Raw genomic sequence first — 57,542 nt, forward strand, 5'->3', positions numbered from 1 at the left:
GCAGGGAGCGCCTGCTGGGCCGCGCCCGCTCGTTCTCGACCTGGCTCAGGAAGGGCACCGAGAGACCGCTGCGCTCGGCCACCACGGCGAGGGTGAGCTCCAGCTGCCGGCGGCGGCGCCGCACGGCCGAGCCCACCCGGAGGGTTTCCTTCTGCTCGTCCATCGCCTCGGCTCCCTTCTGCGCGTCGGTCCACTCTCAACCCTGTGGGGTTTTCTGCACCCTACGCATGTTCGCCAAACGGTTCTGCCCCGTTGCGAGGACCGCCACCTACAGCTTGTGCCAGTAGACGAGCTGCCCCGCCTCGCCCGCGGCCGCTCCCTGCGCCGGTATGAACAGGCTGACCAGCAACGCGGGCCTGCCCCGCGGGTCGGTGACGAGGGTCGCCGAGGGGTTGGCGAAGGCTCGGCTTCCGCCGTGCGTGGAGATGGCGAGCCGGTCGGCCCGGCCGCTCACGGGGTCGTAGGCGTAGGTCCGCCAGCTCCCGAAGTCGCCCCGCCGCCGCTGTCCCTCCACGAGGAGCATCCGCTGCCCGGCGAGTTCGACCGGTGTCCGGTCCCCGAGGTTTCCGCCGTTGCCCCAGTTCTGCAGGGCGCGGTCGAGCCGCCGGTCCGGCGTCGCGTGCCAGTCGCGGAACCCGGTGAGGGTGGCGCGCAGCTGGCGGTCGGTGTCGCAGTCGGCGCGGTAGTGCCCGGTCAGCTCGATGGTGTTCCCGCGTGCTTCGGTGATGCTGGGCGTGCCCTCGGCGCACCGCGAGAGGGTGCGCGGCGCGTCGAAGGAGCGTGACGCGCGCCCGTCGAGCAGCGCGGTCCGGTCGGCGTAGGCACGCACGGCGATGTGGTTCTTCGGGTCCTTCTCGTACGCGAGGACGTACCCGCCGCGCCCGTCGTCGGCGAGCGACGCCTGGTGGGTGCCGGGCCCGAAGTCGTGGCGGCGGTGCCAGTGCCGCAGATCGGTGGAGGTGGCGACGGCCGCGTGGAAGCGGCCGTCGTTCAGAAGCGTGTGGTAGACGGCCAGATAGCCGCCGTCGGGGCCTTGCGCGATCTGCGCGGCGTCCATGGTGCGGCCGGTGTGGTCCCGGGTGTCGTAGCGGTGGCCGTCGGCGGCGGTGACGTCCTCGGCGAGCGCGGCGAGGCGGGCGGTGCCCACGGAGGCGGGGCCGGAACGCGCGCCGGCCAGGTGCGCCAGAAGCAGGCAGGCGGCGAGGGCCAGAGCCACGGCGAGGCAGAGGACGGTGCGGGACACACGGACATGCACGGAGGACACAGGGGGCACGGAGGGCACGGAGGGGCACTTACGTTCGAGCAGCGGGGAGGCTGCCCAGCCTAGGGAGCGGGGGCGGCCCCTGGAACGCCCCGGAGGGTGGCCTTGCCCACAGCGCGGGCGCCGGGCACGCGGTCGGCCACACCTGCTCGACGTGGCCGACCCGCGCACCTACCAGGCACGGGTCACCTGACCCGCACGTAATAGGCCTTCGCCTTCTTGCGGCACTGCGCGCGCTCCGCCTTGGTCTTGTGCGGCTGGGCGGCGCACTGCCGGTTCATGTCGAAGAGGAACGCCTTGTCCACGCGCCGCTCGTGCGTCGAGCCCGCGAACGCCTTCTTGCCGATCAACTGCTTGTAGTTCCGGTACCCGAAGTCGTGCCGCGCGCAGGAGAGGCGGAAGTCGAAGCCGCCCGGCTTGTCGGCGAGGCGCGTGCAGAAGTCCGTGTCCCACCGGAAGTTCCAGCGGTCGGCCCCCTGCTCGGCGAGCTTGCGCGTCGTGCGCCAGTCCGTGACGCTCCCCTCCGAGGAGCGGGTCAGCTCGTACAGCCGCCGTAGCTTGCTCGGGCCCCCGGCCGCGCTGGAGCCGGCCGCCGCCGACTGCGTGCCGGCGGCTGTGGACGCCGACGCTCCCGGACCGGGTTCGGGCGTGGCCGTCGCCACGCCCGAACCCGCCACCAGGGCTCCCGCCGCAGCCAGTGACGCGACGGTGATCCTCGTGATGACCATGCTGTTGTCCCCCGTTCATAGGTCCTGCTCAGCCAGGGCAGGAGCGTATGAATCCCGGGGAACAATTTCATAGTGAATCTTTGTGCACTGCCCTTTGGTGCAAGGAACCCTCAGTGCGGGAAATCCTGGTCCGGGCACAGCAGGCCGTGGTGGACGATGGCGAGCACGACGGCGTCCAGACGGCTCCTGAGGCCCAGCTTCTCGACGATGCGCGCGACATGAGCCTTCACCGTGCGCTCCGCTATCCCCAGCTGCCGGGCAAGGACGGGATTGGGCAGCCCGGCCCCCAGGAGCAGCAGCACCTCCCGCTCCCGGACCGTCAGATCACTGACGTGCGGCGGCTCGACGGCCGAGTGGAGCGCGGAGCGGCACGGACAGTGGGGCTCCGTCGCCTCGAAGGACTCCGGCGTCTTCAGCGATTCGCTCCACAGGTGGTCCTGCTCCGTGTTCTGAATCGTCACTGCGATGGTCACCTTCCCCGTTCCCCGTTGTAATCACTCTCAACAGCGACTCTAGGGCAAGGAGTTCGCATTAGTGAGTCAGTTACGTCATGTCTCATGTGGTCCGTCGCGTGCGGCATCATGACGGCGTGACCAACGACCTCGCGCGCCGTCTCGTACCCGACGAACTCTGGGAACTCACAGCCCCGTTACTGCCGCCTTTCGCCCCACGCACCCAGGGCGGCGGCACCGCCCCGCGCGACGAACGCGCCGTGTTCACGTCGGTGGTGTACGTACTGACGAGCGGCTGCCCCTGGCGGTCGACACCCTCGGCGTTCGGCGTCCCGCCCGCGACAGCGCACCGCCGGTTCACCGCATGGACCGAAGCTGACCTGTGGCGACGCCTGCGTGCCGCCGCGAGCGGGACCGATGTCGAACCGACCTGGGTGGCGATCGTCGCCGAGGCCGCGGTGCGGCGGTCCGGGATGACCACATGAGACATCGGCTCGGCGGACATCCGTTACATGATCAGGACCCGCTTCCGCCTGCCGGAACAGACCTACTTGAGGTGGGTCTGAGGTTGCCGTACGACCGCCGGACCACACCTCCCGGGAAATGGCCACCAAGGATGTGAAATCGTGCCATCCCACCCAAAGTGCTGACTTTGCTATTACGCCTTCCGCATTGCGAAAGCGACTCACAGAAATCTTCGCTGCTTCCCTTTTAGGCAATGCCCTTTCGGTCAATACCGAGAGCCGTTGGCACGTAATACCTTGTGGCCGGTCATTCAGATCCCGTCCGAGAGGAGATCGCCGAATGCGCAGGAACCATGGCCGGATGACGGCCGTCGCAGCGCTTTCCACCGTGGCCGTGCTCGCCGGCGGTGTCGCCCAGGCTCAGACCGCGCCGGGCCCGGCCACGAAGACCACGGCCGCCACGAAGGCCCCCACGGCGACCGCCAAGGCCAAGAAGTGCAAGGTCGCCAGGAAGCTGTACCACCCGGCGAGGACCACGGTCGTGGTCGGCAACGTCGAGGTGCACTGCTCGAAGGCGTCCAAGGTCCGCAAGGTCAACAACGTGGTGACGCTGTACCGCAACGGCCGCCAGGTCGACAAGGTCAGCCTCCCCGGCCCCAAGGGCAAGCGCTACGCCTACGCCCAGACGTCGGCAGAGATGTCGGGCACCCGCTGCCAGACCTGGAAGCTCAAGGTCTGGACGGTCGCCTTCAACAGCCAGGGCAACGCCGTGTACGAGTTCGCGAAGACCTCCAAGGCGAAGAAGATCTGTCCGCGCTGACCCTGCGTCCACCACCAGGTCAGCCGCATCACGGGGAAGGAAACATGCTCACTCACCAGCACCGCGTACGCCTCGGCGTGTGCGCGGCGGTCGTGGCCGGAGCGGCGCTCATGCCGCTGGCCGGCAGCAGCGCGTCCGCACAGGAGGACACCAAGCCGGCCGCCACCAAGGCCGCCGCCCAGGGGTTCCACTCCAAGAAGGGCCTCAAGAGCTGCTCGAAGCGCGGGGAGACGGTCTTCGTCTCCATCAAGGCGGCCCTCAAGTACCGCTTCACGTGGAAGAGCCCGGGCGGCAAGCTGCACTCCCAGCAGTACTGGAACGCGAGCGACGGCACCATCGGCATCCGCAAGATGCCGACCTGGCGCAAGGACGTCTACTGGAAGGTCACCGCGCTGCCGGGCAAGGACACGAAGACGCTGGTGAAGGTGTACGCGTACTGCAGCAAGACGGGACTGTGATCCGGACATGAAGAAGCAGCTCACCACGGTCGTGCTCGCCGCCTGCGCGGCCGCCGCCCTGCTCCCCGGCTCGGCCGCCCACGCCACCGAGTCCGAGAGCGGCACCAAGCGCTGCGGCAAGGGCCAGCAGGTCATCATCTCGTCCTTCGCCGGCGGCCGCGTGATCCACAAGTTCAAGACCCCGGGCAGCGGTCACCACGTCTACACCCACGACTTCGGCAACACCCAGGGCTACCTGTTCGCGGTCCGCTACACGCCGACCGGCAAGCGCGCGGTCACGTACAAGATCACCGCGAAGGACGTACCCGGCAAGGTCAAGGACGCCTTCGTCCAGAAGAAGAACCTTCTGTGCAAGAAGTTCTGACGTAGCGCCGGGGGTCCCAAGGGCGCCCGGACACGACGGAGCCCCGCCACCGATGCACTCGGTGGCGGGGCTCCATGCGTAACGCCGAGCCGCTACTTCACGGGGGCCATCTCGTCGACGATGCCCGGGTGGTCCTCCACCCAGTTCTGCACGCCGTCCTCCTCATTGCCCCGGCCGGCCTTCTGGACGGCCTGCTCGAGACTCATCAGCTCGTCGGGGCTCATGTGCCAGTTCTTCAGCCAGCCGTTGAGCTCCGAGAACTTCTTCGGGAAGCTCTTGTTGGCGAGCGTCTTGATCTGGTTGTTGGCACCCCACGTCTTCTTGGGGTCCTTCAGCCGCGTGAGGTCGTACTTGTTGTACGCCCAGTGCGGCGACCAGAGCACGACCGCGACCGGCTCCTTCTTCGCGTACGCGCGCTCCAGCTCGGCGAGCATCGAGCTCGTGCCCGCGCTGGTCAGCTCGAAGCCGTCCAGACCGTAGGCCGGCATGACCTTGTCCTTGAGACGCGTCATCTGGCCGGTGCCCGGCTCGATGCCGACGATCCTGCCCTTGAACTTGTCCTTGTTCTTGCGCAGGTCGTCCATGGTCTTGACGCCCTTGACGTAGGACGGGACCGCGACTTCGAGCGTCGTCTTGTCGTACCACGCCCCGACGTCGACGAGATCCTTCTTGTACTTCTCCCAGTACTGCTTCTGCGCGACCGGCAGCCAGCCGTCGAGTTCGAAGTCGACCTGCCCGGTGGACAGACCCGTGAACAGCGGGCCGACATCGAGCTTGGTGGTCCTCGGCTTGTAGCCGCGCTTCTCCAGGATGTTCTTCCACAGGTACGTGGCGGCGATGCCCTCGTCCCACGCCGGGTAGCCGATGTTCGGCGCGGCGCCGGCCTGCTTGCCCTTCTCGTACGAGTTCTTGGCGACCGGGGCCATCTTGTCGACGATGCCCGGGTTCTTCTTCATCCAGTTCTTGACGCCCTGGTCCTGCTTGCCCTTGCCGGCGTCCTGGATGGCGCCCTCAAGGGAGGTGAGCTGCGCCTCGCTGAGCTTGAAGTCCTTCAGCCACTGCGCGACCTGCGGCTCCTTCTCGGCGAAGCCCTTGCGGCCCAGGGTGTGGATGCCGTCGCCCGAACCGAAGGCGCCCTTGGGGTCCTTCAGCTTGGTCAGCTCGTACTTGTCGTACGCCCAGTGCGGCGACCAGAGAGTGACCGCGATGGGCTCCTTCTTCTTGTACGCACGGTCCAGCTGGGCCAGCATCGCCGAGGTGTTGGACTTGACCAGCTCGTACTTGCCCTTGAGGCCGTACTCGTTCTGGACCTTGTCCTCGTACAGCTTCGTCTCGCCCGCGCCGGGCTCGATGCCGTAGATCTTGCCCTTGAACTGGCTGCTCTTGCCCTTGAGGTCGTCGAGGGTCTTGACGCCCTTGACGTACTTGGGCACCGCGATCTCCAGCGAGGTCGGCTTGTACCAACTGCCGTAGTCCTCGAGCTGGTTCTTGTACTTGCTCCAGTACGGGGCGTGCGTGGCCGGCAGCCAGGAGTTGGTCTGCACGTCGACGCTGCCCTGCGCCTGGCCGTTGTAGAGCGCGCCCACCTCGAGCGACTGCACCTCGGGCTTGAAGCCGCGCTGCTCGAGGACGTTCTTCCACAGGTACGTGGAGGCGGTTCCCTCGGGCCAGTCGATGTAGCCCATCTTGACCGTGCGGCCCTGACCGACGTTCTCGGAGACCTTGGCACCCTCGTCGTCGCCGCCCCAGACGTTCAGGCCGCCGGCGACGAGCGCCAGGACCAGAACACCGACCATGGCGACCGGCGTGGCCGGCTTCCACTGCATGATCTTCAGGCCGCCGAGCGCGGAGTTGGCCTTGGCCAGGGCACGCCGGCCGAGCGGCGAGACACGCTGGTTGAGGGCACCGGTCATACGGTCCAGGTACATCGCGAGGATGACCACCGCGATGCCGCCCTCGAAGCCGAGCGCGACGTCGACCGAGCTGATGCCGTCGTACACGGTGGAGCCGAGGCCGCCACCGCCGACCATGCCGGCGACGACGACCATCGAGAGAGCGAGCATGATCGCCTGGTTGACGCCCGCCATGATCGTGGGCAGCGCCAGCGGAAGCTGGACGCGCCACAGGGTGTTGCGCGGATGCGTGCCGAACGCCTCGGCGGCCTCGATCAGTTCCTCGTCGACCTGCCGGATGCCGAGCTCGGCGAGGCGGACGGCGGGCGGCATCGCGAACACGATGGTCGCGACCATGCCGGGTACCGGACCGACACCGAAGAAGAAGATGCCCGGGATCAGATAGACCATGGCGGGCATGGTCTGCATGAAGTCGAGCACCGGACGTATCGCGCCGCTGACGGTGCGGTTCTTGGCGGCCCAGATGCCGATCGGCAGCGCGAACACAAAGATGATCACGCAGGAGACGAGCACGAGGGACAGCGTGTTCATCGCCGGTTCCCACTGCTCGATCGAGTCGATCAGCGCGAATCCCGCGAAGGTCGCCACCGCGGCGACGAACCCGCGCAGCCAGAAGGCGAGCACGGCGAAGATGCCGATGAGGATCAGCGGTTCGGGCGAGGTGAGCACCGCGTTGACGGCGTCGTAGGCGTTTCCGACGACCAGCTTGATGAACTCGAAGAGCCACTCGCAGTTGTCGCGCAGCCAGTCGACGCCGGAGGCGACCCAGTCGCCGATATGGATCCTAGGCACTGGCGATCACCTTGCTCACGGGGCCCTCGCCCTTGTCCTCGGTCACCGGGGACGCGGACACCGCGTCCTGCGGCGTGTCATCGCTCTCCCGCACCGCGGGCATCGGCTCGCCGAGCACCGCGAGCAGCCGTGCCCGCGGCACGACGCCGATGAGCGCGCCCTCGTCGTCGGTCACGGCGACGGCCGCGCCGCTGGTGGAGCACGGCGTGAACAGCTCGATGATCGGGGTGTCCGCCTTGACCGTGGCGGGGGCCGCGGACAGCACGTCCTGTGCGGTCGTCAGCTCCTTGCCCTCGGGCGTCTTCGTGCCGAAGACGGTCTCGGGCTCGGCCATGATCGCGCCCGCCGTGAGGACACGGGAGCGGTCGACGTCCTGCGTGAACGCGGCGACGTAGTCGTTGGCCGGGGTGACGAGGATGTCCTCGGCGTTGCCGATCTGGACGATCTCGCCGTCGCGCATGACGGCGATCTGGTCGCCCAGACGCATGGCCTCATTCAGGTCGTGGGTGATGAAGACGATGGTCTTCTTCAGCCGCTTCTGCAGCTCCAGGAGCTGGTCCTGCATGTCGCGGCGGATCAGGGGGTCGAGCGCGCTGAACGACTCGTCCATGAGGAGCAGGTCGGCATCGGTCGCCAGGGCGCGGGCCAGGCCCACGCGCTGCTGCATACCGCCGGAGAGCTCGTCGGGCCAGGACTTCTCCCAGCCCTTGAGGCCCGCGAGTTCGAGCGCCACCGTGGCGCGCTCCTCGCGCTCGGCGCGCGGCACGCCCTGCACCTCGAGGCCGTAACCGGCGTTCTCCAGAACGCTGCGGTGCGGGAAGAGCGCGAAGTGCTGGAAGACCATGCTGATCTTCTTGGAGCGCACCTCGCGCAGCTCACGGGCGCTCAGACCGGTCAGATCCTGACCGTCGAAGAGCACCTGTCCGGCCGTCGGCTCCGACAGACCGTTGAGCATGCGCAGCAACGTGGACTTGCCGGATCCGGAGAGACCCATGACGACGAAGATCTGGCCCGGCTCGACCGTGAAGGAGGCGTCGATCACCGCGGCAGTGGTGCCTTCGGCGCGCAGCTCCTCTCGGTCGGTTCCGTGGCGGAGTTTCTCCACCGCGTCAGCGGGTCGTCTGCCGAATACCTTGTACAGGTGTTCGGCTTGCAGCCTGGACACATACACCTCTCGGGTTGAAACAAGACGGCCCGCCTCCCCCGCCGGCGGGCCGTGGAGCGACGCGGGTTCTGCCCGCTTACTTGCCCGGTGAAATAGTTGAAATCTCGACCGGAGGCGCTCCGGCTCGGCGCCTGCCCCGACTTACACAGAACAAACGCAAGAGTGTTCCAGTTCACATTCCATTCACTTCTGTCGGCTGGAATGCGCTGTCAGATCGCGGTGTCAGTGCCGTGCGGCATGATGCGAAGGTGACTCAGCGAACGCGACGGCTCATGCTGCTCGACACGGCGTCCCTGTACTACCGGGCCTACTTCGGGGTCCCCGATTCCGTCAAGGCCCCGGACGGCACACCGGTGAACGCGGTGCGCGGCCTGCTCGACTTCATCGCCCGGCTCGTCCAGGACCATCGCCCCGACGACCTGGTCGCCTGCATGGACGCGGACTGGCGCCCGCACTGGCGGGTCGAGCTGATCCCTTCGTACAAGGCGCATCGCGTCGCCGAGGAGATCGAGCAGGGCCCGGACGCCGAGGAGACCCCGGACACGCTCGCGCCGCAGGTCCCGATCATCGAGGACGTCCTCGACGCACTCGGCATCGCCCGCGTGGGCGTGCCGTCGTACGAGGCGGACGACGTGATCGGTACGTACGCCGGCCGCGCCGCGGGGCCGGTGGACATCGTCACCGGCGACCGCGACCTCTATCAGCTGGTGGACGACGAGCGGGGCGTCCGCGTCCTCTACCCCCTCAAGGGCGTCGGCTCCCTCCAGATCACCGACGAGGCCTGGCTCCGCGAGAAGTACGGGGTGGACGGACCCGGCTACGTGGATCTGGCCCTGCTGCGCGGCGACCCGAGCGACGGCCTGCCCGGCGTGCCCGGCATCGGCGAGAAGACAGCGGCCAAGCTCCTCGACGCGTACGGAGATCTGGCCGGAATCATGGCCGCGGTGGACGACCGCAAGAGCAAACTGACGCCGTCCCAGCGAAGGCGGCTCGACGAATCCCGCGCGTATGTGGCCGTCGCGCCGAGGGTGGTCCGCGTCGCGGGCGACGTACCGCTGCCGGACGTCGACCTGGCGCTGCCGGGCGAACCCCGCGATCCCGCCGCGCTCGACGAGCTGGCAGCGCGGTGGAACCTGGGCGGAGCGCTGAAGCGGTTGCTCACGACTCTCCAGGGGTGAGGTGTTAGCTTAGGTAAGCCTAAGCAACATTTGATCAGGGGAGGCCGCCGCCATGGCAGAACGACCGGCACGCAAGGCACCGAAGACCCACGTCGCCCAGGTGGTGCGCACCGAGCGCCTCACCCCGCACATGCAGCGCGTGGTCCTGGGCGGCGAGGGTCTCGCGGAGTTCGCCGGGGGCGACTCCACCGATCTGTACGTGAAGCTGCTCTTCGGCGCCGAGGGCGTCACCTATCCCGAGCCGTTCGACATCCAGCGGATCCGCGAGGAGTTCCCCCGCGACCAGTGGCCCGTGACGCGTACGTACACGGTGCGCTCCTGGGACCCGCGGACCCGTGAGCTCGCCGTCGACTTCGTCATCCACGGCGACGAGGGTCTCGCGGGCCCGTGGGCCCAGCGCGTCGAGCCCGGCGCCACGGTCCGCTTCCTCGGCCCCGGCGGTGGGTACACGCCGGACGCCGAGGCCGACTGGCATCTGCTGGCCGGTGACGAGAGCGCGCTGCCCGCGATCGCCGCGGCCCTCGAGGCCCTGCCCGAAGGCGCCAAGGCGTACGCGTTCGTGGAGGTCGCCGACGCGGACGAGGAGCAGAAGATCAACTCCGCCGCCGAGATCACCTGGCTGCACCGCGGGCAGCGCCCCGTGGGTCAGGCCCTCGTCGAGGCCGTACGCTCCCTCGACTTCCCCGCGGGCGACGTGCAGGCGTTCGTGCACGGCGAGGCCGGGTTCGTGAAGGAGCTGCGCCGCCACCTCCGCATGGAGCGCGAGGTACCGCGCGAGCGCCTCTCGATCTCCGGCTACTGGCGCCTCGGCCACAACGAGGACGGCTGGCAGGCGTCCAAGCGGGACTGGAACGCGCAGGTTGAGGCCGAGCAGGAGCCGTTGCACTCGGCTTGATCGGAACGGGGCCCCTGCTGGGGGCTGAGGCCGGGTCCCGTGCACCGGCCGGTGGGGGCTGGGCGCGCAGTTCCCCGCGGCCCTTACGGGGCAGGGCCGTTGGCCTCGGCCTGAGGGGAACGGGGCCCCCGCTGGGAGCTGAGGCCGCGGCCCGTACACCGGCCGGTGGGGGCTGGGCGCGCAGTTCCCCGCGCCCCTTGCGGGGCGGGGCCGTTGGCGGCCACGGAAAAAATCGGTCCCGCTCGGCGTTCGGTGCTGGCAGCATGCCCCTATGCCCTTCAAGATCTCGGACGTCGTCGCGGCGGGCTCCCTCGCCCATCGGGAACAGCCCGTCATCCCCGTCCCGGGAGGGCTGATCCTGCGCCCCTGGTCGCTCGATGACGCGCCCGCCGTGTACGAGGCGTTCCAGGACCCGGTGATCCAGCGCTGGCACGCCCGCGAGGCCGATTCCGTCGACGAGGCCCGCGGCTGGATCGACGGCTGGCGCAAGGTCTGGCCCGAGGAGCAGGACGCGCACTGGGCCATCGCCGACGCCACCACGGACGCGGTGGTGGGCCGGATCTCGCTGCGCCTGATCGTGCTCGCCGACGGACAGGCCGAAGTCGCCTACTGGACCATGCCATCGGCCCGCGGCCGGGGCATCGCCCCGCGCGCCCTCACGGCGCTGTCCGACTGGGCCTTCGACGACATAGGCCTGCACCGCCTCGAACTCACCCACGCCACGGCCAACGAAGCCTCCTGCCGCGTCGCGCTCAAGACCGGCTTCGTGCCGGAAGGCACCAAGCGCAGCGCGGTCCTGCACGCCGACGGCTGGCACGACATGCATCTGCACGCCCGGATACGGGACGACCGAGCGGAGCCGCCGGCAGGCCCCTGACCTGGGCCACACGGCAGGGTGCTGCCGTCGGGGCCCCGTACTCTTGCCGGTTGTGACCCGTAAGCCCCGCATCCCGCCCTCTCCCCTGCCGCAACGGCGTGGCGTCGACCCCATGCGGGTCAAGCTGCCCTCCGATGGAGCCTGGACGACCGTGCGGGATCATCTCGTCGAGCGGCTCAAGGCCGGGCCCGAAGTGATCGACGGGATGCTGCGGGAGGGGCTGATCGTCGGCGTGGACGGGCTGCCCGTGGCGCCGGACGCCCCTTATGTGCCGGGCACCTTCGTGTGGTTCCACCGGGATCTGCCGGACGAGGTTCCGGTGCCGTACGGCATCGATGTCGTGTACCGCGACGAGCACATCGTCGTCGCCGACAAGCCCCACTTCCTGGCGACCATGCCGCGCGGCAGCCACGTCACCGAGACCGCGCTCGCCCGGCTCCGCAGGGACCTCGGCATCCCCGCGCTCGGCGCCGCGCACCGCCTCGACCGGCTCACCGCGGGGCTGATGCTCTTCACCGTGCGGCCGGAGGAACGCGGCGCGTACCAGACGCTGTTCGGCGAGCGGCGGGTGCGCAAGGAGTACGAGGCCGTGGCCGCCCACGATCCCGGGCTCGGACTCCCCCGCACCGTGCGCAGCCACATCGTCAAGGAGCGCGGCATCATCGCCGCGTACGAGGTCCCCGGCGCCGAGCCCAACAGCGAGAGCCGCGTCGAACTCAAGGAGAGCAGAGGGGAGTTGGCGCGCTACCGGCTCACCCCGCACACCGGCCGCACCCACCAGCTGCGCGTACACATGAACGCGCTCGGCCTGCCGATCCTCGGTGACCCCGTCTACCCGCTGGTCACGGGCCCGGTGCCGCCGGACGACTTCCGGCGGCCCCTGCAACTCCTCTCCCGTGTCCTGGAGTTCACTGACCCCGTCACGGGGACCGACCACCGCTTCGTCAGCTCACGCGAGTTGGCGGCCTGGACCTCGTACGCCGACTGGGATCAGTAGCCCCGCCACCAGGTGACGAGCCTGCGCCACGCCCCCTGCCGCGGCACGGACGCAGCCGCCGGTGCGGACTCCGGTGCGGGCGGCGGCGGGGGCTGCGGCGCCGGGGCCCTGGGCGCCGTCGGAGCCGGGAACGCGGGCTGGGGCGCGGGGGACGAGACCTGCCAGTCGTTGCGTGCGGCGCCCGGCACCCGCGCCATCGGCCGCGCCATCACGTCCTGCGGAGGCCGCGGCGCGAACTGCACCGGAAGCGCCACCAGGTGCCGGGACAGGATCGAGGAGGTCCACCTCAACTCGTGCTCCTCGACGTCGAGTTCCACGTCCGGGAAACGCATGAGCAGCGCGTCCACGCCCGTGTCGGCGATGGCACGGCCGAGATCCTGCCCCGGACACTCGTGCGGACCACCGCTGAACGCCAGATGGGAACGGTTGCCCTGCATGCTGGCGGCCAGGTCCGGCCGTACGACGGGGTCCACGTTGCCCGGCGCGATACCGAGGATCAGACCGTCGCCCTTCTTGATCTGCTGGCCGCCGAGCTGGGTGTCCTGCTTGGCGAAGTAGCCGATCATCGCGCTGAACGGCGGCTCGTCCCACAGGGACTGCTCGACGGCCTCCGGCACCGTCATCTGGCCGCCGCTGAGCTGGGCGCGGAAGCGCGGGTCGGTGAGGACCATGCGCAGGGCGTTGGCGATGAGGTTGGCCGTGGCCTCGTACGAGGCGATGAGCACGAGCCGCAGGTGGGCGGCGACCTCGTCGTCGGTGAGCTGCGCGGGCTGCGCGATGAGGTTGCTGGTGAAGTCCTCCTCGGCCTGCGCCCTGCGCCGCGCCACCAGGCGCATCAGCGCGTCCATGACGTACGCGTTGCTGGCGATGGCGGTCTCGGTGCCGCGGATCATGTCGCGGGCGGCCTGCACCATCCGCTCGTTGTACTCCTCGGGCATGCCGATGACATGGCACATCACCATCATCGGCAGATGCTCGGCGAACCCGCTCACGAGGTCGGCGCGGCCGTCCTGGCAGATGTCGTTGAGCAGGAGGTTGCTGTAGCGGTTGATGTAGCGGCGGATGCCCCGGTGGTCGAGGCCCGCCATGGCGCCGGTGACCGCGCCGCGCAGCCGCTGGTGCTCGTCGCCCTCCACGAAGCTGGCCATGGGCTGCCAGGTGACGACGGGGGCGAGCGGGTTGTCGGCGGCCATGGAGCCGTCCTGGACGGCCCGCCACTGGCGCGAGTCACGGGTGTACTGCGAGGGGGTGCGGACCATGTGGAGGTTCTCGCTGTGGCCGAGGACCGCCCAGACGGGTACGTCGTTGTGCAGCAGGGCGGGGGCCACCGGGCCGTGCTCGGCGCGCAGCTTCTCGTACAGGCCTGCGAGGTCGGTCTCCGCCTCGGGCCCGTAGAGACGGCGCATGCCGCCGGGGCCGAGCCCGTGCGCGGGGCAGCCGGGCGGTGGCGCGGCCGGGTCGTCCGTGCCGGGGTGGGAGTGGGAAGGAGTCGTCACGTTCGTCGCTCCGGGGTCGCGGATGAGGTTCCGGGGTCGCGGATGGGGTTGCGGATGGGGCGCGGTGTCAGACGCGGGCCACCGTCAGGGTGTGCAGGTACCGCATGAGGGTCAGCAGGGTGTCCCGGCTGGAAGCGCGCTGCCGGGCGTCGCACTTCACCATCGGCACCGCCTCGTCCAGGTCGAGGGCGCGGCGCAGCGTCTCCATCGCGTGATGGGGCGCGTCGGGGAAGTCGTTGACGGCGACGACGAAGGGCACGCCGCGCTCCTCCAGGCGGCCGATCACGTCGAAGCTGACTTCGAGGCGCCGGGTGTCGAGGAGGACGACCGCGCCGAGCGCCCCTTCGAAGAGGCCGTTCCACAGGAACCAGAAGCGCTCCTGGCCGGGGGTGCCGAACAGATAGAGCACCAGCTCTTCGGAGATGCTGATCCGGCCGAAGTCCATGGCGACGGTGGTGGCCGTCTTGGTCTCGGAGCCGTAGTTGTCGTCGACGCCGATGCCGGCCTGGGTCATGGTCTCTTCGGTGGTCAGCGGACGGATCTCGCTGACCGAGCCGACCATCGTGGTCTTGCCGACCCCGAACCCGCCCACGATGACGACCTTCACGGCGGCGGTGGCCGTGTGCGGCAGGACGTCCTCGCTGCTGGGCCCGGTGATCGTGTCAGAGCTTTTGAAGTCCATGCATCACCGCTTCGAGAAGGGAACGATCGGGGAGCGTGGAGCGGACGATCGGCGCCCGCGCCTGTACCAGGTCGGCCCCGAGCATCTTCGTCAGCAGAACGGTCACCACGCTGAACGGCAGCGCGAGATAGGCGGAGAGCTCGGCGACCGACAGCGGCGTCCTGCACAGCCGCAGGACGACGGAGTGCTCAGGCTCGGCCATCGGCGGTGCCTCGCCGTCCGCGACGATCAGCGTGACGAGGTCGAGTGGCGCCCGCTCCGTGTCCTCGCCGGTCAGGATGTAGAGCCGCTCGGGGTTCTCCGGGCTGCGCCGTTCCCGTTGGGGAGGGTCGTCTCGGTGGGAGGGGTTCTCGCCGTGCGGAGGATTCATACGGCCTGCCCGTCTCGCCGGGGCGGGCTCGTCAGATGGGCGCCGATCCGGACGACCAAGTCCCGCATACGGTTGCCGATGAGGCCCGCGTCGACGGTCTCGTCGGCGAGGACAGCGAGGTATGCCCCTGCTCCGGCCGCCATCAGATAGAAGTAGCCGCCGTCGACCTCGATGATCACCATGCGCATCCCGCCGTCGCTGTGCGGGATCTCGGTGGCCACCGCGGCGGCGAGGGACTGAAGTCCCGCGCAGGCGGCGGCGATCCGGTCGGCGGCGTCGGGGTCGCCGCCGTAGCGGGCGATGCGCAGGCCGTCCGCGGAGAGCACCACGATCTGCCGGGTCTGCGGCACGCCGTCGGCGAGCTCCTTGAGCATCCAGTCGAAATTGGCCCGTTGCTGGATCACTTCCAGCCCCCCTCGTCGGCGTTGTCGGCACTGTCGGCGGTGCCGTGGTCGTTCTCGCTGTGGCCCTTGGGGTACAACGGGTCGTCGGCTGCTGACTCGTCGCCGTTGACGCCCTTCATGAAGGCCTCGATCCAGAGGCCGGGTTCCTTCTCCTCCTTCTTCGCCGGTTCGGGTACGACCGGTGCGGCGGCCTGCGGGGCGTACTGGGCCTTCTGCGCCGCGTACCGCTCGTCGGCGGCTTCCTGGGCGAGCCGCTCGGCCAGCGGGGTGCGGACCCTGCTGCGGCGCTGGGGCAGTCCGTTCGCCGCCCACTCGGTGACCTCGGGGACGTCGTCCTGCATCGCGGCGCCGAGCGACTTGGAGAGCGGGGGTCCCGCCGTCATCACGCGGGGCTTCTTGCGCCGGATGCCCACGGCCTCCTCGATCGGCACACCTTCGGAGTTGACCCGGGGCACCGCGGACGCGCCGATGCCGTGTGCGAGGCCGGGGGCGGGGCCGGTGGTCATCATCTCGCGCGGGACGATGAGCACCGCGCGGACGCCGCCGTACGCGGACTGGCGCAGCGAGACCTGGAGGTTGTACATCTGCGAGAGGCGCCCCACGACGGCCATGCCGAGGCGCGGGCTCTCACCGAGGTCGTTCAGGTCGAAGCCGGCCTGGGCCTGCGCGAGCATGCGCTCGGCCCGTGCCCGCGCCTCCTCGCTGAGGCTGACGCCGCCGTCCTCGATCTCGACGGCGATGCCGGTCTGCACCTCGACGGCGGTGACGTGCACGCGGGTCTGCGGCGGTGAGTAGCGCGTGGCGTTGTCGAGCAGTTCGGCGCAGGCGTGGATGAGCGGCTCCACGGACGTGCCGCGGATGGCGACCTTGGCGATCGAGTGCAGGTCGACGCGCTGGTACTCCAGGATCCGGGACATGGCGCCGCGCAACACGCTGAACAGCGGTACGGGCTTGGGCCATTGGCGTCCCGGGCGGGCGCCGCCGAGCACGGTGATCGAGTCGGCGAGGCGGCCGATCAGCGCGGTGCCGTGGTCGATGCGGAGCAGGTCGTCGAAGACCTCGGGGTTGCGGCCGTGGAACTCCTCCATCTCGCGCAGTTCGGCGGACTGCTGGTGGACGATGGCCTGGACGCGCCGCGCGATGTTGACGAAGGCGCGTTGCGAGGACTCGCGCATCGCCTCTCCGGCGTCCAGGGTCTCCAGGACGTGCCGGAGCATCTGCCGTTGTGACTGCGGGAGTTCGGAGAAGGACTCGTCGGCGTCGACGAGGTTGCGGATGACTTCCGACGGCGCTTCGCCCTGCCGGAGCCGGAAGACGGCATCGGGGATGATCTCCCTGCCCAGTCGGACGGTCTCGTCGTCATGGGCCGCGATGCGCCGCTCGAGGAACGCGAGCCGCTGTGCGTACTGGGTGTGCAACTCCCGGATGGTCCGGCCACGGCGCACGGCTTCGGCGCCGACCGCGATGACCACGAGGGTCGCGATCGCGCCGCACCAGCCCACCGCGATACGGGCGGATTCCGGCACCACGGCGACGGCGGCTCCGGCCGCCGCGGCCATCAGTATGGCGGGCAGCAACAGCACGCGTGCGTAAGGGACTTCTCGGCCACCGGGAGGCGATTGAACACTCACCATGTATGCCCTCTGAAGACTTGTCTCGGGGAAGGAATGGGGGGTGGTACTGGGAAATGGGGGGATCTTACGGGGAGTTGAGAGCGGAAGACGTATGCGAAGAAACGAAAGATCTGGGAACAAGCGCGCGAATCTATCGCAACTCGTTTCAACTCGCCGCGCTCCGGGCGAGCTTAGTCCGCCGGAATCATCGCCGAGTCATATTCAGTAACCCCCTGCAGCACGCTCACCGACGGGCATACACTCGGCTCCATTTGCACGCGTGGCGATCAATCGAACACGTGGAGTGATGGCGTCGAACAGCCGGACCTGGATACGAAAAGGGGCGGGCCCGGGGGTGAAAACCCCCGGGCCCGCCCAACGGAAGCCGGTCCGCCCGACCGAAGCCGGTCCGCCCGACCGGTGCAGGCCGCTGTCCAGGCCGGCCTCAGCCGACCGAGCTGTACGCCACCACGCCTCGCAACAGCTGATCCACGGCCTTGCGCGCGTTCTTCGCCACGGTCGAACCCTCGCGGGGAGCAGCCGCCGCAATCTGTCCGAGGACGTCGATCACCTGCTTGCACCACCGCACGAAGTCCCCGGCAGGCATCTCGATCTCCCGCAGCACCTCGTCGAGGCCCTTGTCGGACGCCCACATGTACGCCGCCCAGGCGAAGCCGAGGTCCGGCTCGCGCTGGCCGACCCCTTCCGCCTGGTTGATCTTGAACTCTTCCTCCAGGGCATCGAGCCGCCCCCAGATCCGCACCATCTCGCCGAGGGAGGCTTTCACCTTCCCGGAAGGCAGCTTGGGAGCGAGCGCGTCGTCCGCCATCCGTGCCTCGAACACCAACGCCGATACGCACGCGGCCAGTTCGGCAGGACTGAGCCCCTCCCACACTCCTTCGCGCAGGCATTCGCTCGCCAGGAGGTCCAACTCCCCGTAGAGCCGGGCGAGCCGCTTGCCGTGCTCGGTGACCTCGTCACCCCGGAGGTAGTCCATCTCCGTGAGCAGCGCGACGATCCGGTCGAAGGTACGCGCGATGGTGTTCGTGCGTCCCTCGATGCGCCGCTCGAGCTGCACGGTGTCCCGCCGCAGGCGGTGGTAGCGCTCGGCCCACCGCGCGTGGTCCTCCCGCTCGTCGCAGCCGTGGCAGGGGTGCGCCCGCAGTTCCGTGCGGAGCCGGGCGATCTCGCGGTCGTCGGCTGCGGCGGCCCGCCCCTTGCGGTGCCGCTCCGGCACGATGTGCCCGGCCTTCGTGCGCAGGGCGGACGCCAGGTCCCGGCGCGACTGCGGCGAGCGCGCGTTGAACGACTTCGGGATGCGCATCCGCTCCAACGCCTCGACCGGCACCGGGAAGTCCATCGAGGCGAGCCGCTTGACCTGCCGCTCGGCGGTGAGCACCAGGGGCCGTGGCCCGTCCTGGTGCTCGAAGCCGCGGTGGCCGTTCACCCGCCCTGCCGGAATCCCCGGGTCGAGGACGAGCGCGAGACCCGCGTACTTCCCGGTCGGCACGTGGATGACGTCACCGGGCTTGAGCTTCTCCAGGGCCGCGGCCGCCGCCGCCCTGCGCTGGTTGGCGCCCTGCTTGGCGAGCTCGGTCTCCCGGTCCTTCAGCTCGCGGCGCAGGCGCGCGTACTCGTCGAAGTCGCCCAAGTGGCAGGTCATCGAGGCTTTGTAGCCCTCGAGGCCCTCTTCGTTCTTCTGCACCTGCCGGGAGATCCCGACGACCGACTTGTCCGCCTGGAACTGTGCGAAGGACGTCTCAAGAAGCTCACGCGAGCGGTGCCGCCCGAACTGCTCGGTCAGGTTCACCGCCATGTTGTACGACGGCTTGAAGCTGGAGCGCAGCGGGTACGTGCGCGTGCCTGCGAGTCCCGCGAGGTGCTCCGGGCTCATCGCGCGCTGCCACAGCACCACCGCATGGCCCTCGACATCGATGCCACGGCGGCCGGCACGGCCGGTCAGCTGCGTGTACTCACCGGGCGTGATGTCCGCGTGCTGCTCGCCGTTCCACTTGACGAGCTTTTCGAGCACCACGCTGCGCGCGGGCATGTTGATGCCGAGCGCGAGGGTCTCGGTGGCGAAGACGGCACGCACGAGCCCGCGGACGAAGAGCTCCTCGACGACTTCCTTGAAGGTCGGCAGCATGCCCGCGTGATGCGCGGCGATGCCGCGCTCCAGGCCTTCCAGCCATTCGTAGTAGCCAAGGACGTGCAGGTCCTCGTCCGGGATGGCGGCCGTGCGTTCCTCGACGATCTCGCGGACCTGGGCTCGCGCGTCGTCGTCGTTCAGCCGCAGTCCCGCGTACAGGCACTGCTGTACGGCGGACTCGCAGGCCGCGCGGCTGAAGATGAAGGTGATCGCGGGCAGGAGGCCCTCGGAGTCGAGGCGGTCGATGACCTCGGGGCGGCCCGGCGTCCAGATCCTCGACCGCTGGCGGCGCTCGCGCTCGCGGTCGGCCTCGCGGACCATCTTGCCCTTGCGGCGGTCACGCGGGTTGTACGAACGGCTGGCCTCCATCCGCGCCATGCGCGTGAGGTCGGGGTTGACGGCCTTGCGCTGGCCCTCGCCCTCCTCGAAGAGGTCGTACATCCGGCGCCCGGCGAGGACGTGCTGGAACAGCGGCACCGGCCGGTGCTCCGAGACGATCACCTGGGTGTCGCCGCGCACGGTGTCCAGCCAGTCGCCGAACTCCTCGGCGTTCGAGACGGTCGCCGACAGGGAGACCAGCGTCACCGACTCCTGGAGGTGGATGATCACCTCTTCCCAGACGGCGCCGCGGAAGCGGTCGGAGAGGTAGTGCACCTCGTCCATGACCACATAGCCGAGGTTCAGCAGCGACTGGGAGCCCGAATACAGCATGTTCCGCAGGACCTCCGTGGTCATCACGACCACCGGAGCATCGGAGTTGACGCTGTTGTCGCCGGTCAGCAGACCGACCTTGTCCGCGCCGTACCTCTTGGAGAGGTCGGCGTACTTCTGGTTGGAGAGCGCCTTGATGGGCGTGGTGTAGAAGCATTTCTTGCCCTGCAGCAGGGCCAGGTGCACGGCGAACTCGCCGACGATCGTCTTGCCCGAGCCCGTGGGGGCGGCCACGAGCACACCCTTGCCCGCCTCGAGCGCCCGACAGGCGTCGATCTGGAAGGGGTCGAGGCCGAATTCGTACATCTCGCGGAAGCCGGCGAGTGCTGTGGCCTGCTCGACAGCGCGCTCGCGCGCCGCCGCGTACCGCTCGGCCGGTGAGAGGTCCTCTGTCATCGTGCTTTCGAGACTACCGGCCACCACTGACAACGGACGATCATTATCTGCCTTACGGTTCCTGCGGCCCCTCGGGGCCAAGGACCCGCACGGCCCCCGGCACGCAATCCGCCGTCAGCGGCAGCCCGCCGAGCTGCTCCCCGTCCGCGTACCCCGTGACTCCGGGGGCGGCGAGCTCCACCTTCGAGGCGCGGAACACCGTGACCTTGGGGTGATCCAGGTGCGTTCCCTTGTAGACCCGCGGGAAGACCTTCAGGAGCGTCGTACGGCTGCAGTCGCCGACGACCGTGACGTCGAAGAGCCCGTCGCCCATGTCGGCCCGTGCGCAGATCCGCATGCCCCCGCCGTACGAGGATCCGTTCCCCACGGCCACGAGCGTCGCGTCGATCTCGTGGACCTGTGTGTCGTCCAGCGTGAGCCGGAACGGTATGGGCCGGAAGGCCGCCAGCTCGACGGCCATCGCCAGGTCGTACTTGAAGCGTCCGGTGGGCCAGCGCATCCGGTTGCCGCGGTCGTTGACCCGGGAATCGAAGCCGGAGGCGAGCACGGTGCCGAACCACGTCTTGCCCACCCGCCCCAGGTCGACGTCGCGGGTGCGCCCCGCGTCGAGCGCGTCGGCGATGACGGCGCCCGCGGCGGCCGGATCACGCACCGGGAGCCCGAGGGCACGCGCGAAGTCGTTTCCGGTGCCCACGGCGATCACACCCAGGGGCGTCGAGGTCCGCGCGACGGCCTGCAGCGCGAGGCTCGCCATGCCGTCACCGCCGACGGCTATCAGCGCGCGCGTGCCGGCGTCCACGGCGTCGCGCGCCCGGCGCAGCGCGTCGGCGGAGTCCTCCCCGATGACCGTACGTACGGAGTAGCCCGCGGCCCGCAACGCGGAAGCGGCCGGCTGCGCCGCGTGGGCGCCCCGGCCGCGGCCCGCGGTGGGATTGACGAAGAGCGTGATGTCGCTGGTCACGGCGGGACCCTACAAGGTCACGTCACGTCGTCGAAACCGTTTACCCGGTCTCGCTTCGCTCCGTCGCCGCTCGCCTGCTCGGGCAGCGCCCTGTTCGCGGACACGGGCTCGATCTCGCCGACGTCCTCGGGCGTGAGGTCCAGCTCGGACGCCTCGTCGTCATCGGGCTTGGCCGCCTCGATCCTGGCCTTGCGCCGGTCGTTCAGGAGCGAGAAGGCGGTGGCCGCGAAGTAGAGCACCCAGATCGGTCCGGCGAGGGCCATCATGGTCAGCGGGTCCGTGCTGGGCGTCGCCACGGCCGCGAAGACCGTGATGCCCATGATCATGCCGCGCCACCAGCCGAGCATGCGCTTGCCGGTGATGACTCCGGTGAGGTTGAGCATCACCAGGAGCAGCGGCAGCTCGAAGGAGAGACCGAAGACGACCACCATGCGCGTGACCAGGTCGATCAGCTCATCCAGCGGCAGCTGGTTGTCGACGCCGCCGGGTGAGAACTCAAGGAGCACGCGCGCCATCGTCGGCAGCGTCTTGTACGCGAAGAACGCGCCGCCCATGAACAGCGGGAAGCCCGCGCCCACGAACGCGTACGCGTACTTCTTCTCGCTCTTGTGCAGACCGGGCGCGATGAAGGCCCACAGCTGGTACAGCCAGATCGGCGACGCGAGCACCACACCGGCCATCAGTGAGATCTTCAGGGCGAGCGTGAACGGCGTGATCAGACCGTTCAGCACGATGCGCGCGCAGGTCTCCTCGCCGCCCTTGTCCGCCAGCTCGGCGAAGCTCGACTCGCACCCTACGGAGCTCAGGATCGGGTTCGTGAAGAACTCGATGATGTCCTTGTAGAAGAAGGCAGCGACGATCGCGACGACGATGATGGCCAGCACGGCCTTCGCGAGCCGGTTGCGCAGCTCGCGCAGGTGCTCCGCAAGCGGCATCCGCCCCTCGGGATCCTGTTCCTTCTTGCGGGCAGACTTGAGCAACCCACGTCCTCATCTCGTGCGGCAGGCCGGCCGTCGCCGGCCTTGGATCAGCGCTGAGTGGTGCTGTCGGTGGGCTCGGTGACCGGGCGGGAGCTGGATACGTCGCCGGGCGCGGCCTGGATGGTGCGCTGCTGAGCGGCGGAAGGGTCGCCGGGCGGGTCGGCCGGGGCGGCTTCGTCCTTCTTGCCGTCCGACTTCATCGCCTTGGCCTCGCTCTTGAGGATGCGCGCGGACTTGCCGAGCGACCGGGCCATGTCGGGAAGCTTCTTCGCGCCGAACAGCAGAATGACAACGACGAGAATGAGAATGATCTCGGGGGCGCCGATCTTTCCGGAAAACATACGTCTTTACCTTCTCACCGAGGCGGCAGGGGCGGGGCTGGCGGACAGGTCGGACCTGCTGTCCGGCCACCGTGCTGACAGCGATCGTAACGCTCGGGGGTGAACGCAGGGCAATCCCTGTGCGTACCCCCAGTTGCGGCCCGCGCCTCGCCTGCCGGGCTACGTCAGCAGCGTACCTTCCGGACTGGGGAAGTTGACAGGCCGCGGTGTCGATGCGCGTCTCATGGGCATCGAGCTCGGGCACAGGCCCTAGGGGACATCCCGGCTCGCGCGGGCCACGCCCGTCGCCGCCGCCTCGAGATCCTCCGCCGCGCGGTTGATCCGCTGCGTGGTCCGCGTCACTTGAGTGCTGAGGCGCTGCGCCTCGATGAAGACCCGAATCGCCAGTACGCCGAGCACGGCGAGGCCACAGAACCCCGCGGCAATCGCCAGCATCGCCCAGAACATGCGCCGAGCCTAGACGGTCGAGTGCAGACGCAGGGTCCGCACCCCGCCGCCGGTGAGCAGTTCGACGATGCGCTCGCCCGCGGGCTTGCGCACGGCGTTGCCGCATTCCGGGCAGGTGAACGAGTAGAAGGTGGTGCGGGCCGAGGCACCGATGGCCAACCGCAGGGCGCCCGCGGAGAGTTCGAAGCAGGCGCGGCAGTCGGGGCAGGCGGCCTTGAAGAGCACAGGGGCGATTCTCGACATTCCGGGAATCTCGGACATAAGGCTGGTGTTCAACGCCCTTGCTCCTGCCTGCCGTACGACCCGCCGGGGTGTTCGTCCTGCTCGTCATACGCCGCCAGGGCCTCGCGTGCCGCCAGCCGTGCGCTGTCCGCGAGCGCCGCCGGGGAGACGATGTGCCCGTCCCCGCCGAGCCGCAGCGCGAGCCTGCGCAGTGACGTGGGGTCCGGGGTGCGCAGCGTGATCCGCAGGCCGCCGTCGGGCAGTTCCTCCGCGCTGTCGTGGGGGTAGTACTCGGCGACCCAGCGGCCGCCGGGGCCGACCTCGATGACCACCTCGGGGTCCTCCGCCGCGGGCTGCACGAGCCCCTCGGAGAGATCACGCAGCTCGACCTCGGGCGGCGCGGACGGCTCGTCCAGGATCCTGATCTCGGCCACCCGGTCGAGGCGGAAGGTGCGGCGCGCCTCGGAGAGGTAGCACCACGCCTCCATGTACGTGTGCCCGACGGCGAAGAGGCGGATCGGGTCGACCTCGCGCTCGGTCAGCTCGTCGCGCGCCGGTGAGTAGTAGCGCAGCCATAGCCTGCGGCGCTCGGAGATGGCGCGGTCGACGTCGGCGAAGACACCGCCCTCGGACTCGAAGGTCACCGAGAGCCGCGCGCTGGCGCCCGCGTTCTCGCCGGCCGCCGTCTCCAGCTTCGCGGTGGCGCGCACCAGCGCCTGCCGGTCGCTCTCGCGCAGCCCCGGGAGCGTGGAGACCGCGCGGGCGGCCACCAGGAGCGCGGTGGCCTCGTCGGCGGCGAGCCGCAGGGGGGCCGCCACGTCGTCCGGGTTGTGCCACCAGATGCGGTCGCCGTCGGTGTCGATGTCCAGGAGGTCGCCGCCGCGGAAACTGGTCCCGCACAGTGGCAGTACGTCCAGGTCGGAGATCAGCTCGTCCTCGGTGATCCCGAAGGCACGGGCGACGTCCTGCACGTGGGCGCCGGGGCGCTCGCGCAGATAGGTCACCAGGGAGAGCATCCGCCGGGTCTGGTCGATGGCGTTCGAGGCCATGGTCTGTATATCCCCCTCAGCCCTTGGCCACGGCGCGCAGCCGGTCCACCACGTCGGCCCGCAGCTCGGCGGGGCCGATCACCACCACGTCGGGCCCGAACTCCACCAGCCAGGCGTCGAGCCCGTGCCCGTACGGAATCTCCAACTCGTCCCACCCCTCGCCCAGTTCACGTATATGGGCGGCCTTGGCGCGCAGCGGGTAGCCCGCGCCCGTCCGCAGCCGGATCAGGGCGGAGCGGTCGGCGCTCTCCCCCGCCCAGCTCGCGACGGTCTCGCGCACCGTGACCACATCGGGGATGTCGGCGGTGAACTTGCCGGCGCGGGCGCGGACCTTCCCGGTGATGCGGGAGAGCCTGAAGACGCGCTCGGCGCCTCGGTCACGGTCCCAGCCCGCGAGGTACCAGTGACCGCGCCAGCACTCGAGCGCCCACGGCTCGACGTGGCGCTGCTCGGGGCGGGCGGCGGTGGCCTTGCGGTAGTCGAAGACGACGGGGCGGCGGTCGCGGCAGGCGAGCATCAGCGGCTCGAAGGACGCCTCGTGCACGGGGATGCGCGGTTCGAGCGCACTGTGCGTCCCGTACGGGTCGACGTCCTCCGGCAGGCCGGCGGCGCGCAGCTTCTGCAGGGCGCCGCTGGCGGCTCCGGCGAGCCTGGCCTGCTGCCAGACCTTGGCCGCGAGGCCGAGCGCGGCGGCTTCCTCGGCGTCGATGGTGATGGGCGGCAGGCGGTTGCTGTCGCGGCGGGCGAGGTAGCCCACCTCGCCGTCGAGATTCTCCACCGTCTCGATGACCAGGCCGAGTTCACGCAGATCGTCCTTGTCGCGCTCGAACATCCGGTTGAAGGAGTCGTCGGACCCCGCCTCCAGATAGGCCTCGATGGACTCGCGCAGTTCGCGCTTGCTGAGCGGCCGCCGCGTCCCGAGCAGACACAGCGCCAGGTTCATCAGCCGCTCGGCCTTGGCAATGGCCATCGACGCCCTTTCTCAACAGTGCTTCCGACCGCCGACCGTACCGCCCCGGGGTGTCGTGGGAAAAGCCGAGGCCCATGCCGGAACCGGCATGGGCCTCGAGGGACAGGTCTGATCAGACCCTGTCCTCGGACATCGCGCAGTCGTCGCTCGGACGTCGCGCAGTCGTCGCTCGGTCGTCTCTCAGACGGCGACGAGGTCGCAGACGAAGATCAGCGTCTCGCCGGGGGCGATACGGCCGCCACCGGCGCCGCGCTCGCCGTACGCCAGGTGCGAGGGGATGGTCAGCTTGCGGCGGCCGCCGACCTTCATGCCCTGGACACCCTGGTCCCAGCCTGCGATGACCTGACCGGCGCCCAGCTGGAACGCGAGCGGGTTGCCGCGGTTCCAGGAGGCGTCGAACTCTTCACCGGTGGAGAAGGAAACTCCCACGTAGTGGACCTGCACGGTGTCGCCGGCCTTGGCCTCCGGGCCGTCGCCCTCCCAGATGTCCACGATCTCGAGGTCGGTGGGGACCGGGCCGTCGGGGAAGTCGATCTCGGGCTTGTCGATGCTCACGTTGCTCATGCTCCTGCTTTGATACGAATGGCCAGCTGGGACAGTGTTACATCTTCGCGAGGATGTCCACGGTGAAGACCAGCGTGGAGTCCTTCTTGATGGGGCTGCCCTGCGGCGGCTGGTCGCCGTACCCGAGCTTCGGGGGGACGACGACCAGGACGCGGCTGCCGACCTTCTTGCCGGTCAGGCCCTGCGCCCAGCCCTTGACGACCTGCGCCAGCTGGAACGAGGCCAGCTCGTTCCTCTTGTACGAGGAGTCGAACTCCTTGCCGTCGGCCCACAGCACGCCCTTGTACTGGCACAGGAGGCTGTCGGTCTCCTTGATCTCCTCGCCGTCGCCCTCGAGGATGTAGTTCGCCACGAGCTTCTTCGGGGCGTCCTTCTTCGGGACGTCGATCGAGGGGGCCTTGCCGTCCGTGTTCGTGCCGACCTTGGGCAGGTCGATGTTGGACTGCGCGACCTCCTTGCCCTTGGCCGAGCTCTTGGAGCTGAACGTGCCCACCAGATCGACGACGAAGACCAGCGTGTCGTCGCCCTTGATGCCCGCCTGCTTGTTGCCCTCGGTGCCGTAACCCATCTTCGGCGGGATCGCGAGCTCCACACGGCTGTCGAGCTTCTTGCCGACCAGGGCCTGGTCCCAGCCGGGGATGACCTGAGCGGTGCCGATCGGGAAGACGGTGGGGTTACCGCGGTCGTACGAGTTGTCGAAGACCTTGGCCGTCGCCCAGATCTGGCCGAGGTAGTTCGCCTGGAGGTAGTCGCCCTTCTTGACCTCGGCGCCCTTGCCCTGGATCAGGGTCTTGACCGCCAGGTCGGAGGACGGCTTCCCGGACCCCTTGGCGATGGTCGGCTTCTGGCCGAACTTGTTCCCCTTCGTGATCTCGGGCACCGGCCCGTCCACGATCTTCGCCGTCGGCGCGGCCGAGGTCGAGTTGGAGGGCGACGGGCTGTCGCTGGACTTGGCCTTGTCGGCCTTCTTGTCGTCACCACACCCGGCCAGTGTCAGCAGGCCGGCCGGAACAGCAAGGAGGAGTGAGCGTCGGCGCACGGTGGGGGCCTCGTATCGGTCGATCTTGTCGGTTGGCGTGCGCGCAACTCTACGCATGGAGAAGGGCGCCGTACGAGGAACGTACGGCGCCCCGCGTTGCGTTCCCGCAACGCACCTCCTGTATCAGGGATTACATTCCGGCGATCAGTTTCTCCACCCGGTCGTCGACCGATCGGAAGGGGTCCTTGCACAACACCGTGCGCTGTGCCTGGTCGTTGAGCTTCAGGTGCACCCAGTCGACCGTGAAGTCACGGCGCTGCTCCTGGGCCCTGCGGATGAAGTCGCCGCGCAGCCGCGCGCGCGTGGTCTGCGGCGGCACCGACTTGCCTTCGAAGATCTTCAAGTCGTTGCAGATACGGGCGGCTTGCCCCTTCTTCTCCAGGAGGTAGTACAGCCCGCGACGGCGGTGGATGTCGTGATACGCGAGGTCTATCTGCGCGACTCGCGGATGCGACATGGTCATGTTGTTCTTCGCTCGGTACCGCTCGATGAGCTTGTACTTCATGACCCAGTCGATCTCGGTGCCGATGCGGTCGAGGTCCTCGGCCTCGATCGCGTCGAGCGTGCGGCCCCACAGCTCCAGGACCTGCTCGACCGTGCCCGTGCGGATGCCGCGGCGGTCCACGAAGTCCACGGCCTTCTCGTAGTACTCGCGCTGGACCTCGAGGGCGGAGGCCTCGCGGCCGCTGGCCAGACGCACCTTGCGCCGGCCCGTGATGTCGTGACTGACCTCGCGGATCGCCCGGATCGGGTTCTCCAGGGTCAGGTCGCGCATCACCGTGCCCGCCTCGATCATGCGCAGCACGAGGTCGGTGGCTCCGACCTTCAGGAGCATGGTCGTCTCGGACATGTTCGAGTCACCGACGATGACGTGCAGCCTGCGGTAGCGCTCGGCGTCCGCGTGCGGCTCGTCGCGGGTGTTGATGATCGGCCGGGAGCGGGTGGTCGCGGAGGAGACCCCTTCCCAGATGTGCTCGGCACGCTGACTGACGCAGTACACGGCGCCGCGCGGAGTCTGCAGCACCTTGCCCGCGCCGCACAGCAGCTGTCGCGTGACGAGGAAGGGAATGAGGATGTCCGCGAGCCGCGAGAACTCCCCGTGCCGGGCCACCAGATAGTTCTCGTGGCAGCCGTAGGAGTTTCCCGCCGAGTCGGTGTTGTTCTTGAAGAGATAGACGTCGCCCGCGATTCCCTCCTCGTGCAGGCGGCGTTCGGCGTCGACGAGCAGGCCTTCCAGAATGCGCTCGCCCGCCTTGTCGTGCGTGACCAGCTCGGTCACGTTGTCACATTCCGGTGTTGCGTATTCCGGATGTGACCCGACGTCAAGATAGAGGCGGGCGCCGTTCCGCAGAAAGACGTTGCTGCTGCGGCCCCATGAGACAACACGGCGGAAGAGGTAGCGCGCCACCTCGTCAGGCGACAGACGGCGCTGTCCCCTAAACGTGCACGTGACGCCGTACTCATTCTCCAGCCCGAAAATGCGGCGGTCCATGACTGAACATTACGCCTGATGCCCTGCCCTGAAACCGGGTTCGACGGCACCGTTTCGATCATTTTCCGATGAACCCGCAACGACCGCCGGATCAGCGGGGACCGCGAGCACCCGAGCCGTGGCCAGCAGAACGAGCAGCGCGGCGACACCCGCACCCCCCGGAACGGCGAAACCCCATACCGTCCCACCCCACTCCACGACCGGCCCCGCGACCGCCGTGCCGAGCGACGCGCCGACCGTGAACGTGGTCACGAGCCAGGAGAACGCCTCGGTGACCGTGCCCCGCGGCGCATGCCGGTCCACGATGATGAACGCGCACGCGAGCGCCGGCGCGAGGAAGACTCCGGCGACGGCCGCGAGGCCCGTCATGGCCACCGCGCCCGGCGTCAGCGTCAACGGCCAGTAGCAGAGGGCGAGCAGGGCCACCAGGACGGTCAGCCGCCGCTCCGGCACGCCGGCCCACTGCCGCGCCCCGTACACGGAACCGCCGACAAGGGCTCCCAGCCCGAGCGCCGCCATCATCCAGCCGTACACCGCGTCACCGCCGTGCCCGTCCGCGTACGACACACCGGCGACCGTGATGGAGCCGAGCGCCATGCCGATGAAGAGGAAGGCGCCGAGCAGCGCGATGAGCCCGGGTGAGCGCAGCGCGCCCAGCCAGTGCGCCTTACGGGGAGCCGAGCGCCACGCGCGCGAGGGCTGCGACATCACCACGGAGAGGGCACCGAGCACACCGATGACGTTCACCACGAGCAACGCGGCCTGCTCCGACCAGAGCGCGACGCAGGCCGTGACGAGCAGCGGCCCGACGGTGAACATGATCTCCTGGGCGATGGCGTCCATGGCGTACGCCTTGTGCACCTGCTCCTCCTTGCCGAGGACGCTCGGCCACAGCGCGCGCAGGCCACCTTCGAGGGGCGGCGTGAAGAGGCCCGCCACCCCCACCGCGACATACGCCACGCCGAGCGAATCGGGCCCGGTGAAGGCGAACGCCGCCATTCCGAGGGCAGAGACGGCCGCGGAGGGAAGCTGGATCCGCGGCTGCCCGTACAGGTCCACCAAGCGGCCGAGCAGCGGCTGGCCCACCGCGTTGGCCACGCTGTACACCGCTGCGAGGGCGCCGGCCAGGCTGTAGCTCCCGCCCTCGGCGCGGATGAACAGCACGATGGCGATCGCGGCCGTCGCGTTCGGCAGCCGGCCCACCAGGGTGCCTGCGAGCAGCCGCCCGGCGTGTCTCGTCCGAAGAATCTCCGTGTATCCACCAGCCATGATTCCCGCCCCTCTCCCTGCGCCGCCGCGCCGAGGTTTTACGTATAACGTCGAGCGTCATACGTACCATGAGCGCTCACCGCGGGTCCATCCCGATCTCCCCCGCGGCACCGACCAGGGAGGTACCAGTAGTGGCCGGGCCAGAGCAGGAGACCACAGGGCCACGCCCCACGAGCCGCGACGTCGCACGCGCCGCCGGGGTGTCCCAGGCCACCGTCTCCCTCGTGTTCGGCGACAAGTGGCGAGGACGCGTCGCCGAGCGCACCGCCGAACGCGTCCGGGCCACCGCCCGCGAGCTCGGCTACCGGCCGAACCTCGCCGCCCGCAACCTCCGCCTCGGGAGTACCAGGACGGCCCTCCTCGTCGTCCCGGCCCTCACCAACGAGTTCTTCGCCCGCGTCTACACCGGAGCCGCCCGCGTCGCCGCCGAGAACGGCTTCGGCGTCGTCCTCTACCCCTCCCCCGAGGGCATCGGCCCCGCCCGCGACCCCTTCGACTCCAGCCGCGCCGCCCTCGACGGCATCCTCGCCTCCTCCATCGCCTCCGACGCCCTCGCCACCATCCAGGGCGACGCACTCCCCCTGGTGATGCTCGACAGCGACCCCGCGGGCAGCCTCGGCGCGGCCACCGTCAACCTCGACATCGGCGACGGAATGCGCCGGACCGCCGAGCACCTGCTCGCCCTGGGCCACCGCGACTTCCTGCACCTCACCGCCGACGTCGACTCCTGGACCTTCGACGTCCGCTCCGACGCCCTCACCGCGGCGCTGACGGGCACCGACGCGGTCCTGCGCACCGCTCGGGCACTCCTCACCGTCGAGGACGCCCGCTCGGCCACCGAGGCCGCCCTCTCCGCACCCGGACCCCGCCCCACCGCGCTCGTGTGCGACGACGACATCCTCGCCGCGGGCGCCTGCAAAGCGGCCCGCCGCCTCGGCCTGCGCGTACCCGAAGACCTCTCCGTGACCGGCTTCGACGACCTCACCCTCGCCACCGCAGTGGAACCCGAACTCACCACCGTGCGACTACCGGCCGAGCAGTTCGGCGAACGCGGCATGACCTCCCTGCTCGCCGTCCTGGAAGGCCGCACACCCCAGGCCGACACGCTCCCCGTCGAACTGGTGATCCGAGGCTCGACGGCCCCCGCCGCCCGCTAGACACCTTCTGGACATACGTGTGCCCCGTGTCCCGGCCACAGGGCCGGCACACGGGGCACACGAGAAACAGACTCACCTACTCCTCATCGGAGTCGGCATCCAGCTCTTCGTTGTCGGACGCAGCATCCGTAGGAGCCGACGCGCCCCCTTCGAGCAGCCGCGCGAGCTGACGCCCGACGATCCGCTTGAACTTGCGCTGCTGCGGCCGCGTACGGTCGAGCACCGCCACCTCCAAGCGCTCCGCGGGGATCTCCCGCTCGCTGCCGTTGGTGTCACGGGACAGCGACTGCACCGCCAGCTTCAGCGCCTCGGCGAGCGTCATCCCGTCACGATGGCGCTGATCGAGAAACGCGCTGATCTGTTCGGCGTTGCCACCGACCGCGACCGAGCCGTGCTCGTCCACGATCGAACCGTCATGCGGCAGCCGGTAGATCTGATCGGCGTCGGCCGTCTCACCCACCTCGGCGACGACCAACTCCACCTCGTACGGCTTCTCGGCCTGGCTCGAGAAGATCGTGCCCAGCGTCTGGGCATAGACGTTCGCGAGCCCACGGGCCGTCACATCGTCACGGTCGTACGTGTACCCCCGCAGATCCGCGTACCGCACACCGCCGATCCGCAGGTTCTCGTACTCGTTGTACTTGCCGGCGGCCGCGAAGCCGATCCGGTCATAGATCTCGCTGAACTTGTGCAGCGCACGGGACGGGTTCTCGCCGACGAACACGATGCCATCGGCGAACTGCAGCACAACAAGACTGCGACCACGGGCGATGCCCTTGCGGGCGTATTCCGCCCGGTCGGCCATGGCCTGCTGGGGTGAGACATAGAACGGCGTCGACACCGGCTATCCGTCCCTTTCTGTCAGTGACTGAAACTGAAGTCAGTGGCGAATACGGATCGATCAGAGCAGCGAGGCCCGCGGGCCGTCGGGCTGCTCCAGGCGCCGCTCCAGAATCGAGCGGGCGATCTCGGAGGACTCCTCGTCCCCCAGCCGCCGGAACCCCTCGTCGGAGATCACGGTGACGATCGGATAGATCCGGCGGGCCACGTCCGGACCACCGGTCGCCGAGTCGTCGTCCGCCGCGTCGTACAGCGCCTGCACGACGAGCGTCGTCGCTTCCTCCTCCGACAGGTCCTTGCGGTAGAGCTTCTTCATCGCCCCACGCGCGAAGACCGAACCAGAGCCGGTGGCCGCGAAGCCGTGCTCCTCGGAACGGCCGCCCGTGACGTCGTAACTGAAGATGCGCCCCTTCTCGCGGTCCACGTCATACCCCGCGAAGAGCGGGACAACGGCCAGGCCCTGCATGGCCATTCCCAGGTTCGACCGGATCATCGTCGACAGCCGATTCGCCTTGCCCTCCAGGGAAAGCGTGGCCCCCTCGACCTTCTCGAAGTGCTCGAGCTCCAACTGGAAGAGCTTGACCATCTCCACGGCGAGCCCGGCGGTGCCGGCGATGCCGACCGCTGAGTACTCGTCAGCCGGGAAGACCTTCTCGATGTCGCGCTGCGCGATCACGTTGCCCATGGTCGCCCGCCGGTCACCGGCGAGCACCACGCCACCGGGGAACGTGGTCGCCACGATGGTCGTGCCGTGCGGCGCCTCGATCACACCCTGCGTGGGCGGCAACTGCCGGTTGCCCGGCAGGATGTCGGGCTGATGCTCGGACAGAAAGTCCATGAACGACGAAGAACCAGGCGTCAGGAAGGCAGCTGGTAGACGCCCGGTGCTACGAGTGTTGGCTTCCACGCGTTTCCTTCCAGGTAAGTGACGGCCGGGCGCTGAGCGCCGGGAGCGTATCCCAACTCGCCGGTGGCCGAATTGCAGTTGAAGCGAATTACGTCTGAACGGCTGTTCGTCACGGACCCTACCCGCCTCGCAGCGGTGATCCACATGTGCGGTCCAGGGCGTTGAGGTGCGTGGCCCGATACCGTGCCACGCCCTCCCCGCGCCGCGTCCGCCAGGCTCTACTGTCCGCCCTTTTGTACGAACGAACGTACGAAGTCCTCTGCGTTCTCCTCGAGCACATCATCGATTTCATCGAGAACGGAGTCCACGTCGTCGCTCAGCTTCTCCTGGCGCTCCTTGAGGTCTTCGGAGCCCTGCGCTTCCTCAGCCTGCTCCTCGACCTCCTCGTTGGTACGCGTGGCCTTCTGCTGTCCGCCGCCGGTGTCCTTGGTCGCCATCTACCTCACCCCGCTCGTTAGGTGCGATGTACTTGATCAGACCCTATAAGCCAGGCCTGACATCGGCCCCGTAGTTACTGCAACGTCCGGGGACCACCTCGATGATTCCCACACGCCGGGTCTTTCAGCCTCCGGAGAGCACCCGTACCAGATCCTCTGCCGTGCGGCAGCGGTCAAGGAGCTCCTTGACGTGGTTGCGCGTGCCGCGCAGGGGCTCCAGCGTGGGCACACGCTGGAGGGAGTCGCGGCCGGGGAGATCGAAGATGACCGAATCCCACGAGGCCGCGGCCACGTCGTCCGCGTACTGCTCCAAGCACCGGCCGCGGAAGTACGCGCGCGTGTCCTCCGGCGGCTTGGTCTGGGCGCGCTCGACCTGTGGCTCCTCCAGGAGGCGCTTCATCTTGCCGCGGGCCACCAGACGGTTGTAGAGGCCCTTGTCGGGCCGTACGTCCGCGTACTGGAGGTCGACCAGGTGCAGTCGTGCCGCGTCCCAGTCGAGGCTGTCACGGCGGCGGTAGCCCTCCATGAGTTCTCGTTTGGCGACCCAGTCGAGCTCTCCGGAGAGGCTCATCGGATCGCTCTCCAAGCGGCCGAGGACGTCTTCCCAGCGGGTCAGGACGTCCTTGGTCTGTTCGTCGGCGTCGGAGCCGTACCGCTCCTCGACGTATTTGCGGGCCAGCTCGAAGTACTCCATCTGGAGCTGGACAGCGGTGAGTGTCCGCCCGCTACGGAGCGTGATCAGACGCTTGAGGGTCGGATCGTGGGAGACCTGGTGGAGGGTGCGCACGGGCTGGTCGACGGCGAGGTCCACCGCGATGAAGCCGTCCTCGATCATGGCGAGGACCAGGGATGTCGTGCCCAGCTTGAGATACGTCGAGATCTCGGAGAGGTTCGCGTCGCCGATGATGACGTGCAGACGGCGGTACTTCTCGGCGTCCGAGTGCGGCTCGTCCCTGGTGTTGATGATGGGCCGCTTGAGGGTCGTCTCCAGCCCCACCTCGACCTCGAAGTAGTCGGAGCGCTGGCTGAGCTGGAAGCCGTGCTCGTGCCCGTCCTGGCCGATGCCGACGCGTCCGGCGCCGGTGACGACCTGGCGGGAGACGAAGAACGGCGTCAGGTGGCGCACGATGTCCGAGAAGGGGGTCTCCCGCTTCATCAGGTAGTTCTCGTGCGTGCCGTACGAGGCGCCCTTGTTGTCGGTGTTGTTCTTGTAGAGGTGGATCGGCTGGGCCCCGGGCAGCTGTGCGGCCCGCTCGGCCGCCTCCGCCATGATGCGTTCGCCGGCCTTGTCCCACAGGACGGCGTCCCAGGGGTTGGTGACCTCGGGTGAGCTGTACTCGGGGTGCGCGTGGTCCACGTAGAGGCGCGCCCCGTTGGTGAGGATCACGTTGGCGAGGCCGATGTCCTCGTCGGTGAGCTGGCTGGCGTCGGCGGTCTCACGGGCGAGGTCGAAGCCCCGCGCGTCCCGCAGGGGGTTCTCCTCCTCGAAGTCCCAGCGGGCGCGTCGCGCCCGGTGCATCGCCGCGGCGTAGGCGTTGACGATCTGGGACGAGGTGAGCATGGCATTGGCGTTCGGGTGGCCGGGGACGGAGATGCCGTACTCCGTCTCGATGCCCATTACTCGCCGTACGGTCATGCGGCCCTCCTTGCCCGGCGGCGCTCCCCTTCGGGAACGGCGCTCAAGTACCGCTGGTTCTCCGGTGCGTGTGCGGTGCCCGTCCCCGCACTGCGCGACTCGGCGGTACCGAAGAGCCTAGAGCGCCTTTGCGCTGGTGGGGAGATCATTGCGTTCATTGAAAAACAGACAGCTGCGGGTACCCACGAAGGACACCCGCAGCCGCCCTGCTTTCTACAGGTACTGACCGGTGTTGGCCACCGTGTCGATGGAGCGTCCGGTGTCCGCGCCCTGCTTTCCGGTGACGAGCGTACGGATGTACACGATCCGTTCGCCCTTCTTGCCGGAGATGCGGGCCCAGTCGTCCGGGTTGGTGGTGTTGGGCAGGTCCTCGTTCTCCTTGAACTCGTCGATGCAAGCCTGGAGGAGGTGAGAGACCCTGATGCCCTTCTGGTCGGCGTCGAGGAAGGCCTTGATGGCCATCTTCTTGGCGCGTCCGACGATGTTCTCGATCATGGCGCCGGAGTTGAAGTCCTTGAAGTACAGGACTTCCTTGTCGCCGTTGGCGTACGTCACCTCGAGGAAGCGGTTCTCCTCGGATTCCGCGTACATCTGCTCCACGACGGACTGGATCATGCCGTCCACGGTGGTGCGCCGGTCGGCGCTGTGTTCGGCGAGGTCGTCCGCGTGCAGCGGGAGCCGCTCGGTGAGGTACTTGGCGAAGATGTCCTTCGCCGCCTGGGCGTCCGGGCGCTCGATCTTGATCTTCACGTCGAGCCGGCCCGGCCGCAGGATCGCCGGGTCGATCATGTCCTCACGGTTGGAGGCACCGATGACGATGACGTTCTCCAGGCCTTCCACGCCGTCGATCTCGGCGAGCAGCTGGGGGACGATGGTGTTCTCCACGTCCGAGCTGACGCCGGATCCGCGGGTGCGGAAGAGGGATTCCATCTCGTCGAAGAAGACGATGACGGGGGTGCCCTCGCTCGCCTTCTCCCTCGCACGCTGGAAGACCAGGCGGATGTGACGCTCGGTCTCACCGACGTACTTGTTGAGGAGTTCGGGTCCCTTGATGTTGAGGAAGAAGCTCTTCCCCGCTGCCGCTCCGGTCACCTCGGCGACCTTCTTGGCAAGGGAGTTGGCGACGGCTTTCGCGATCAGCGTCTTGCCGCAGCCGGGGGGCCCGTACAGCAGGACGCCCTTGGGCGGCCGCAGTTCGTGCTCCCTGAAGAGGTCCGGGTAGAGGTAGGGCAGTTCGACCGCGTCGCGGATCAGCTCGATCTGGTTGCCCAGACCGCCGATCTGCTCGTAGCCGATGTCCGGAACCTCTTCGAGGACGAGCTCTTCGACCTCGCTCTTGGGGACCACTTCGTAGACGTACCCGGAGCGGGGTTCGAGCAGGAGTGCGTCTCCGGGGCGGATGGTGACGTCGAGGAGTGGTTCGGCGAGCCGGACCACCCGCTCTTCGTCTGTGTGTCCGACCACCAGGGCGCGCTCGCCGTCCTCAAGGATTTCCTTGAGGGTGACGATGTCTCCCACGCTCTCGTACTCCATGGCCTCGACCACGTTGAGCGCTTCGTTGAGCATGACTTCCTGGCCACGCCTGAGCTCTTCGAGCTCCACGCTGGGGCTGACGTTCACCCGGAGCTTGCGGCCCCCGGTGAAGATGTCAGCGGTGCCGTCCTCGTTCGCCACGAGGAAGACTCCGAAGCCGGCCGGCGGCTGTGCGAGCCGGTCGACTTCCTCCTTGAGGGCCACGATCTGGTCGCGGGCCTCACGGAGCGTGTTGGCGAGCCGCTCGTTCTGTGCGGATACGCCGGCCAGGTTGGTCTGCAGCTCGACGATCCGCTCTTCGAGAATCCTCGTATGCCGCGGAGAGTCGGCGAGCTTGCGTCGCAGGACGGCGATTTCCTGCTCGAGATAGGCAACCTGACCGGCGGGGTCCTCAGACCCTCGCCCCGGCCGGATGCCGCGGTTGATGTCGTCGTCGTGGGCTGCCACGGTCCTCACCTCCTCCAAGGGGAGCTGGACGCTTCCAGACCCTACCTGGGTGGGTGTCGATTGAAACCCCTAGATCACAAAGACGGTAGAGGTGTGTCCGATCTTCACCCTTGCGCTCTCCCTCACGTCAGGTCATTACCCACCCAACAACATCGGAAAGCGGGCGGTTGTATCGTCGAAGCGTTCAACACCCGTCAGGGTGGGCCCGACTTGCTGCTGAGTCGGCTCACTCGGCGTGACGACCGGCAGGAGAGATGACCGTGGGAGACAAGGCCGGTACCGGCTCCGAGAGCCGTGATCCGCTGGAGGTCTGGATCGACCAGGACCTCTGCACCGGCGACGGCATCTGTGCGCAGTACGCGCCTGAGGTCTTCGAGCTGGACATCGACGGACTGGCGTATGTGAAGAGCGGCGATGACGAGCTGTTGCAGGCTCCGGGCGCCACAACGCCCGTGCCGTTGCCGCTTCTGCGTGACGTGGTCGACTCGGCGAAGGAGTGCCCGGGCGACTGCATTCACGTGCGACGCGTTTCGGACAGGGTCGAGGTCTATGGTCCCGACGCGGCCTGAGACCGCGAGCTTCGCGAACTGACGCATGGACAAGGGCCTGTGCCCGCCGCTGGTCGGCGGGCACAGGCCCTTTGTCGTGTCTCTCCGGTCACACGCTGTGCGCCCCGGCCGGGGTGGACCGCGCGAACGTGCCGTCCTTCCATTGCCACTTGGCCTCGTCCTGGAGGTCGGGGCAGCAGCTGGGCACGTTCGGTGACGAGTACCCGAGGAGGGTGGCGGTGATCACACCGTCACGTACGGCGAAGTCGCTGACGTTCTGGCGGTCCTTCGGGTCGACGAGGGTGGCGACGACCCGGGGCTTGCCCTCCGTGGGGCGCGTGATGACGTAGACGCCGTCGGGCGGCGTGCCCGATCCCGCGGCGCAGTGCACCACGGCGACGCTCTCCGGTCGGCCGTCACCGTCGAGGTCCCCGGAGGCCTTCTTCTTGACCACGGGTTTTACGTTGCCGCAGGTGAGGGGGTAGGTGACGGTGGCCGGGTCCGGGGCGAGGGCGGGCGCGGGGGCCGGGGCGGCCGCGGTCTTGCCGGCGGGCCTGGAGCCCGGCTGGGCCGCGTTCGCGGGGTCGGGCTGCAGGAAGGACGAGCCGGCGATGACGGCGGCGAGCGCGGCCGCGGTGGCCAGCCAGTGGATGGGGCGGGTGGTGTTGTGTGCCAGTTCCGGGACGGCGGGGTGCTGCACGAGGAGTGTCTCCTGTGAGGGCTGTGCCGGTGGGGGAGGTGGCCAGCATCGTGCCATACCTCACAGTGGTGCGGAACACCGGGGTCGGCGGCTTTCGCGAACGGAAAGGCGCCGCCGCCGAGTTCCCCGGTCTCGGGGGGAACTCGGCGGCGGCGCCTGTGCGTTCAGCGGTTGTACGTGGGGTGGGTGTCGGCGGTGCCGGGTGTCTCAGTCTTCCGCGCGGGGGGTGCCGCCGCCGGCGTTGGGGCCGGTGTAGTCGTCGCCGTAGGCGCCCTTGGAGGGGCGGCGGCGGCGCATGGGCGGCTCGACGCCGTCCGCGAGGCGACGGGCGGTGAGCAGGAAGCCGGTGTGGCCGATCATGCGGTGGTCGGGGCGGACGGCGAGGCCCTCGACGTGCCAGTTGCGGATCATCGATTCCCAGGCGGTCGGCTCGTTGAAGCCGCCGATCTCGCGGATGGACTCGACGGTCCTGGCGAGCTGGGTGGTGGTCGCGACGTAGCAGCAGAGGATGCCGCCGGGGACGAGCGCCTTGGAGACGACGTCCAGGCACTCCCAGGGGGCGAGCATGTCGAGGATGACGCGGTCGACGTCGGTGTCGCTCAGGTTGTCCTGGAGGTCGCCGACGGTGAGCTGCCAGGCCGGGTGGGGGGCGCCGAAGTAGCGCTCCACGTTCTGCTGGGCGATCTCGGCGAAGTCCTCGCGGCGCTCGTACGAGTGCAGCATTCCGTCGTCGCCGATGGCGCGCAGGAGGAAGCTGCTGAGCGAGCCGGAGCCCACACCCGCCTCGACGACGCGTGCGCCGGGGAAGATGTCCGCGAAGGCCAGGATCTGCCCCGCGTCCTTGGGGTAGACCACGGCGGCGCCGCGGGGCATGGACAGGACGTAGTCGGGGAGCAGGGGGCGCAGCGCGAGGTAGGCGACGTTTCCCGTGGTGCGGACAACGCTGCCCTCGGGAGCACCGATCAGCTCGTCGTGGGGGAAGGAACCCTTGTGGGTGTGGAAGTTCTTCCCGGCCTCGAGCGTGAACGTGTAGTGGCGGCCCTTGGGGTCGGTCAGCTGAACCTGGTCCCCGACCTTGAAGGGCCCGCGTCGGCGGGCGGCACCGGTCGGTTCGGACATGTGAACAGCCTACCGGCCCGTTCGGGGGCCGAGGACCAGGGTGGCGGCGTCAGCTGGGGCGGGCCATGGCCTTGACGAAGGCGCGCTCCACGTCGGCGGCGGACAGCACTCCGTAGATCTCGCCGGAGGCCTCGACCACGAGGTACTCGGTGGCGGGTGTCGCCCGGAGGGTGTCGAGGAGTTCCTCGCCGGCGAGCTCGGCGGAGATCCGCATGCCTTCGGTGATGTCCTGGGCGAGGCCGCTGACGGTGACCCAGGGGCGGCGGTGCTCGGGCACGCCGACGATGGCGGCTTCGCGGACCACCGACATGGGGTCGCCGTCGGTGTCGACCACGACGAGAGCGCGGGCGCCGGAGTCGTTGGCGCGGCGCAGGGCCTCGGAGAGCGGGGTGTGCGACTCGACGGGGACGGCGCGGCGGGTCAGGGCGCGGGCGCGGAGCTCGGGCAGGTGCTCGCGCAGGCGGGCCATGCGCAGGCTGTTTCCGGCGCCGGTCCAGATGATGGCGGCGAGGATCGCGGCGAGCAGGGCGTCGGTGACGGTGTCCATGCCGCCGATGTCCTGGGGCTCGCCGCCGAGTGCGCCGGACTGGTTGAGCAGCGGCAGGCCGATGAGGACGGAGATGGCGAGCGCGCGGCCGACCCAGGCGGCGGCGATGGTGCCGCTCATGGGCTTGCCGGTGATCTTCCAGACGACGGCGCGGAGCATGCGGCCGCCGTCCAGGGGCAGGCCCGGCAGGAGGTTGAAGGCGGCGACGATGAGGTTGGAGATCATCAGTCCGGCGAGCAGGACGCCGGGCACGGTGCCGGGCTCGACGAGGCGCATGGCCCCGTAGAAGACGCCGGAGAGGACGAGGGAGAGCAGCGGGCCCACGAAGGCGAGGACGAACTCGCGTCCGGGGGTCTCGGACTCCTTCTCGATCTCCGAGACGCCGCCGAAGAACTGCAGCTGGATGCGTCGAACGGGCAGTTTGTAGCGCAGGGCGACGACGGTGTGCGCCAGTTCGTGGACGAGTACGGAGGCGTAGAAGGCGACGGCGAAGAAGAGCGAGACGAGGTAGCGAAGGCCGCCGAGCTCCGGTAGGACGCGGTCGAGCTGGCCGCCGAAGACCCAGGTGATCAGGGCCGCCACGAGGAACCAGCTGGGCGCCACGTAGACGGGCACGCCGAAGGGGCGTCCCATCAGGAGCCCTCCGCCGGGGCTCTTCTTGTCCTGGGGAGGCGTGGCCTTCGGGGCGGGGCCGTGGGTGGCGTGCGCGAAATCGGGGTGGGTGTCGTGCGGTGCCTTCGGTGTCGCCCCGGGCGTGTCGTGCGGGGTCTTGGTGAGGCGGTCGGCGGGCCGCGGGGGTTCGGCCGCGGGGCGTGGTTCTTCCTCGGGGGCCTGCCGGGGTTCCTCTTCGCGTGCCTGCCGGGGTTCCTCGTCGCGTGCCTGGGGCCGGGCGGTGTCGTCAGTGCTCTGCGTGCCCTCGGAGCCTGCTTCGGCACCCGGTCGCCGACCGTCGGTGCCGTCGGATAGCGGCCTGCCGCTTCCGCCGCTCTCGTCCACGATGTCCCCTCGTTCGATCAGCGTCCCTCGCCCCTGTCCGGCGCGGTACACGCTCGATCATGCAGGGCGAGAGGGTCTGTCGTCGATGGTATGCGGCCGTTGTCAGTGGCGGGTCGTAGGGTCTGTCCTCATGGAAACCAGCACCGACGGTGTCGTGACGGCCGTGCGTCCGGCGTCCCTGTCGCCCTCGCGCGCCAGTGACTTCATGCAGTGTCCGCTGCTCTACCGGTTCCGGGTGATCGACAAGCTGCCGGAGAAGCCGAGCGAGGCGGCGACCCGCGGCACGCTGGTGCACGCCGTCCTGGAGCGGCTCTTCGACGCGCCCGCGGGCGAGCGGACGGCGACGAGCGCCAAGTCGCTGATCCCGGGGCAGTGGGACCGGTTGCGTGAGGCCAAGCCGGAGCTGACGGAGCTGTTCGCGGACGACGAGCGGGGTGAGCGGCTCGCGCGCTGGCTGGCGGACGCGGAGAGGCTCGTGGAGCGGTGGTTCACCCTTGAGGACCCCACCCGCCTGGAGCCCGCGGAGCGCGAGTTGTTCGTGCAGGCCGATCTGGAGTCGGGGCTGAGGCTGCGCGGCATCATCGACCGCGTGGACGTGGCGCCGTCGGGTGAGGTGCGGATCGTCGACTACAAGACGGGCAAGGCCCCGCGCCCCGAGTACTCCGAGGGCGCGCTCTTCCAGATGAAGTTCTACGCCTTGGTGGTGTGGCGTCTTAAGGGTGTGGTCCCGCGCCGCCTCCAGCTCGTCTATCTGGGCAGCGGCGACGTGATCACGTACGACCCCAGGACCGAGGATCTGGAGCAGGTCGAGCGGAAGCTGCACGCGCTGTGGGAGGCGATCACGCTCGCCACCGAGACGGGTGACTGGCGGCCGAGGCCCACGAAGCTCTGCGGCTGGTGCGACCACCAGGCCGTATGTCCGGAATTCGGCGGGACTCCCCCGCCGTACCCCCTTGCGGTGAGGGTGCCCGAGTCCGAGGAGGGCGCGCAGGGCAGAATGGCCCCGGGCTAGCGAAGGAGAGTTACGTGGCGATCCGTGTCCTACTGGTCGACGACCAGCCGCTGCTGCGCACCGGGTTCCGGATGATCCTGGAGGCCGAGCAGGACGTCGCGGTCGTCGGCGAGGCCGGAGACGGCCTGCAGGCTCTCGACCAGGTGCGGGCGCTGCAGCCCGATGTGGTGCTCATGGACATCCGCATGCCGCGGATGGACGGTGTGGAGGCAACCCGGCAGATCACCGGGCCTGACCGGGACGGACCTGCGAAGGTCCTGGTCCTGACCACGTTCGACCTGGATGAGTACGTGGTGGAGGCGCTGCGCGCGGGTGCCAGCGGCTTCCTGCTCAAGGACGCCCCGGCGAACGAGCTGGTGCAGGCGATCCGGGTGGTGGCGTCGGGCGAGGCGATGCTCGCGCCGAGCATCACCCGCAGGCTCCTGGACAAGTACGCCGGTCATCTCCCCTCGGGCGACGAGCCGGTGCCGGACACCCTGCACACGCTCACCGAGCGGGAGGTCGAGGTCCTCAAGCTGGTGGCGCGCGGTCTGTCGAACGCGGAGATCGCGGCGGACCTGTTCGTGAGCGAGACGACGGTCAAGACGCATGTGGGCCATGTGCTCACGAAGCTGGGCCTGCGCGACCGGGTGCAGGCCGCCGTGTACGCGTACGAGAGCGGGCTGGTGCGGCCGGGCGCCCAGTAGGCGTCGAAGAAGCTGGACGAACGACGACGGTGGCCGTCCCCGAGGGGGCGGCCACCGTCGTATGTCCGTGGGGATCAGGCCTTGCTGAGCTCCCAGAAGCGGAACACGGTCGACGCGTCGAGGCACGACTCGACGCCGTACACATCGTCGGAGATGACCGCGTACTGCTTGGCCTGCCAGACGGGCAGGATCGGCAGCTCGTCCGCGACGATGTCCTGCAGGTCGGAGTAGTCCCCGTCGGTCTTGGTGCGGTCCGTCTCGGCGGCGGTGCCGGGGATGATCTTCCCGGTGATGTCGCTGTTGCGGTAGCCGTTGTCCAGGACGTTGCCCTTGCCGAAGAACGGCTGCGTGAAGTTGTCCGGGTCCGGGTAGTCCGGCACCCAGCCCTTGACGTACACGCCGTACTTGCCGGACTTGATGTCCCGTTCGTACTGGCTGAATTCGACCGACTTCACGTCGGCGTCGAAGAGACCGCTCGCGTTGAGCTGCTTGGCGATCGCCTTCAGCTCCTGGTCGGTCGCGGGGCCGTAGCGCGAGGGCGTGGACCAGAGCGTGAGCTTGACCTTGCCGCTCAGGCCCTCCGCGCGCAGGGCCGCCGCGGCCTTGGAGCGCTGCGGCCGTGCGCCGTAGGTGTCGAAGAAGGCGGTGTTGTGGCCGCCGATGCCGGCCGGGACGATCGAGTACAGCGGCGTGGCCGTGTCCCGGTAGACGTCCTTGACCAGGGCGTCACGGTCGAGCAGGTACGCCATGGCCTTGCGGACGCCCAGCTTGCCCGCCACCGGGTCCTTCATGTTGAAGACCAGGTGCTGCACCTCGGCGCTCGTGCCCTCGACGACGTCGATGTTCTGGCTGGCCTCGGAGGTGTCCGCCTCGATGTCCGCGATGTCGTTGGCGGCGAGGCCTCGGTACGCGATGTCGATCTTGTCGTCCAGGAGCGCCTTCTTCAGGCCCTTCTGGTCGTCGTGGAAGAACTTGAGCGTGACGCCCTTGTTCTTCACCTTGGCGGTGCCCTTGTAGTCGGGGTTGACCGAGAAGACCGCCTGCTCCTTGTCGAAGGAGTCGAGCTTGTACGGCCCCGAACCGGTGGCCTCGCCACCGCCGCGCAGGGCGTCCATCTCGTACGAGGCGTGGTCGACGATGGAACCGGCGCCGGACGCGATCTTGCTGGGGAAGGTGGCGTCGGCGTACTTGAGCTTGAAGACGACCTTCTTGGCGTTCGGGGTCTCGACGCGGTCGAGCATCGGGAACATGATCGCCGGACCGGCCTCGTCGTTGATCTTCATCATGCGATCGAAGGAGTACTTGACGTCCTTCGAGGTCAGCGCGTTGCCGTTGCTGAACTTCAGACCGTCCCGCAGCGTGCACTCGAAGACCTTGGTCTCCGTGTCCGTGAACCCGCACTCCTTGGCGGCCTCGGGCTCCGGCTCGGTGCCCCCGTTCGGGAAGCTCAGCAGGGACTGGAAGACGTTGTTGAAAAGGAGCCATGAGCCCGGGTCGTAGCCCGCCGCCGGGTCGGTGGCCAGGACGTCGTCCGACATCCCCATCACCACCGATTCGCCGTCCTCCCCCGCTCCGCCCGAGTCCGATCCGCAGCCGGTCAGCAGGGCGGCGGCCAGTCCTCCCGTGAGGGGGAGGGCCAGCCACTGGTTACGCAATTTCACGTACGTGCCTTGTCGTTGATGTCCGTCGGTGGAGCGAAGCCCGGCGGTGTGTGCCGGTGTGGGCGGAGGTCAGCCGCTCACACCGCGGCCGAGCTCCCACAGCTGCAGGTTCGAGGAGGAGTTGAGGGCCCACTCGACGCCCGTGATGTCGTCGCGGGCGGCGATGTACTGCCGGCCCTGCCAGAGGGGGAGCACCGGCACCTCATCGGCGACGATGTCCTGGATCCTCTGGATGCTCTTGGATGCGGTGAGCCGGTCGGCCTCGCGGCGCGAGTGCGGGATCAGCTCCTCGTTGATGGTGCTGTTCACGTACGGCGAGCCGAGGAAGTTGTCCTCGTCGAGGAACGGCGCGAGGAAGTTGTCGGCGTCGGGGAAGTCGGGGAACCAGCCCATCCCGTAGACGTCGTAGGCGCCCTTCTGCTCGGCGGGCCTGAAGGTGCTCCAGGCCGTGCCCTTGATCGACACGTCGAAGAGGCCGCTGGCGTTGAGCTGCTTCTTCAGGAGCTCGAACTCCTTCTTGGTGCCCGGGCCGTAGTGGTCGGTCGTGTAGTTCAGGGTGAGCTTCACCGGGGTGCTGATGTCGGCCTTCCGCAGCAGGCTGCGGGCCTTGGCGGGGCTCGGGTCGCCGTACTTGTTGAAGAACGAGTTGGTGTGGCCCGTGATCGTGGTCGGTACCAGGGAGTAGAGCGGCTCGGCCGCGTCGCCGTACACGCCGGTCGCGAGGGCGCCGCGGTCGACGACCTGCGCCATGGCCTGACGGACGGCCTTGGACTTGACGGTGGTGGCGTCCGTGTTGAAGCCGAGGTAGCGGATCTCGAGGCCGGGCGTCTCGACGAACTCGATGTTCTTGCCCGGGTCTTCGCCGAGCTGCTTGATCTGCTCGGGCGACATGGTGCGCGTCATCATGTCGATGTCGCCGCTCTTGAGGGCGTCGCCCATGGCGTCGGTGGACCCGTAGTTGCGCAGCTCGATCTTGTCGCTCTTGGGCTTCATCGCGCCCTTGTAGTTCGGGTTCTTGGAGAACGTCGTCTTGACGAGCTCGTTGCCCTTGATCTCCTGCTCGGCGGTGTAGGGGCCGGAGCCGTCCACCGCGAAGCCGTCGCGCAGCTTGTTCTTGCCGTAATGCTCCGAGCTGATGATCCCCGCGGTGGGCGTGGCCAGCTTGTACGGGAACGTCGCGTCGGGGCTCTTGAGGTGGAAGACGATGCCCCGGTCGCCCTGGGTCTCGATCGCGTCGACATTGGCCACCAGGCCGTCGGAACCGCTGGGGTCCTTGACCTTGATGTCCCGCACCCGCTCGATGGAGAACTTCACGTCGGTGGCGGTCAGCGGCTTGCCGTCGGCGAACTTCAGGCCCTTGCGCAGGGTGCACTCGTAGCGCTCGTTGCCGGTGTCGGTGAACCCGCACCGCTGAGCCGCCTCGGGCTCCGGGTCGCCGCCTCCGCGCGGCATGGCCATCAGCGTCTGGACCGTCTGGCGCAAAATGTTCCAGGAGCCCGCGTCATAGGCGTACGCCGGGTCGAAGGGGGCCGGGACCTCAGCCGAGGTGGCGAACCGGTCCGTGGTGCCGACGGCGATCGCGTCGTCTCCCCCACCGTCGCCCGCCCCACCGCACGCCGCGAGGGCGGGAGCGAGCAGGCCTACGACGGCCGGCAGCACCAAAGTCTTACGGTTCATGCTCGACGTTCTCCAGAGCTGTTGATCCCGTCCGGACCGGCAACGAGGGGTGGGGTCAGTCGGTCCGTGAGGGCGGGGCGATGTTCTCGCGACGACATTAGTCCGCACCACCAGGAGGGCTGGAAGGGACCGGAGTTGACCCTCAATCACGCAGCGAAACCGGGCGTGGACGCACCGATAACCCGACACGGGAAGGTTTCGTGAGGTTCCCCTCAATCAGGACACAACGTCACTCCACAACTCGCCCATAACGGTGCGCCCGCACAGCCGTGACCCGCTGTCGACCCCTCAGGGAGTGGGAAAGGTCACAGCTTCAACTGTTCAGCGGTTTCCGGCCATCAGTCCTTGCAGGAAGCGCAGGTCGACATGTTCGAGCGAGGGGACGACGGTCCTGCCGGAGGCCGGTGCGATGGGCGCGACGGACGGTACGGCCACCACATGGCAGCCCGCGGCCTCGGCCGCCGCGACGCCGGTGGCGGTGTCCTCGATGACGGCACATCTGGCCGGTTCCGCGCCAACCCCCGCCGCCGCGAGAAGGTACGGGTCCGGGTGCGGCTTGGTCCGGGTGACCTCGTCGCCCGCGACGGTCAGCGTGAAGTGGTGGGCCCCGATCGAGTCGAGCACGCGGTCGATGATGCGCCGGTGCGACGCGGAGACCAGCGCCATCGGCACCTCGTGCGCCGCTAGCTCGGCCAGGAGTCTCGCGGCGCCCGGCATCAGCGGCAGGGCGCGGCCGATGCGGTTCTCGAAGCCGTCGTTGAGCAGCACGGTCAGCTCGGGAACCGTGATGTCGGCTCCCGTGGACGCGATGAGGAACGCGGCGCTGCGCGTCATGGGGCCGCCGACGACGACGTCACGCCAGGCCTCGTCGAGCGTATGTCCGAGCGCGGCGAAGACCTCGACCTCCGCATCCCACCAGAACCCCTCGGTGTCCACGAGTGTTCCGTCCATGTCGAGGAGCACCGCCTGCAGGGCGGAGCCTTCGGCCGTTCGGGTACCGAGCGCGGGAACCGTACTGGTCATCCGGGCACACCTCCATAAGGGACGAGAAGGCCGGTTGCCCCCTGGTGACGGGTGGGCAACCGGCCTGCACTGGACCGATAAGTGTACGACTTGTCCGCTCAGCGCGCGTTGAAGTATTTCGCCTCGGGGTGGTGGATGACGATCGCGTCCGTGGACTGCTCGGGGTGGAGCTGGAACTCCTCGGAGAGCTGCACGCCGATCCGCTCCGGCTCCAGGAGTTCGGCGATCTTGGCGCGGTCCTCCAGGTTCGGGCAGGCGCCGTAGCCGAGCGAGAAGCGCGCGCCGCGGTACTTCAGGGCGAACATGTCCTCGACGTCGGCGGGGTCCTCTCCCCCGAAGCCGAGTTCGGCGCGCACGCGCGCGTGCCAGTACTCCGCGAGTGCCTCGGCCAACTGGACGGACAGGCCGTGCAGTTCGAGGTAGTCGCGGTAGGAGTCGGCGGCGAACAGCTCGGCGGTGGCCTCGCCGATCTTCGAGCCGACGGTGACGACCTGCAGGCCGACCACGTCGGTCTCGCCGGACTCCTCCGGGCGGAAGTAGTCCGCGAGGCACAGGCGCCGGCCGCGGCGCTGGCGCGGGAAGGAGAAGCGGGTGCGCTCGTTGCCCTGGTCGTCCAGGATGATCAGGTCGTCGCCCTTGGAGACACAGGGGAAGTAGCCGTGCACGACGGCCGCCTCCAGCATGTTCTTGGTGTGCAGCTCGTCCAGCCAGCCGCGCAGGCGGGGCCGGCCCTCGGTCTCCACCAGCTCCTCGTACGTGGGCCCGTCACCGGTGCGGGCCTGCTTGAGGCCCCACTGGCCCTTGAACAGGGCGCCCTCGTCGAGCCAGGACGCGTACTCCTTGAGCTGGATGCCCTTGACGACGCGGGTGCCCCAGAACGGCGGGGTGGGGACGGGATTGTCGACCGAGACGTCCGAGCGGGCGGGCCCCTCGTCCTCCGTGACCTCCAGGACGGGGGTGTCCCGCTTGGCCACGCGGCGCTGCTTCAGCTCCGGCAGCGCGGCGCCGGGGACGCCGCGCTTGACCGCGATGAGGGCGTCCATCAGGCGCAGGCCCTCGAAGGCGTCGCGGGCGTAGCGGACCTCGCCCTCGTAGATCTCGTGCAGGTCCTGCTCGACGTACGCACGGGTCAGCGCGGCTCCGCCGAGGATGACGGGGAAGTCGGCGGCCATCTTGCGCTGGTTGAGCTCCTCCAGGTTCTCCTTCATGATCACCGTCGACTTCACCAGGAGGCCCGACATGCCGATCACGTCCGCACGGTGCTCGGCCGCCGCGTCCAGGATCGCGGCGACCGGCTGCTTGATGCCGAGGTTGACCACGTTGTAGCCGTTGTTGGACAGGATGATGTCGACGAGGTTCTTGCCGATGTCGTGGACGTCGCCGCGGACGGTGGCCAGGACGATGGTGCCCTTGCCCTCGGAGTCCGACTTCTCCATGTGCGGCTCCAGGTGGGCGACCGCGGTCTTCATGACTTCGGCGGACTGGAGCACGAAGGGCAGCTGCATCTGGCCCGAGCCGAACAGCTCGCCGACGACCTTCATGCCCTCCAGGAGCGTGTCGTTGACGATGTCCAGCGCCGGACGGGTCTGCAGGGCCTCGTCCAGGTCGGCGTCCAGGCCGTTCTTCTCGCCGTCGATGATGCGCCGCTTGAGACGCTCGTCCAGCGGCAGGGCCATCAGCTCCTCGGCCTTGCCCGCCTTCATCGACTTCATGTTGACGCCCTCGAAAAGCTCCATGAGCTTCTGCAAGGGGTCGTAACCCTCTTCACGGCGGTCGTAGATCAGGTCGTGGGCGGCCTTGACCTGCTCCTCCTCCAGGCGGGCGATCGGCAGGATCTTGGAGGCGTGCACGATCGCCGAGTCCAGACCCGCCTTGACGCATTCGTCGAGGAAGACGGAGTTCAGGACGACGCGGGCGGCGGGGTTCAGGCCGAAGGAGATGTTCGACAGACCCAGCGTGGTCTGCACGTCCGGGTGGCGCTTCTTCAGCTCGCGAATCGCCTCGATGGTGGCGATGCCGTCCTTGCGCGACTCCTCCTGACCGGTGCAGATGGTGAAGGTCAGGGTGTCGATGAGGATGTCGGACTCGTGGATGCCGTAGGTGCCCGTCAGGTCGTCGATGAGGCGCTCGGCGATGGCGACCTTGTGCTCGGGGGTGCGGGCCTGGCCCTCCTCGTCGATGGTCAGCGCGATCAGCGCCGCGCCGTGCTCCTTGGCGAGCGCGGTGACCTTCGCGAAGCGGGACTCGGGGCCGTCCCCGTCCTCGTAGTTGACGGAGTTGATGACGGCTCGGCCGCCCAGCTTCTCCAACCCGGCCTGGATGACGGGGAGTTCGGTGGAGTCAAGGACGATGGGCAGGGTGGAGGCGGTGGCGAAACGCCCCGCCAACTCCTCCATGTCCTTGACGCCGTCGCGGCCCACGTAGTCGACGCAGAGGTCGAGCATGTGGGCGCCCTCGCGGATCTGGTCGCGGGCCATCTCCACACAGTCGTCCCAGCGGCCCTCCAGCATCGCCTCACGGAACTTCTTCGAACCGTTGGCGTTCGTACGCTCACCGATCGCCAGGTAGGAGGTGTCCTGGCGGAAGGGCACGGTCTGGTAGAGCGAGGCGGCGCCCGGCTCGGGGCGCGGCTCGCGGCGGACCGTCTCGACGCCGCGGACGCGTTCGACGACCTGGCGCAGGTGCTCGGGGGTCGTGCCGCAGCAGCCGCCGACCAGGGAGAGGCCGTACTCGCGTACGAAGTTCTCCTGGGCGTCGGCGAGCTCCGGGGCCGTCAGGGGGTAGTGCGCGCCGTCCTTGCCCAGGACCGGCAGGCCCGCGTTGGGCATGCAGGAGATCGGGACGCGGGAGTGACGGGCGAGGTAGCGCAGGTGCTCGCTCATCTCGGCCGGGCCCGTGGCGCAGTTCAGGCCGATCATGTCGATGCCCAGCGGCTCCAGCGCGGTCAGCGCGGCACCGATCTCCGAGCCGAGCAGCATCGTGCCGGTGGTCTCGACGGTGACCGAGCAGATCAGCGGGAGGTTCGCGCCGGTGGCCTCCAGGGCGCGGCGGGCGCCGAGAATGGCGGACTTCGTCTGGAGCAGGTCCTGGGTGGTCTCCACCAGGAGCGCGTCCGCGCCGCCCGCGATCATGCCCTCGGCGTTGGTCTGGTAGGCGTCGCGCAGCACGGTGTACGGGGCGTGGCCGAGGGTCGGCAGCTTCGTGCCCGGACCCATCGAGCCGAGCACCCAGCGCTGCTGGCCGGTCGAGGCGGTGAACTCGTCGGCCACCTCACGGGCGATGCGCGCGCCCGCCTCGGACAGCTCGAAGTTCCGCTCGGGGATGTCGTACTCGCTCAACGCCGCGAAGTTCGTGCCGAACGTGTTCGTCTCCACACAGTCCACGCCGACCGCGAAGTACTCCTCGTGGACCGAGCGGACGATGTCCGGCCGTGTCACGTTCAGGATCTCGTTACAGCCCTCGAGCTGCTGAAAATCCTCCATCGTCGGGTCCTGGGCCTGCAGCATCGTGCCCATCGCGCCGTCGGCCACCACCACGCGGGTGGCGAGGGCTTCGCGGAAGGCATCGACTCGGGCTCGGTCCGAGAGATTCGAGGGACCGGACGAGGGGGTCGGCAACGAGGCCATGAAAGAGCTCCCTGAGGTGCGACGGCTGTCGGCTTTGCGCTTCGGAGGAAGGCGCACTCGGTCAGGGTAACGGGACGAAGGTCCACGGCGTGCGAGTGTTCACGGGCCGGACGCCCCGCGTCGCCCCGCCGTCCCGAACCGGCGGCAAACACAGTCGGCAGCTCTGTCGCGGGAGGTCGACAACGACCGATAGTGTTCAGCATTGTCGAACGTTGGAATCAGAGTCAGTGGGGACGGAGGAAGGGGCTGCGATGGCACGGAACATCCAGTCGCTCGAGCGGGCGGCCGCGATGCTGCGGCTGCTCGCGGGCGGAGAGCGGCGGCTCGGCCTCTCGGAGATCGCGTCCGCCCTCGGCCTGGCCAAGGGCACGGCCCACGGCATTTTGCGCACCCTCCAGGCGGAGGGCTTCGTCGAGCAGGAGTCCGCTTCGGGCCGCTACCAGCTCGGCGCCGAGCTCCTGCGTCTGGGCAACAGCTATCTGGACGTGCACGAGCTGCGGGCCCGCGCCCTGGTGTGGACCGACGACCTGGCCCGGTCCAGCGGCGAGAGCGTCTACCTCGGCGTCCTGCACCAGCAGGGCGTCCTGATCGTGCACCACGTCTTCCGGCCCGACGACAGCCGTCAGGTCCTGGAGGTGGGGGCCATGCAGCCGCTGCATTCCACGGCCCTCGGCAAGGTCCTCGCCGCCTACGACCCGGTGGCGCACAGCGAGGCCGCCGAGGCCGACTGGCCCGCCCTGACCGCCCGCACCGTCGTGGACCCCGACGACTTCGAGGGCGTCCTCGATCTGACCCGCGCCCGGGGGTACGCGGCCGACGTCGAGGAGACGTGGGAGGGCATCGCCTCCGTGGCCGCCCCCATCCACGACCGGCGCCGCATGCCGGTCGGCGCGGTCGGTATCACCGGCGCGGTGGAGCGGGTCCAGAAGGACGGGGAGCTGCGCCCCGACCTGATCGCCGCCGTACGGGACTGCGCGCGCGCCGTCTCGCGGGACCTGGGCGCGGGGCGTTTCTAGCCGCACACCCGCGACGGCACCCTCTGCTACCGGCACCCTGGTCGGCTTCGCCGCCCGCCTTACGCCGCATGCCCCCTGCTCAACATGCAGGGGGCATCCTTCTGCGCGACCATCGACGCACGTGTTTCTCCCCGTGGCGACCCCCACCACGACCGATAACCCGGAACGATCAATAACGATCGTGTTTTCAATAACAGAGCTCTTGACGGGCAAGTAACCACGGGGTGAGACTCGCGTCCATCGGTCGGCATTGTCGAACACCTACCGGCATTACGCGCTAGAGTGTGACAAGGCCAAGGGCCGGCAACGACCTCACCTGAGGTCGCGGACCACCGGAGGGACCCGGGGTTCGCCTTCCCCTGGACGAAGGACAAAGGAGTCGCGGGTGTCCAGCTCCGACATCTTCATCGGCGAGACCATCGGTACCGCCATACTCATCCTGCTCGGCGGTGGCGTCTGCGCCGCCGTCACGCTCAAGGCCTCCAAGGCCAAGGACGCCGGCTGGCTCGCGATCACCTTCGGGTGGGGCTTCGCGGTGCTCACCGGCGCCTACCTGGCGGGTGGCGTGTCAGGCGCCCACCTCAACCCGGCGGTCACCGTCGGTCTCGCCATCGAGGGCGGCACCAAGTGGAGCGACGTTCCGCTCTACCTCGGCTCGCAGCTGCTCGGCGCGATCATCGGCGCGATCCTGGTCTGGCTCACGTACATGGGTCAGTTCAAGGCGCACCTCACCGACCCCGAGCTCCTCGCGACGCTGCCGCCGGAGGAGGGCATGGTCGACCTGAAGACCGCGCCCAAGGCCGGTCCGGTGCTCGGTGTCTTCTCGACCGGACCCGAGATCCGCAACTACGCGCAGAACGTGCTGACCGAGGTCATCGCGACCACCGTGCTGGTGCTCGCGATCCTCACCCAGGGCCTGAACGACGACGGCAACGGCCTCGGCGTCCTCGGTGCGCTGATCACCGCGCTCGTCGTCGTCAGCATCGGTCTCTCGCTCGGTGGCCCCACCGGCTACGCGATCAACCCGGTCCGTGACCTGGGTCCGCGCATCGTGCACTCCCTGCTCCCGCTGCCCAACAAGGGCGGCTCGGACTGGACGTACGCATGGGTGCCGATCGCCGGACCGCTGATCGGCGGCGCCATCGCCGGCGGCCTCTACAACCTCGCGTTCAAGTAGGACCGCGAGCGCTGCCGATGACCGCCTGAGACAGACCGCCGAGAGCCAAGAAGACCAGGAGCACACCGTGACCACCGACGCACACACCGCAGGCCCCTTCATCGCGGCCATCGACCAGGGCACCACCTCGAGCCGCTGCATCGTCTTCGACAAGGACGGCCGGATCGTCTCGGTCGACCAGAAGGAGCACGAGCAGATCTTCCCGAAGCCGGGCTGGGTCGAGCACGACGCGAAGGAGATCTGGACGAACGTCCAGGAAGTCGTCGCGAGCGCCATCTCCAAGGCGGGCGTCACCCACGAGGACATCAAGGCGATCGGCATCACCAACCAGCGTGAGACCACGCTGCTCTGGGACAAGAACACCGGCGAGCCGGTGCACAACGCCATCGTCTGGCAGGACACCCGCACCGACGCCCTGTGCAAGGAGCTCGGCCGCAACGTCGGCCAGGACCGCTTCCGCCGGGAGACGGGCCTGCCGCTCGCCAGCTACTTCGCGGGTCCGAAGGCACGCTGGCTGCTCGACAACGTCGACGGCCTGCGCGAGCGCGCCGAGGCCGGCGACATCCTGTTCGGCACCATGGACTCCTGGGTCATCTGGAACCTGACGGGTGGTGTCAACGGCGGCAAGCACGTCACCGACGTCACCAACGCGTCGCGCACCATGCTGATGAACCTGCACACCATGAAGTGGGACGAGAAGATCGCCGAGTCCATCGGCGTCCCGATGCCGATGCTCCCCGAGATCCGCTCGTCCGCCGAGGTCTACGGCGAGGTCACCGGCGGCAAGCTCGGCGACATCCTGCCCGGCATCCCCGTCGCCTCCGCGCTCGGCGACCAGCAGGCGGCGCTCTTCGGGCAGACCTGTTTCGCCAAGGGCGAGGCCAAGTCCACGTACGGCACCGGCACCTTCATGCTGATGAACACCGGTGAGTCGGCCATCAACTCCTACTCGGGGCTGCTGACCACCGTCGGCTACCAGATCGGCGAGCAGAAGCCGGTCTACGCCCTTGAGGGTTCCATCGCCGTCACCGGTTCGCTGGTGCAGTGGATGCGCGACCAGATGGGCCTGATCAACTCCGCCGCCGAGATCGAGACGCTCGCGTCCTCGGTCGAGGACAACGGCGGCGCCTACTTCGTACCGGCCTTCTCCGGCCTCTTCGCCCCGTACTGGCGTTCCGACGCCCGCGGTGTGATCGCCGGTCTCACCCGGTACGTCACCAAGGCGCACATCGCGCGCGCCGTCCTGGAGGCCACGGCCTGGCAGACCCGTGAGATCACCGACGCCATGACGAAGGACTCCGGCGTCGAGCTCACGGCCCTCAAGGTCGACGGCGGCATGACCTCCAACAACCTGCTGATGCAGACGCTCTCGAACTTCCTCGACGCACCGGTGGTGCGCCCGATGGTGGCCGAGACGACCTGCCTCGGCGCCGCCTACGCCGCCGGTCTCGCCGTCGGCTTCTGGTCCGGCACCGACGAGCTGCGCGCCAACTGGCGCCGCGCGGCGGAGTGGACCCCCCGCATGGACGCGGACACCCGCGCCCGTGAGTACAAGAGCTGGCTCAAGGCCGTGGAGCGTTCCATGGGCTGGCTCGACGAAAGTGGCGAGGAGTAAATCAACATGACCACCCTGCAGAGCGTCCCTGCCCTCGGGACGCATCCGGCTGCCGGTTCCCACCAGAGCCGCGCCGAGACCCGGGAGCAGCTTTCCAAGGCGACGTACGACCTCCTGGTGATCGGTGGCGGAATCCTGGGCATCTCCACCGCCTGGCATGCCGCGCAGTCGGGACTGCGGGTGGCCCTGGTGGACGCCGGTGACTTCGCCGGCGCCACCTCCTCCGCCTCCTCCAAGCTCCTCCACGGCGGTCTGCGCTATCTGCAGACCGGCGCGGTGAAGCTGGTCGCGGAGAACCACTTCGAGCGTCGCGCGGTGTCCCGTCAGGTGGCCCCCCACCTGGCGAACCCGCTCACGTTCTACCTGCCCGTCTACAAGGGCGGACCGCACGGCGCCGCCAAGCTGGGCGCGGGCGTGTTCGCGTACAGCGCGCTGTCCGCGTTCGGTGACGGCGTCGGCCACCTGCTCTCGCCCTCGAAGGCCGCGCAGGACGTGCCGGAGCTGCGCACGGACAACCTCAAGGCCGTCGCCGTCTACGGCGACGACCAGATGAACGACTCCCGCATGGCCCTGATGACGGTCCGCGCGGCGGTCGAGGCCGGTGCCGCCGTCCTCAACCACGCCGAGGTCACGGGCCTGCGCTTCACCAGCGGCCGGGTCACGGGCGCGGAGCTCAAGGACCGCATGAGCGGCGACGAGTTCGGCGTGAACGCGCGGCTCGTGCTCAACGCGACCGGACCGTGGGTCGACCACCTGCGCAAGATGGAGAACCCCGACGCGGCCCCCTCCATCCGCCTCTCCAAGGGCGCGCATCTGGTCCTCAAGCGCACCGCCCCCTGGAAGGCCGCGCTGGCCACGCCGATCGACAAGTACCGCATCACGTTCGCCCTGCCATGGGAGGACATGCTCCTTCTCGGCACGACCGACGAGGAGTTCGAGGGCGACCCGGCCGACGTGAGCGTCACCGAGGCCGACACCGCGCAGATCCTGGACGAGGCCGCGTTCTCCATCCGCGACCAGCAGCTGTCCCGCGATCTGATCACGTACTCCTTCGCGGGTCTGCGCGTCCTGCCCGGCGGTCCCGGCGACACGTCGAAGGCCAAGCGAGAGACCGTCGTCACCGAGGGCGCGCGCGGCATGCTCTCCGTCGCGGGCGGCAAGTGGACGACCTTCCGCCACATCGGCCGTACGGTCATGAAGAAGCTGGAGTCGCTGCCGGGCCACCCGCTCGGCGACGACTACGAGCCGATCTCGCAGCTGCAGAAGCGGCTTCCGCTGCCCGGCATCGCCAACCCGCGCGCGGTCGCGCACCGTCTCCTTGTCGACGGTCCGGCTCCCGGCCCGCGCATGTCGGCCGACACCGCCAAGCACCTGGCGACGCACTACGGCTCGCTCTCCTTCGACATCGCACGCCTGGCGAACGAGAACCCGGAGCTCGCCGAGCGCGTCTCGCCCGACGCCCCGGAGATCTGGGCCCAGGTCGTCTACGCCCGTGACAACGAGTGGGCCGAGACGGCGGACGACGTCCTGCGCCGCCGTACGACGCTGACGATCCGCGGCCTCGCCACGGACGAGGTCCGCGCCAAGGTCCAGGACGTGCTCGACGGCAAGTAGCCGCAGCTGGACGTGGATCGACGGAGGGCGGTTCCCCGCGGGGAGCCGCCCTCCGGCGCGTGCCGGGCGGCCTGCTCCTCGCGCCCCGCCGTCGGCTACCGTCTCCGGGGCCCGGCGCGCCACAGCAGGCGCCGCCGCGAGCGGCCCTAGGAGCAGCCTCATGACGACCGACGCCCGTACGCTCACCGAAGCCGGCACGCTCGCCGACGCGCTGCCCATCACCCGCGTCCCCCGCACCGGCCTGCCCACCCGTGCGGTCGTGGTCGGCGACCCGGCGCGCGCCACCACCGTCGCCGATCTCCTGGACGACGCGAAGGAGGTGTCGTACCACCGCGAGTACCGCACCTTCACCGGCAGTTGGCAGGGCACCCCGGTCGTCGTCGCCTCGCACGGCGTCGGCGCCCCCGGCGCGATGCTCCTCTTCCAGGAGTTGGCGGAGGCGGGCGTCACCACCATCCTGCGGCTCGGCACGGCGGGCGCGATCCGCCCCGGCATCCGCGACGGCGACCTGGTCATCGCGGACGCGGCGGTACGCGACGACGGCGTGACCCAGCAGTTGATCCCCGCCGAGTACCCGGCGTTCGCGGCCCCGGAGGCGGTCATCGCCCTCCAGCGGGCCGCCCGCGCGGCCGAGGCCCCGTACCACCGTGGCGTGGTGTGGACGCGGGCCGCGTTCCAGCCGGGGTTCCTGCCGCTGCCCGGTGAGGCGTACGCGGCCGCCGGGATCGCGGCCATCGAGATGGAGCTCTCGGCGCTGTACGTCTTCGCGTCCACGCACGGCCTCGTCGCGGGCGGCGCGCTCGTGGTCGACGGAGCCAACGCCGACGAACTCGTCGACGAGGCAGCCACCGGCGGGTACAACCCGCACCGGAACGTGGTGGCCGAAGGAGTCGACCGGGGCGCCCGGATAGCCTTGGACGCGCTCCGTCTCCTTGCCGCCACGGAGCACTGAGCCGCACATGCACCACCCCGGGAGAACGGAACCGATGCACCACCCCACCGACCTGCCGGCCCAGGACAGGGGCGGCTCCATCGATCTCCTGGTCCACGGCGGCGACATCCTCACCGTCGACGCGTCCGGCACCGTCGTGCGGGACGGCGCCGTCGCCGTGCGCGAGGGCCGGATCGTCGACATCGGCCCCGCCGAGCGGCTGCGCGCCGCCTACGAGGCCGCCGACGAACTGGACGCCCGCGGCTGTCTCGTCCTGCCGGGTCTGATCAACACGCACACGCACCTGGCGATGACCCTGTTCCGAGGCATAGCCGACGACGTCACCCTCCAGGGCTTCCTGGCCCGCGTGATCCCGGCCGAGGCGGAGGGTCTCTCGCCGGAGACGGTGAGCGCGGGCATCCAGGGCGCGATCGCCGAGTCCGTACGGGGCGGGGTCACCGCCGCGCTGGACATGTACTGGTTCCACGAGGCGGCCGAGGCCGTGGCCCGCGACGCCGGGTGGCGCCTCCTGACGGGACCCACGTTCATGGACGTGCCGGGCCCGCCGGACGGCCGCCCCTACGCCGAGCGGCTCGGCTGGGCTTCGGCCGACCTCGCCGCCCGCGCCCCGGCGCCGGGCACCCGCCCCGTGGTCTTCGCGCACTCCGCGTACACCCTGGCGCCCGCGCAGCTGACGGCGATCAGCGCGCTCGCCCGTGAGCACGGCGCCCTGCTGCACCTCCACGCCGCCGAGAACGCGGGCGAGGTGGAGACGGTCACCGAGCGGCACGGCATGCGCCCGGTGGAACTGCTCGACTCGCTGGGCGTCCTCGGCCCGGACACCCTGCTCGCGCACGCCGTCGACCTCACGGACGCGGAGATCGAGGCCATCGCTCGTACCGGCACGTCCGTGGCGCACTGCCCGGTGTCGAACCTGAAGCTGGGCTGCGGCATCGCACGCGTCCCCGACCTGCTCGACGCGGGTGTCACGGTGGGCCTCGGCACGGACGGCGCGGTGAGCTCCAACACGCTGGACCTCCTCGGCGCGGTGAAGGTCGCGGCGCTCGTGCACAAGGCGGGTGGCGATCCGACGGCTGTCGGCGCCGAGCAGGCCGTGC

Annotated in this window: 53 protein-coding genes and 1 pseudogene (2 of these 54 running past the window's edge); 18 read left to right on the plus strand and 36 right to left on the minus strand. The window is 69.2% G+C overall.

Annotated elements, in window-relative coordinates:
• The 4 genes from ABXJ52_RS06855 to ABXJ52_RS06870 all read right to left on the minus strand — a co-directional run.
• A protein-coding gene (locus ABXJ52_RS06855) for an XRE family transcriptional regulator (RefSeq protein WP_367040155.1) crosses the window boundary here: on the minus strand, positions 1-163 show its 5' portion. The gene continues 416 nt to the left of window position 1, outside the view; only the first 163 of its 579 coding nucleotides appear in the window; its start codon is at positions 161-163; the stop codon falls past the left edge of the window.
• A 105-nt stretch (positions 164-268) separates the two neighbouring features.
• Entirely contained in the window at positions 269-1,243 is a 975-nt protein-coding gene (locus tag ABXJ52_RS06860; RefSeq protein WP_367040157.1) for a hypothetical protein, read from the minus strand.
• Between the two features lie 203 nt (positions 1,244-1,446).
• Positions 1,447-1,989, minus strand: coding sequence for a phospholipase A2 (locus ABXJ52_RS06865; RefSeq protein ID WP_367040159.1), 543 nt, complete (start codon positions 1,987-1,989; stop codon positions 1,447-1,449).
• A 110-nt stretch (positions 1,990-2,099) separates the two neighbouring features.
• A complete protein-coding gene (locus ABXJ52_RS06870) occupies positions 2,100-2,450 on the minus strand; it encodes a helix-turn-helix transcriptional regulator (protein WP_367040161.1) in 351 nt (116 codons plus the stop codon).
• Positions 2,451-2,578: 128 nt separating this feature from the next.
• Here ABXJ52_RS06870 and ABXJ52_RS06875 point away from each other — a divergent pair, with 128 nt between their 5' ends.
• The 4 genes from ABXJ52_RS06875 to ABXJ52_RS06890 all read left to right on the plus strand — a co-directional run bounded on the left by ABXJ52_RS06875 (position 2,579) and on the right by ABXJ52_RS06890 (position 4,547).
• Positions 2,579-2,926, plus strand: coding sequence for a transposase (locus ABXJ52_RS06875; RefSeq protein WP_367040162.1), 348 nt, complete (start codon positions 2,579-2,581; stop codon positions 2,924-2,926).
• 340 nt (positions 2,927-3,266) lie between these two features.
• On the plus strand, positions 3,267-3,725 hold the full coding sequence (locus ABXJ52_RS06880; RefSeq protein ID WP_367040164.1) for a hypothetical protein: 459 nt from the start codon (positions 3,267-3,269) through the stop codon (positions 3,723-3,725).
• Positions 3,726-3,769: 44 nt separating this feature from the next.
• Positions 3,770-4,183: a hypothetical protein gene (locus ABXJ52_RS06885; RefSeq protein WP_367040165.1), complete on the plus strand. Its 414-nt coding sequence runs from the start codon at positions 3,770-3,772 to the stop codon at positions 4,181-4,183.
• Between the two features lie 7 nt (positions 4,184-4,190).
• Positions 4,191-4,547, plus strand: coding sequence for a hypothetical protein (locus ABXJ52_RS06890; protein WP_367040167.1), 357 nt, complete (start codon positions 4,191-4,193; stop codon positions 4,545-4,547).
• Positions 4,548-4,639: 92 nt separating this feature from the next.
• Here ABXJ52_RS06890 and ABXJ52_RS06895 read toward each other — a convergent pair whose 3' ends face one another.
• Both ABXJ52_RS06895 and ABXJ52_RS06900 read right to left on the minus strand, forming a co-directional pair.
• Positions 4,640-7,252, minus strand: a complete 2,613-nt coding sequence (locus tag ABXJ52_RS06895) for an ABC transporter permease/substrate binding protein (RefSeq protein WP_367040169.1) — start codon at positions 7,250-7,252, stop codon at positions 4,640-4,642.
• Positions 7,245-8,417 (minus strand): glycine betaine/L-proline ABC transporter ATP-binding protein, encoded by a 1,173-nt coding sequence (locus ABXJ52_RS06900; protein ID WP_367040170.1) that lies wholly within the window; start codon positions 8,415-8,417, stop codon positions 7,245-7,247. Before ABXJ52_RS06900 ends, ABXJ52_RS06895 begins: the two co-directional genes overlap by 8 nt.
• A gap of 272 nt (positions 8,418-8,689) precedes the next feature.
• On the opposite strand from ABXJ52_RS06900, the gene ABXJ52_RS06905 reads away from it, so the two are divergent.
• The 4 genes from ABXJ52_RS06905 (at position 8,690) to ABXJ52_RS06920 (ending at position 12,364) form a co-directional block, all read left to right on the plus strand.
• Positions 8,690-9,595, plus strand: a complete 906-nt coding sequence (locus tag ABXJ52_RS06905; protein WP_367048855.1) for a 5'-3' exonuclease — start codon at positions 8,690-8,692, stop codon at positions 9,593-9,595.
• A 52-nt stretch (positions 9,596-9,647) separates the two neighbouring features.
• Positions 9,648-10,490, plus strand: coding sequence for a siderophore-interacting protein (locus ABXJ52_RS06910; protein WP_367040172.1), 843 nt, complete (start codon positions 9,648-9,650; stop codon positions 10,488-10,490).
• A gap of 271 nt (positions 10,491-10,761) precedes the next feature.
• Positions 10,762-11,367, plus strand: coding sequence for a GNAT family N-acetyltransferase (locus tag ABXJ52_RS06915; protein ID WP_367040173.1), 606 nt, complete (start codon positions 10,762-10,764; stop codon positions 11,365-11,367).
• A gap of 112 nt (positions 11,368-11,479) precedes the next feature.
• Positions 11,480-12,364, plus strand: a complete 885-nt coding sequence (locus ABXJ52_RS06920; RefSeq protein WP_367048857.1) for an RluA family pseudouridine synthase — start codon at positions 11,480-11,482, stop codon at positions 12,362-12,364.
• Here the strand turns inward: ABXJ52_RS06920 and ABXJ52_RS06925 are convergent.
• From ABXJ52_RS06925 to ABXJ52_RS07005, 17 genes are all read right to left on the minus strand, one after another.
• Complete coding sequence (locus tag ABXJ52_RS06925) at positions 12,358-13,860, minus strand: cytochrome P450 (RefSeq protein WP_367040175.1); 1,503 nt, start codon at positions 13,858-13,860, stop codon at positions 12,358-12,360. The genes ABXJ52_RS06920 and ABXJ52_RS06925 overlap by 7 nt on opposite strands.
• A gap of 67 nt (positions 13,861-13,927) precedes the next feature.
• Positions 13,928-14,542 carry an ATP/GTP-binding protein gene (locus tag ABXJ52_RS06930; protein ID WP_367040176.1) on the minus strand — a complete coding sequence of 205 codons (615 nt, stop codon included), beginning with the start codon at positions 14,540-14,542 and terminating at the stop codon, positions 13,928-13,930.
• Positions 14,523-14,912, minus strand: coding sequence for a DUF742 domain-containing protein (locus ABXJ52_RS06935; RefSeq protein ID WP_367040178.1), 390 nt, complete (start codon positions 14,910-14,912; stop codon positions 14,523-14,525). Before ABXJ52_RS06935 ends, ABXJ52_RS06930 begins: the two co-directional genes overlap by 20 nt.
• A complete protein-coding gene (locus tag ABXJ52_RS06940) occupies positions 14,909-15,316 on the minus strand; it encodes a roadblock/LC7 domain-containing protein (protein WP_249591002.1) in 408 nt (135 codons plus the stop codon). Before ABXJ52_RS06940 ends, ABXJ52_RS06935 begins: the two co-directional genes overlap by 4 nt.
• The gene (locus ABXJ52_RS06945; protein WP_367040180.1) at positions 15,313-16,950 is read right to left on the minus strand and encodes an ATP-binding protein; all 1,638 of its coding nucleotides are present in this window, start codon (positions 16,948-16,950) and stop codon (positions 15,313-15,315) included. Before ABXJ52_RS06945 ends, ABXJ52_RS06940 begins: the two co-directional genes overlap by 4 nt.
• 424 nt (positions 16,951-17,374) lie before the next feature.
• Positions 17,375-20,185 (minus strand): DEAD/DEAH box helicase, encoded by a 2,811-nt coding sequence (locus tag ABXJ52_RS06950; RefSeq protein ID WP_367040181.1) that lies wholly within the window; start codon positions 20,183-20,185, stop codon positions 17,375-17,377.
• A 52-nt stretch (positions 20,186-20,237) separates the two neighbouring features.
• Positions 20,238-21,146, minus strand: coding sequence for a diacylglycerol kinase (locus ABXJ52_RS06955; protein ID WP_367040183.1), 909 nt, complete (start codon positions 21,144-21,146; stop codon positions 20,238-20,240).
• Between the two features lie 17 nt (positions 21,147-21,163).
• Positions 21,164-22,126 (minus strand): twin-arginine translocase subunit TatC, encoded by a 963-nt coding sequence (tatC, locus tag ABXJ52_RS06960; RefSeq protein WP_367040185.1) that lies wholly within the window; start codon positions 22,124-22,126, stop codon positions 21,164-21,166.
• A 47-nt stretch (positions 22,127-22,173) separates the two neighbouring features.
• Positions 22,174-22,467 (minus strand): Sec-independent protein translocase subunit TatA, encoded by a 294-nt coding sequence (gene tatA / locus ABXJ52_RS06965; protein WP_367040187.1) that lies wholly within the window; start codon positions 22,465-22,467, stop codon positions 22,174-22,176.
• Positions 22,468-22,716: 249 nt separating this feature from the next.
• On the minus strand, positions 22,717-22,914 hold the full coding sequence (locus tag ABXJ52_RS06970; RefSeq protein ID WP_367040188.1) for a hypothetical protein: 198 nt from the start codon (positions 22,912-22,914) through the stop codon (positions 22,717-22,719).
• A 9-nt stretch (positions 22,915-22,923) separates the two neighbouring features.
• On the minus strand, positions 22,924-23,175 hold the full coding sequence (locus tag ABXJ52_RS06975; RefSeq protein ID WP_367048859.1) for a hypothetical protein: 252 nt from the start codon (positions 23,173-23,175) through the stop codon (positions 22,924-22,926).
• Between the two features lie 11 nt (positions 23,176-23,186).
• On the minus strand, positions 23,187-24,185 hold the full coding sequence (locus ABXJ52_RS06980) for a WYL domain-containing protein (RefSeq protein ID WP_367040189.1): 999 nt from the start codon (positions 24,183-24,185) through the stop codon (positions 23,187-23,189).
• Positions 24,186-24,201: 16 nt separating this feature from the next.
• Entirely contained in the window at positions 24,202-25,155 is a 954-nt protein-coding gene (locus ABXJ52_RS06985) for a WYL domain-containing protein (RefSeq protein WP_367040191.1), read from the minus strand.
• Positions 25,156-25,335: 180 nt separating this feature from the next.
• Positions 25,336-25,710, minus strand: a complete 375-nt coding sequence (locus ABXJ52_RS06990; RefSeq protein ID WP_367048861.1) for an FKBP-type peptidyl-prolyl cis-trans isomerase — start codon at positions 25,708-25,710, stop codon at positions 25,336-25,338.
• Positions 25,711-25,756: 46 nt separating this feature from the next.
• On the minus strand, positions 25,757-26,758 hold the full coding sequence (locus ABXJ52_RS06995) for an FKBP-type peptidyl-prolyl cis-trans isomerase (RefSeq protein ID WP_367048863.1): 1,002 nt from the start codon (positions 26,756-26,758) through the stop codon (positions 25,757-25,759).
• A 130-nt stretch (positions 26,759-26,888) separates the two neighbouring features.
• Entirely contained in the window at positions 26,889-28,250 is a 1,362-nt protein-coding gene (gene pafA / locus ABXJ52_RS07000) for a Pup--protein ligase (protein ID WP_150165878.1), read from the minus strand.
• Positions 28,251-28,259: 9 nt separating this feature from the next.
• A complete protein-coding gene (locus ABXJ52_RS07005; RefSeq protein ID WP_367040192.1) occupies positions 28,260-29,519 on the minus strand; it encodes an MFS transporter in 1,260 nt (419 codons plus the stop codon).
• A 131-nt stretch (positions 29,520-29,650) separates the two neighbouring features.
• Here ABXJ52_RS07005 and ABXJ52_RS07010 point away from each other — a divergent pair, with 131 nt between their 5' ends.
• On the plus strand, positions 29,651-30,676 hold the full coding sequence (locus tag ABXJ52_RS07010) for a LacI family DNA-binding transcriptional regulator (protein WP_367040194.1): 1,026 nt from the start codon (positions 29,651-29,653) through the stop codon (positions 30,674-30,676).
• A gap of 76 nt (positions 30,677-30,752) precedes the next feature.
• Here the strand turns inward: ABXJ52_RS07010 and prcA are convergent, their stop codons facing one another.
• The 6 genes and pseudogenes from prcA to arc all read right to left on the minus strand — a co-directional run bounded on the left by prcA (position 30,753) and on the right by arc (position 36,476).
• Positions 30,753-31,517, minus strand: coding sequence for a proteasome subunit alpha (prcA, locus tag ABXJ52_RS07015; RefSeq protein ID WP_367040195.1), 765 nt, complete (start codon positions 31,515-31,517; stop codon positions 30,753-30,755).
• A 60-nt stretch (positions 31,518-31,577) separates the two neighbouring features.
• Positions 31,578-32,423: a proteasome subunit beta gene (gene prcB / locus ABXJ52_RS07020; RefSeq protein WP_367040197.1), complete on the minus strand. Its 846-nt coding sequence runs from the start codon at positions 32,421-32,423 to the stop codon at positions 31,578-31,580.
• Positions 32,375-32,570: pseudogene (locus ABXJ52_RS07025) on the minus strand (recombination endonuclease VII); the annotation flags it as partial. The pseudogene ABXJ52_RS07025 and the gene prcB, both read right to left, overlap by 49 nt.
• Positions 32,571-32,641: 71 nt before the next feature.
• On the minus strand, positions 32,642-32,860 hold the full coding sequence (locus ABXJ52_RS07030; RefSeq protein WP_367040199.1) for a ubiquitin-like protein Pup: 219 nt from the start codon (positions 32,858-32,860) through the stop codon (positions 32,642-32,644).
• 124 nt (positions 32,861-32,984) lie between these two features.
• Positions 32,985-34,496, minus strand: coding sequence for a depupylase/deamidase Dop (gene dop, locus ABXJ52_RS07035; RefSeq protein WP_367040200.1), 1,512 nt, complete (start codon positions 34,494-34,496; stop codon positions 32,985-32,987).
• Between the two features lie 213 nt (positions 34,497-34,709).
• Positions 34,710-36,476: a proteasome ATPase gene (gene arc / locus ABXJ52_RS07040; protein WP_367040202.1), complete on the minus strand. Its 1,767-nt coding sequence runs from the start codon at positions 36,474-36,476 to the stop codon at positions 34,710-34,712.
• A gap of 254 nt (positions 36,477-36,730) precedes the next feature.
• Between arc and ABXJ52_RS07045 the strand changes: the two genes are divergently transcribed.
• Positions 36,731-37,045, plus strand: coding sequence for a ferredoxin (locus ABXJ52_RS07045; protein ID WP_367040204.1), 315 nt, complete (start codon positions 36,731-36,733; stop codon positions 37,043-37,045).
• 88 nt (positions 37,046-37,133) lie between these two features.
• Here the strand turns inward: ABXJ52_RS07045 and ABXJ52_RS07050 are convergent, their stop codons facing one another.
• The 3 genes from ABXJ52_RS07050 to ABXJ52_RS07060 form a co-directional block, all read right to left on the minus strand.
• The gene (locus ABXJ52_RS07050; protein ID WP_367040205.1) at positions 37,134-37,724 is read right to left on the minus strand and encodes a hypothetical protein; all 591 of its coding nucleotides are present in this window, start codon (positions 37,722-37,724) and stop codon (positions 37,134-37,136) included.
• A gap of 207 nt (positions 37,725-37,931) precedes the next feature.
• Positions 37,932-38,843, minus strand: a complete 912-nt coding sequence (locus tag ABXJ52_RS07055; protein WP_160503993.1) for a tRNA (adenine-N1)-methyltransferase — start codon at positions 38,841-38,843, stop codon at positions 37,932-37,934.
• A 49-nt stretch (positions 38,844-38,892) separates the two neighbouring features.
• Entirely contained in the window at positions 38,893-40,386 is a 1,494-nt protein-coding gene (locus ABXJ52_RS07060; protein ID WP_367040207.1) for a site-2 protease family protein, read from the minus strand.
• 130 nt (positions 40,387-40,516) lie between these two features.
• On the opposite strand from ABXJ52_RS07060, the gene ABXJ52_RS07065 reads away from it, so the two are divergent.
• Complete coding sequence (locus tag ABXJ52_RS07065) at positions 40,517-41,398, plus strand: RecB family exonuclease (protein ID WP_367040209.1); 882 nt, start codon at positions 40,517-40,519, stop codon at positions 41,396-41,398.
• Between the two features lie 14 nt (positions 41,399-41,412).
• On the plus strand, positions 41,413-42,084 hold the full coding sequence (locus ABXJ52_RS07070; protein ID WP_367040211.1) for a response regulator transcription factor: 672 nt from the start codon (positions 41,413-41,415) through the stop codon (positions 42,082-42,084).
• A gap of 74 nt (positions 42,085-42,158) precedes the next feature.
• Here the strand turns inward: ABXJ52_RS07070 and ABXJ52_RS07075 are convergent, their stop codons facing one another.
• The 4 genes from ABXJ52_RS07075 to metH all read right to left on the minus strand — a co-directional run bounded on the left by ABXJ52_RS07075 (position 42,159) and on the right by metH (position 50,071).
• Positions 42,159-43,745 (minus strand): ABC transporter substrate-binding protein, encoded by a 1,587-nt coding sequence (locus tag ABXJ52_RS07075; protein WP_367040212.1) that lies wholly within the window; start codon positions 43,743-43,745, stop codon positions 42,159-42,161.
• Between the two features lie 69 nt (positions 43,746-43,814).
• On the minus strand, positions 43,815-45,422 hold the full coding sequence (locus ABXJ52_RS07080) for an ABC transporter substrate-binding protein (protein ID WP_367040213.1): 1,608 nt from the start codon (positions 45,420-45,422) through the stop codon (positions 43,815-43,817).
• Between the two features lie 321 nt (positions 45,423-45,743).
• Entirely contained in the window at positions 45,744-46,445 is a 702-nt protein-coding gene (locus tag ABXJ52_RS07085; protein WP_367040214.1) for an HAD family phosphatase, read from the minus strand.
• A gap of 98 nt (positions 46,446-46,543) precedes the next feature.
• Complete coding sequence (gene metH / locus ABXJ52_RS07090; RefSeq protein ID WP_367040216.1) at positions 46,544-50,071, minus strand: methionine synthase; 3,528 nt, start codon at positions 50,069-50,071, stop codon at positions 46,544-46,546.
• 251 nt (positions 50,072-50,322) lie between these two features.
• Here metH and ABXJ52_RS07095 point away from each other — a divergent pair, with 251 nt between their 5' ends.
• From ABXJ52_RS07095 to ABXJ52_RS07120, 6 genes are all read left to right on the plus strand, one after another.
• Entirely contained in the window at positions 50,323-51,087 is a 765-nt protein-coding gene (locus ABXJ52_RS07095; RefSeq protein ID WP_367040218.1) for an IclR family transcriptional regulator, read from the plus strand.
• Positions 51,088-51,472: 385 nt separating this feature from the next.
• Positions 51,473-52,264 carry an MIP/aquaporin family protein gene (locus ABXJ52_RS07100; protein ID WP_367040220.1) on the plus strand — a complete coding sequence of 264 codons (792 nt, stop codon included), beginning with the start codon at positions 51,473-51,475 and terminating at the stop codon, positions 52,262-52,264.
• Between the two features lie 67 nt (positions 52,265-52,331).
• Positions 52,332-53,879 (plus strand): glycerol kinase GlpK, encoded by a 1,548-nt coding sequence (gene glpK / locus ABXJ52_RS07105; RefSeq protein ID WP_367040222.1) that lies wholly within the window; start codon positions 52,332-52,334, stop codon positions 53,877-53,879.
• A gap of 6 nt (positions 53,880-53,885) precedes the next feature.
• Entirely contained in the window at positions 53,886-55,493 is a 1,608-nt protein-coding gene (locus tag ABXJ52_RS07110) for a glycerol-3-phosphate dehydrogenase/oxidase (RefSeq protein ID WP_367040224.1), read from the plus strand.
• A gap of 160 nt (positions 55,494-55,653) precedes the next feature.
• Positions 55,654-56,445 (plus strand): purine-nucleoside phosphorylase, encoded by a 792-nt coding sequence (locus tag ABXJ52_RS07115; RefSeq protein WP_367040225.1) that lies wholly within the window; start codon positions 55,654-55,656, stop codon positions 56,443-56,445.
• Between the two features lie 34 nt (positions 56,446-56,479).
• A protein-coding gene (locus ABXJ52_RS07120) for an amidohydrolase (protein WP_367040227.1) crosses the window boundary here: on the plus strand, positions 56,480-57,542 show its 5' portion. It continues 329 nt past the right edge of the window; only the first 1,063 of its 1,392 coding nucleotides appear in the window; its start codon is at positions 56,480-56,482; its stop codon lies off the right edge, out of view.

The organism is Streptomyces sp. Je 1-332, assembly GCF_040730185.1.
GTDB lineage: Bacteria > Actinomycetota > Actinomycetes > Streptomycetales > Streptomycetaceae > Streptomyces.

Coding starts and splice junctions, on each gene's coding strand:
- ABXJ52_RS06890 (WP_367040167.1), top strand. CDS start 4,191: ATGAAGAAGCAGCTCACCACGGTCGTGCTCGCCGCCTGCGCGGCCGCC.
- ABXJ52_RS06865 (WP_367040159.1), bottom strand. CDS start 1,989: ATGGTCATCACGAGGATCACCGTCGCGTCACTGGCTGCGGCGGGAGCC.
- ABXJ52_RS06880 (WP_367040164.1), top strand. CDS start 3,267: ATGACGGCCGTCGCAGCGCTTTCCACCGTGGCCGTGCTCGCCGGCGGT.
- ABXJ52_RS07055 (WP_160503993.1), bottom strand. CDS start 38,843: ATGTCCGAACCGACCGGTGCCGCCCGCCGACGCGGGCCCTTCAAGGTC.
- ABXJ52_RS07045 (WP_367040204.1), top strand. CDS start 36,731: ATGACCGTGGGAGACAAGGCCGGTACCGGCTCCGAGAGCCGTGATCCG.
- ABXJ52_RS07005 (WP_367040192.1), bottom strand. CDS start 29,519: ATGGCTGGTGGATACACGGAGATTCTTCGGACGAGACACGCCGGGCGG.
- ABXJ52_RS06885 (WP_367040165.1), top strand. CDS start 3,770: ATGCTCACTCACCAGCACCGCGTACGCCTCGGCGTGTGCGCGGCGGTC.
- ABXJ52_RS06905 (WP_367048855.1), top strand. CDS start 8,690: ATGCTGCTCGACACGGCGTCCCTGTACTACCGGGCCTACTTCGGGGTC.
- ABXJ52_RS06920 (WP_367048857.1), top strand. CDS start 11,480: ATGCGGGTCAAGCTGCCCTCCGATGGAGCCTGGACGACCGTGCGGGAT.
- metH (WP_367040216.1), bottom strand. CDS start 50,071: ATGGCCTCGTTGCCGACCCCCTCGTCCGGTCCCTCGAATCTCTCGGAC.
- ABXJ52_RS07065 (WP_367040209.1), top strand. CDS start 40,517: ATGGAAACCAGCACCGACGGTGTCGTGACGGCCGTGCGTCCGGCGTCC.
- ABXJ52_RS06950 (WP_367040181.1), bottom strand. CDS start 20,185: ATGACAGAGGACCTCTCACCGGCCGAGCGGTACGCGGCGGCGCGCGAG.
- ABXJ52_RS06915 (WP_367040173.1), top strand. CDS start 10,762: ATGCCCTTCAAGATCTCGGACGTCGTCGCGGCGGGCTCCCTCGCCCAT.
- ABXJ52_RS07030 (WP_367040199.1), bottom strand. CDS start 32,860: ATGGCGACCAAGGACACCGGCGGCGGACAGCAGAAGGCCACGCGTACC.
- ABXJ52_RS06935 (WP_367040178.1), bottom strand. CDS start 14,912: ATGAATCCTCCGCACGGCGAGAACCCCTCCCACCGAGACGACCCTCCC.
- ABXJ52_RS06945 (WP_367040180.1), bottom strand. CDS start 16,950: ATGGTGAGTGTTCAATCGCCTCCCGGTGGCCGAGAAGTCCCTTACGCA.
- ABXJ52_RS06930 (WP_367040176.1), bottom strand. CDS start 14,542: ATGGACTTCAAAAGCTCTGACACGATCACCGGGCCCAGCAGCGAGGAC.
- pafA (WP_150165878.1), bottom strand. CDS start 28,250: ATGGACCGCCGCATTTTCGGGCTGGAGAATGAGTACGGCGTCACGTGC.
- ABXJ52_RS06970 (WP_367040188.1), bottom strand. CDS start 22,914: ATGTTCTGGGCGATGCTGGCGATTGCCGCGGGGTTCTGTGGCCTCGCC.
- tatA (WP_367040187.1), bottom strand. CDS start 22,467: ATGTTTTCCGGAAAGATCGGCGCCCCCGAGATCATTCTCATTCTCGTC.
- ABXJ52_RS07080 (WP_367040213.1), bottom strand. CDS start 45,422: ATGAACCGTAAGACTTTGGTGCTGCCGGCCGTCGTAGGCCTGCTCGCT.
- ABXJ52_RS07085 (WP_367040214.1), bottom strand. CDS start 46,445: ATGACCAGTACGGTTCCCGCGCTCGGTACCCGAACGGCCGAAGGCTCC.
- ABXJ52_RS06980 (WP_367040189.1), bottom strand. CDS start 24,185: ATGGCCTCGAACGCCATCGACCAGACCCGGCGGATGCTCTCCCTGGTG.
- ABXJ52_RS06985 (WP_367040191.1), bottom strand. CDS start 25,155: ATGGCCATTGCCAAGGCCGAGCGGCTGATGAACCTGGCGCTGTGTCTG.
- ABXJ52_RS07110 (WP_367040224.1), top strand. CDS start 53,886: ATGACCACCCTGCAGAGCGTCCCTGCCCTCGGGACGCATCCGGCTGCC.
- ABXJ52_RS07115 (WP_367040225.1), top strand. CDS start 55,654: ATGACGACCGACGCCCGTACGCTCACCGAAGCCGGCACGCTCGCCGAC.
- ABXJ52_RS06975 (WP_367048859.1), bottom strand. CDS start 23,175: ATGTCCGAGATTCCCGGAATGTCGAGAATCGCCCCTGTGCTCTTCAAG.
- ABXJ52_RS07095 (WP_367040218.1), top strand. CDS start 50,323: ATGGCACGGAACATCCAGTCGCTCGAGCGGGCGGCCGCGATGCTGCGG.
- dop (WP_367040200.1), bottom strand. CDS start 34,496: ATGACCGTACGGCGAGTAATGGGCATCGAGACGGAGTACGGCATCTCC.
- ABXJ52_RS06910 (WP_367040172.1), top strand. CDS start 9,648: ATGGCAGAACGACCGGCACGCAAGGCACCGAAGACCCACGTCGCCCAG.